Consider the following 43,362-nt stretch of genomic DNA (forward strand, 5'->3'; position numbering starts at 1 on the left):
GCCTCGGCCTCGGCCTCGGCCTCGGCAGACACGGCCAGACCGCGGGCCCCGCCCGTATCGGCACCGCCACCGGCACCAGCAGGCGCGCTCGGGCCGCGGGCCCCGCCGAGCCCGCCACCGCCGGCACCGGTTCCGGTCGGCGCGACCAGGCCGGAGGCCCCACCGGAGCCGGCAGCGGCAGCGGCACCCGCTCCGGCTGCCCCCGGGGCGGCCTCGGGGTCCGTCCCGGCGAGCCGTTCGCCGGGGCCGCCGGTGGCCCGGGTCACCCCCGGGGCCGGTCGGGGAACCAGCAGCAGGGCGGCCCCGAGCAGCACGGACACCACGATCGCGTCGAGCCAGTAGTGGTTCGCCGTGCCGACGACCACGAACAGTGTCAGCAGGGGGTGCAGCAGCCACAGCAGGCGCAGGCGGCCCGGCTTCCTCCCGGACGGCGGAGCCTTCGGGCGGGTGGCGGCGATCATGCCCAGCGCGACCATCAGCGCCCAGCCGACGTGCAGCGAGGGCATGGCGGCGAACTGGTTGGCCATCGTGTCGGCCCCGGGGGCGGCCCCGTAGACGGTCGGCCCGTACACCTGGCCGGTGTCGACGAGGCGGGCCGCGTCGAGCATCCGCGGGGGCGCGAGCGGGAAGGTCAGGTGCAGCGCGAGGGCCGCTGCGGTGAGGACGGCCAGGACCCTGCGGGCCCACAGGTAGTGCTCCGGCCTGCGCACGTAGAGCCAGACCAGGAAGAGGGCGGTCGCGGGGAAGTGGACGGCCGCGTAGTAGGTGTTCGCGGCGTGCACGAGGGTGTCCCCGTGGAGCAGCAGCGCTTGGACCGCGCCCTCACCCGGCAGGTGCAGGGCGCGCTCGGCGTCCCAGATCCGCGCGGCGTTGCGGAAGGCCTCGTCCGTACGGCCCGTCGAGAGGGTGCGGCCCGCCTTGTAGACGACGAACAGCCCGGCGACGAGCAGCAGTTCGCGTATGAGGCGGCGGCGCGCGGCTCTCGGTCCGGCTGCCGGCCCGGCAGGTGTGGTGTGGGAGTTCATCCCCCGGTCTCTCTTCCTTGACGCGCACATCGACACGCCAGTGTATCGATACATTCACGTATCGATACGCAGGTGTACCGATACGCTCGCGTTCCGGTATAGTCCCTGGCGGAACCCGCTGCCGAGGACCCTTCGAGGAGAGCCGCACCCCATGACGTCGACGCCGGTCACCGCGCGCCGCTCCAAGATCAGCCCGGAGCGGGAGCAGGAGTTCTACGACGCCGTCCTGGAACAGCTGCGCGAGCACGGTTACGAGGCCCTCACCATGGAGGGGATCGCCGCCCGGGCCAGTTGTGGGAAGTCCACGCTGTACCGGCAGTGGAAGACCAAGCCCCGGCTCGTCGCCGCGGCGCTGCGCGCCGGCCGGCGGGGCACGCTGGTCGCGGTGGACACCGGGACGCTTGCGGGCGACCTGCGCGAGGCGGCGCGGATCGCGGGCTGCACCTCGGGGCGGGACACCCGCCTGATGCAGGCACTCGGGCATGCCGTCCTGAGCGACGAGGAGCTCCAGGCCGCGTTGCGCGAAGCGTTGATCGGGCCGGAGCTGGCCGCCTTCGACGTGATGGTGGCGCGGGCCGTGGCGCGGGGGGAGATCGCCGCGGACCACCCGGCCGTGGAGTTCCTCCCGGCGCAGCTGATGGGCGTGCTCCGCATCCGGCCCGTACTCGAAGGCCGTTACGCGGACGCCGATTACCTGGTCCGCTTCGTCGACGCGGCCCTGCTGCCCGCCCTGGGCCTGACCCCGCCCGGACCCCCGGACGGCACGGCCCCCTGATACCGGCGGACCGCCGTCCCGATGACCGGACGGCGGACCGCCCGCGCTGCCTCGTGGGGACGGCGGCAGCGCGCCACCCGGACCGGGCGGCGGTACTCACTCGAGGAGTGCCGCCGCCCGATCCGTGCGGACCGCGACGGTCCGGACGGCCGGCGTCGTCAGTGGACGCCGCCCATGACCCGGGTGTACTCCTCCGGGTCGGTGTCGAAGCCCCGCAGCCGCGCGTCGAGCGACCACACGCCCGCGCCGTCCCTGGTGAAGTCGGCGACGGTGACCGCGGTCGCCGCCGGGACCGAGTCGAAGCCGAAGACAGCCAGTTCGGCGTGGCCCTCGCGGATGCGGATCCCGGTCCCCTCTATGTCGGCGAAGGTCTTGCCGTGGTCGGCCGCCCCCTCGCGCTGTATGACCACGCCCACCACTACGCGGCGCAGGTCCGCCGCCATGCGGTCGAGTTCGATGGTCATGACCTCGTCGAAGCCGAAGCCCTGGCCGGTGTGGCTGTCCCGGTTCAAGGTGATGGTCCCGTCGGCCGAGCGGCTGCCGAAGTGGACCAGGTGGACCGGGGTCCCGTACAGGTCGGCGGCGCCGTAGACGGCGACGACGATGTCCAGGTCGTTCGCGGGCGTGCCCCTGCGGCTCGGGTCCCACCGCAGCGCGACCTCCACCTTGGCCAGACCCTTGCGTACACCTGTCACGGGACTCCCCCTCCATTTGCCGCGCTCTGCACGGGACATGCTCCCACGCGGTAGGGCACGCGGACCGTGCGACCGCACGATCCCGGCCGTCAGCGGGCTGCCCGCGCGGTCACCAGTCGCCGTCCTGCACGGGTTTGCCGGGCCTCGGCGCGTTCCCGAGCGGCTGGATCTGACCGGGTACCGGCTCCGCCCACGGGCTGTGGTCGTCGCCAAGCCACTCCCCCACCGGCTTGACCCCGCTCAGGGAGTCAGCGGGCGCCAGGTCGGCGGCGGACTCGTCGTAGTAGTCGAACCAGGGCAGCCCGGCCCTGGTGTAGGCCGCCCGGTCCACCGGTGACGGCGGCGGCTCCTCCCCGGTGATGCGCCGCCACGCGGGCGGGGTCACCAGGTGGACGAAGACCCGCGCGGCCGGCTCGGAGTCCCAGTCGGACAGCGGCCGGTCGTCCCGGTACACCTCCTGGTGCATGGAGCCGCCCGCGCCCAGGCCCATCGCGGGCGCCGCCGCGGGCGGGGCCGCGGCGCCGCGCGCACGCGCCGCTCCGGGCTGCGGGAAGCCGCCCGGAGCGGCATGCAGCGACATGGGGGGCGGACCCCCGTACCCGCCGAAGCCGGCGGGCGCTCCCGGCGCTCCGGGGGGCTGGGGGCCGTACGGCGGCGGTACGGGCGGCCGGAGGCGCGCCCGCTCCGCCCTGCGCCACTCGGCCAGTGCCGACGCACCGAGCCCGAACGCCTGGAGCTGCACCCCGCCGGTGGTCTCCTCCCCGGTGACCTGGCCCTCGACGGTGGCACCGAGTCCCAGCGGTACGGCCACGAACTGGCGCACCGTGCCCTTGCCCGAGTTGATCCCGTCCAGCCACGGCTGCCGGGGCAGCACCAGGTAGTTCTGCGGGGTCCGGGCCAGCCGGCCCGTCCAGCGCTCCCCGGAGACGGCGCACACCTTGCCGACGCCGACCTGAAGGGCCGCGGGCTCGACGGTCCCGCCGAAGCTGAGCCACATGGCCTCGCGCAGGTACACGGGCAGCATCACGCCGCCCTTCGCCAGCCACTCGGGCGGCACCGTGTCCGGGTGGTCCTCCACCCGGCGCAGCGGGAAGTCGCCGAGTCCCGGGGGCAGCGCGTGCGTGCCCGACTCGGGCAGCCGCAGCGTGCGGATGAACCGGACGCGCACCCCCTCGCCCAGCAGCAGCGTGCTTCCGTCGACGCGTACCGGACCTGATCCCATGCCCACCCCTTTATCCCGCTCCGACCCGGTTCCGCAACGGATTCTGCGGCCGATCCGGATCGTTATCCTCAAGTTTTACTCAGATCTAGTGACGCTGCGGCCGTTGCCTTCCTAGCTTCCTCGTACGCGTGTGAGGACGTACCCCGACGTTCCCGCGGTTCCACGTGCGCCGGTGATCCCTGCGCACGCCCGGCGTTCCCCAGGAAAGAGTGCAACATGAAGGTTCCCCAGGCCGGAGCGGTCGCCGCAGTGATCGCACTCGCCCTGACCACCTCCGGGTGCGGCGGCGGCGACGACGAGGCCAAGGGGATCTCCATCGGCATCAAGTTCGACCAGCCCGGCATCGGACTGCGCGAGGCGGACGGCACCTTCTCCGGGTTCGACGTGGACGTCGCCAGGTACGTGGCGAAGGAGCTCGGCCACAAGCCCGACTCCATCGACTTCAGGCAGGTCTACAGCAACGACCGCGAGCTGCTGATCGAGTACAACGAGGTGGACTTCGTCGCCGCGAGCTTCTCGATCAACGACAAGCGCAAGGAGAAGGTCGACTTCGCCGGCCCGTACCTCGTCGCGCACCAGGACCTGCTCGTCCGCGCCAACGACACCAGCATCACCAAGGCGGAGGACCTGAACAGCAAGCGGCTCTGCTCGGTGACCGGTTCCACCTCGGCGGAGAACGTCAAGAAGAACCTCGCCCCGAAGGCGAGCCTGCTGGAGCTGCCGGGCTATTCGGAGTGCGTCGTCGCGCTGCAGGAGAACATGGCCGACGCCATGACCACCGACAACTCCATCCTGGCCGGGTACGCCGCCCAGAAGGGCAACGAGGGCAAGTTCCGGCTGATCGGGCTCAGCCTGAGCAACGAGAACTACGGCATCGGCGTCAAGAAGGGTGCCAAGGATCTCCAGCGCAAGATCAACGCGGCGCTCAAGAAGATGGTCGCGGACGGCGCCTGGGAAGAGGCCGTCAAGAAGAACTTCGGCCCGGCCAACTACAAGTACGACCCGGCCCCGCAGATCACCGTCGTCGGCTGACGGCCCGGCCCCGGGAGCCCCTCGCCCCCGCGGCGGTCGGCGGCCGCGACTCAGACGGCGTGGGTGGCGAAGAGTTCGAGGTGCCCGCACCCCGGGCACCGGTAGGCGTCGATCTGGCGGCGGGGCCGTCCCAGGCGCTTCGCCCCGCCGAGCAGGCCGCGTTCCAGCGGTCCTGCGATCCAGCGGGCGTAGCCCCGGGCCCCGTCCCCGGCGTCCTCGACGAATCCCGGCTTCAGGCCGACGAGGCCGCAGTGCGTGCACCTGACATCGCTCACGCGGCGAGTGTACGAAGGGCCGGACCGGGCCGCTCCGCCGGGTGGTGGCGGCGGACCGTCCGGTTCCGGCCACGGACCGCGCCTCGGGCCCCGACGGCGCCACCAAGATCCGCCGTACCGACACATGGTCTTCATCTGTTCGGCACATGACAATGTGAGCCTCGCTCTGCCACCTGACACCCCACCAACTGCACTGGTGGGGGCGGTGCGTGTGGAGAGGTACCCCCACGTCATGAGAATCTCCCGCATCACTCCCTGGGCGGCCGGCCTCGCGGCCGCCGCTCTGGTGGCCGTTCCGGCCACCGCCTCCGCCGGCCCGGAGCGGACGGCGGCTCCCCACGCCGCCGCGGCCGGCCCCGTCGCCCTGGAGCCGTACTACGCCGCCGCCGAGGGCAAGACCGGGCCCGCGCTCAAGACCGCCCTGCACGACATCATCAAGACCCAGTCCAAGGTGACCTACGACGGTGTCTGGAACGCCCTCAAGGTGACGGACCAGGACCCGGCGAACGCCAACAACGTGATCCTGCTCTACTCCGGGCGCTCCCAGTCCAAGTCCACCAACGGCGGCGGGGCCAACGACTGGAACCGCGAGCACGTATGGGCCAAGAGCCACGGGGACTTCGGCACCGCCACCGGGCCGGGCACCGACCTGCACCACCTCCGGCCCGAGGACGTCACCGTCAACAGCACCCGCGGCAACAAGGACTTCGACATGGGCGGCGGCCCCGTCGCCGAAGCCCCCGGCAGCCTCACCGACGCCGACTCCTTCGAGCCGCGCAACGCGGTCAAGGGCGACGTGGCCCGGATGATCCTCTACATGGCCGTCCGCTACGACGGCGGCGACGGCTTCGCCGACCTGGAGCCCAACGACAGGGTGAACAACGGCTCCGCCCCGGCCACGGGCCGGATCAGCGTCCTCAAGCAGTGGAACCAGCAGGACCCGCCGGACGCCTTCGAGAAGCGCCGGAACCAGGTCATATTCGACACCTACCAGCACAACCGGAACCCCTTCATCGACCACCCGGAGTGGGTCAACTCCATCTGGTGACCGGACCGGCCGGGGTTGGGCCGGGTCAGGAGGGGTAGGGGCCGGTCAGAGGCTGCGACCGCGTTCCGCGGCCGGGCCGAGACGACGGAGGTACGTCGCCATGGACGGAGCCGGACTCTCGGACCGCGAGCAGCGTGCCCTCTCCGCGATCGAGGACGACCTCAGGTCGGACCGCTCCTTGAACCGGGTGCTGCGCTCCACGCACCGCCCGCACCGCGCCGTGGCGGCCTGGCTGCTCGGCGCGGTGACGGCGGGACTCTTCGTCGCCGCGTCGGTCACCGTGTCGCAACCCCTGCTCTGGGCTTTCGCGGGTGCCTGGACGCTGACGGTGGCCATGGCGCTGCCGCTTCTGGGGCAGTGGTTCCAGCGGCGCCGGCAGCGGGCGGCGCGCCCGTAGCGCCCCGCCCCGGCGCACGGACCGGGGCCGGGGCCCGTGGTCCGCGTGCGGGGCCGACAGGTCTCAGAGCCGGTCCGCGAGTGCCGTGAACTCGGCCCACGGCCGCTGGGGCGCGCGGTCGTCCCACACCTTCTGGGAGAGCGCGGCCAGCGGCGTCCGGATTCCGGCGGCCACCTGCGCCTGCGTCTGGGCGCCGGCCAGGTCGCACCAGACGGCGAGCCGGGCGCCGAGGATCTGCGGCCCGTAGCGGGCGGGCACCGCGGTGGTGCCGCGCAGGACCAGGGGGGTCCACTCCTCGTAGATGCGCCGGCCCGTGGGGTAGGTGAACTCGTTCGGTTCGCCGAGCACGTAGTAGAGGTACTCGTCGTTGAGGTTGACGACCTTGCGTCCCTCGCGCAGGTACTCCAGCGGGGGGCGGGCGCCGATCTCCTTGCCGGTCCAGTACTCGACCTGGATGTCCTTGGCCGCGCTCGTCACGCCGCCCGCGAAGAAGCCGTCGTTCCAGGCCTTGAGTGCCTTGCCCGAGGGGCGGACCACGTCGGCGCGGTCGTTCAGCCAGCCCGTCGCCAGGTCCTGGACGCGCGCGGTGGGCCCGAACCGCTGCCGGGCCGCCGCGGCGAGCTGCGGGAAGGAGGCCTGCGGGTCGCGGACGACGAGGGCCTGGTACTCGTCGGCGCCCAGGTGCCACGCTCCGCCGGGGAAGAGCGGCAGGTATTCGCGGAGCAGTTCGTCGATGAGCTTCGCCGCCGCCGGGTCGGATATGTCGACCGCGCCCTTGACCGCCTTGCCCCCCACGTCGCGCAGTTGCAGGTCGGGGTGGGCGCGCAGGACCGCGCCGAGGTGTCCCGGCGAGTCGATCTCGGGGACGACGGTGATGTGCCGGCTCGCGGCGAGGGCCGTGATCCTGCGGACGTCCGCCTTGGTGAGGTGCGGGGTGGAGACGATCTCGGGGTGGGTGTCGGACTGGATCCGGAAGGCCTGGTCGTCGGAGAAGTGCAGGCCGAGCTGGTTGAGCTTGAGGTCGCCCATCTCCCGGAGCCGGTCCTCGATCCAGTCCGGGGTGAAGTTCTTGCGCGCGATGTCGAGGTTGAGTCCGCGCTGCGGGCGGGCCGGGGCGTCGCGCACGGTGCCCTCGGGGGCGGAGCCGGCGGTCTTCACGGCCTGTTTCAGCGTGCGGGTACCGTAGAACACGCCGGCCTCGTCGGGGCCGGTGATCGCGGCCCGGCCGTCCTTGACGGTGAGGGTGTACGACTCGGGCTTCCCGGCGCCGCCGGTGTCCAGGGCCAGCTGCACGTCGCCGGGGCGCGGGTCCTGCGTCTCGGCGAAGCCCATGCGCAGTTCGCCGGCGAGCAGCTTCGCCTCGTCGGTGAGGGCCCTGGCGTCGCCGGGGCGGACGGTCACCCGGGCCGCGGCGGCGGGCTTCCAGCCGGGGCCGCGGGCCGGTTCGTGTGCGCGTACGGCGGGGACGGTGCGCGGTGCGGCCGACAGCGGGTAGGACCGGGTGGGGGTCGGGGTGGGCTCGGCGGGGGCGGAGGACGCCGTGCCGGCGCCGGGGGTGGGCGCCGCGGACGGCCGGGCCCCGTCGGTGGCGGCGGTGCAGGCCGGGACGGCGAGGGTGGCGAGCGCGGCGACGGTGGCCGTCGCCATGACATGGACCCTCATGTGAAGCCTCGGATTCCGCATCATGCACCCCTGTCCCCGTGCGCCCCTGTCCCCCGTACCAACCTGGCACGGGGGACAGGGTCACGCGACCCGGAGGCGGGTCACCCGTGGGCGGGGACGGGGGTCACCGGTGGGCGGGGACGGCGGCCGGTTCGCCCTCCGCCGTCCCGGAGGCGACGATCCGGCCGGCGCCGCCGGGGTGGGCGGCGCTGCGGCGCTCCAGGGCGCCGGACACGAGGGCCAGTGCCAGGGCGGCGGCGGCCAGCGCGGCGCCGACCCAGTTCGGGGCGGTCCAGCCGAGGCCGGCGGCGATGACGACCCCGCCGAGCCAGGCGGCGAGGGCGTTGCCGAGGTTGAAGGCGCCGATGTTGACGGCGGAGGCCAGGGTGGGGGCGCCGGCGGCCTGGTCGAGGACCCGCTTCTGGAGCGGCGGGACGGTCGCGAAGCCGAGGGCGCCGATGAGCACGACGGTGACGGCGGCCCCGGCCTTGCTGTGGGCGGTCAGCGTGAAGAGCGCGAGCGTGACGGCGAGGGCGCCGAGGGAGGTGTACAGCATCGGCATCAGGGCGCGGTCGGCGTACCGCCCGCCGATGAGGTTGCCGGCGACCATGCCGAGTCCGAAGAGGACGAGGAGCCAGGTCACGGAGGTGTCGGCGAAGCCGGCGACGTTGGTCATCATCGGGGTGATGTAGGTGATGGCGGCGAAGACCCCGCCGAAGCCGAGGACGGTCATCGCCATCGCGAGCAGGACCTGGACGTTGCGGAAGGCGGCGAGTTCGCTGCGGATGCGGACGCCTGCGGCGGGCCGGGGCAGTTCGGGCACCAGCTTGGCGATGCCGAGCAGGCCGAGGACGCCGAGTCCGGCGACGATCAGGAAGGTGACGCGCCAGCCGAGGGTCTGTCCGACGAGGGTGCCGAGGGGGACGCCGACGACGTTGGCGACGGTCAGGCCGGTGAACATCATGGCGATGGCGCCGGCCTTCTTCTCGGGGGCGACGAGCTCCGCCGCGACGACCGCCCCGATGCCGAAGAAGGCGCCGTGCGCGAGGGAGGCGACGACGCGCCCGGTGAGCATGACGCCGAAGGCCGGGGCGAGGGCGGAGAGGACGTTGCCCGCGATGAACAGGCCCATGAGCAGCATCAGCATCCGCTTGCGGGGGATGCGGGTGCCGAGGACGGTCATCAGCGGCGCGCCGAGGACCACGCCGAGGGCGTAGCCGGTGACGAGGAACCCTGCGGTGGGGATCGAGACGCCGTAGTCGGCGGCGACCTCGGGGAGCAGGCCCATGATCACGAATTCGGTGGTGCCGATCCCGAAGGCCCCGATGGCCAGGGCGAGGAGTGCGAGAGGCATGAGGGAGGTGCCCTTCAGGGAGGTGGTGGCGCGGGGGCGCGGCGCGCGGCCGGCGGGGCGACGTACGGTTGCTGTCGCTGCTTACGTGCGTCCACATTAATTGCAGACGCGGGATATTTGCAAGCGCGGGATATTGCACAGGTGGCCTATCCTGGGGGGCAACCGCACGCACCGCAGACCAGCACCACACCCACCGGCACCGCAGTGGAGGAGCCCATGACGGCCACGGACAGCGCACTCACCGCCCTCGCCCAGGGCTGGTGCGCCCTCTCCCTCCTGCACGGCCGGATCGAGACGCACATCGAGCGGGCCCTCCAGGCGGGGCACGGGCTCAGCGTGCGCGAGTACTCGCTGCTCGACGTGCTCAGCCGCCAGCACAGCGGACCGGGCGGGCACCTGCGCATGCACCAGGTCGCGGACGCGGTGGTGCTCAGCCAGAGCGCGACGACCCGGCTGGTCAGCAGGCTGGAGGACCGCGGCCTGCTGAACCGCTACATCTGCGACACCGACCGGCGCGGCATCTACACCGACGTGAGCGAAGCGGGCCTGGCCCTCCTGGCCGCGGCCCGCCCGACGAATGACGCCGCCCTGCGCGAAGCCCTGGACGAGGCCGGTCGGAACCCGGCACTCGCCCCGCTGGTCGCGGCGGTGGAGAGCACGGCCCCGGCGGCCTGAGCCGAGGGGCACACGACGGGGACACGGCTCTGCCGCGCGCCGGACGGGTGCCGTCCCGGTCCGGCGCGCGGCAGTGGTGGCGTGACGGGGCGGGCGTCAGGAGCCGACGTACGCCGCGAGGTGCTCGCCGGTGAGGGTGGAGCGGTCCGCGACGAGGTCCGCCGGGGGGCCCTCGAAGACGATCCGGCCGCCGTCGTGGCCGGCCCCCGGGCCGAGGTCGATGATCCAGTCGGCGTGCGCCATGACCGCCTGGTGGTGCTCGACGACGATGACCGACTTGCCGGAGTCGACGAGCCGGTCGAGCAGGCCGAGCAGCTGTTCCACGTCGGCGAGGTGCAGGCCGGTGGTCGGCTCGTCCAGGATGTAGACGCCGCCCTTGTCCGCCATGTGCGTGGCCAGCTTGAGCCGCTGCCGCTCGCCGCCGGACAGCGTGGTGAGCGGCTGGCCGAGGCTGAGGTAGCCGAGGCCGACGTCGGCGAGGCGCTGCAGGACGCGGTGCGCGGCGGGCGTGTGCGCCTCGCCGGAGCCGAAGAACACCTCGGCCTCGGTCACCGACATCGCCAGCACCTCGCTGATGTCCCGGCCGCCGAGGCGGTACTCCAGCACCGAGGCGTCGAACCGCCTCCCCTCGCAGTCCTCGCAGGTGGTGGCGACGCCGGCCATCATCCCGAGGTCGGTGTAGATGACGCCCGCACCGTTGCAGGCGGGGCAGGCGCCCTCGGAGTTGGCGCTGAACAGCGCCGGCTTGACGCCGTTGGCCTTGGCGAACGCCTTGCGGATCGGGTCGAGCAGCCCGGTGTACGTCGCCGGATTGCTGCGGCGCGAGCCGCGGATCGGGCTCTGGTCCACCGACACCACGCCCTCACGGGCCGGGATCGACCCGTGCACCAGCGAACTCTTGCCGGACCCGGCGACACCGGTGATGACGGTCAGGACCCCGAGCGGGATGTCGACGTCGACATCGTGCAGGTTGTTCGCCGTCGCCCCGCGGATCTCCAAGGTCCCCGTGGGCTTGCGCAGGGTCTCCTTGAGGGAGGCCCGGTCGTCGAAGTGGCGGCCGGTGACGGTGCCGCCGGTCCGCAGTCCCTCGACGGTGCCCTCGAAGCACACCGTGCCGCCCCCGGTGCCCGCGCCGGGCCCCAGGTCGACGACGTGGTCGGCGATCGCGATCGTCTCCGGCTTGTGCTCCACGACGAGCACCGTGTTCCCCTTGTCCCGCAACCGCAGCAGCAGGTCGTTCATCCGCTGGATGTCGTGCGGGTGCAGGCCCGCGGTCGGCTCGTCGAAGACGTAGGTGGTGTCGGTGAGCGCGGAGCCGAGGTGGCGGATCATCTTCACCCGCTGCGCCTCACCGCCCGACAGCGTGCCCGCCGACCGGTCGAGCGACAGGTAGCCGAGGCCGATCTCCACGAACGAGTCGAGGGTCTGCCGCAGAGCGGCGAGCAGCGGCGCCACCGACGGGTCGTCGAGGCCCCGGACCCATGCGGACAGGTCGCTGATCTGCATCGCGCAGGCGTCCGCGATGCTGATCTGCTCGATCTTCGAGGAGCGGGCCTCCTCGCTCAGCCGGGTCCCGTCGCACTCGGGGCAGGTCGTGAAGGTGACCGCCCGCTCGACGAACGCCCTGATGTGCGGCTGCATCGCCTCCTTGTCCTTGGACAGGAACGACTTCTGGATCTTGGGAATCAGCCCCTCGTAGGTGAGGTTCACGCCCTCGACCTTCACCTTGGTCGGCTCCCGGTAGAGGAAGTCCTGCATCTCCTTCTTGGTGAACTTCCGGATCGGCTTGTCCGGGTCGAGGAGGCCGGACTCGGCGTAGACCCGTACCGTCCAGAAACTGTCGGACTTCCAGCCGGGGATGGTGAACGCACCTTCGGCGAGCGACTTGGAGTCGTCGTACAGCTGGGTGAGGTCGATGTCGGAGACGGCGCCCCGGCCCTCGCAGCGCGTGCACATGCCGCCGGTCCGGTTGAAGGTCGCCTTCACCGTCTTCTTGGCACCGCGCTCCACCGTGATGGCGCCGCTCGCCCGGACCGAGGGCACGTTGAAGGCGTACGCGCCGGGCGGACCGATGTGCGGCTTGCCGAGCCGGCTGAAGAGGATGCGGAGCATCGCGTTGGCGTCGGTGGCGGTGCCGACCGTCGAGCGCGGGTCGGCGCCCATCCGCTGCTGGTCGACGGTGATCACCGTGGTGAGGCCTTCGAGGACGTCCACGTCGGGCCGCGCCAGCGTCGGCATGAAGCCCTGGACGAAGGCGCTGTAGGTCTCGTTGATCAGCCGCTGCGACTCCGCGGCGATCGTGTTGAACACCAGCGAGCTCTTGCCCGAGCCGGACACACCGGTGAACACCGTCAGCCGCCGCTTCGGGATCTCGATGCTGACGTCCTTGAGGTTGTTCACGCGCGAGCCGTGCACGCGGATCACGTCGTGGCGGTCCGCGTCGTGCGGCGCGGGCGGCTGCGTGTCCGTGTCCGTCCCCTGAGCCCTGCTCATCGTGTCTCCATCTGATCTGTATCCGTGATCCGGTGCTCGGGACCGCCCCCGCGGTCTCCGTGGGTGTCGCCTGGCAATCTAACCGGCTCCGGCCGCCGCGTCCGGGCGTCGACCGGACCGGCGGCCGGCCGGGAGGGAGGGGGCTTGGCGGCCGACCGGGAGGCGGGGCCGTGGCCGGAGCGGCGGTCCGGCCGGGCGCCGGTGCTCAGCGGTCCTGGAGCAGTCCGAGGAGGTTGCCGTCGGGGTCGGTGACGGTGGCGACCAGACGGCCGCCGCCGACGTCCTTCACGGCGTCCTTCACGGTGGCGCCCGCGGCCGTGACCTCGGCGAGCTTCGCCTCGATGTCCGGCACGTGCCAGTAGGCCACCGCCGAGGTCAGTCCCTGCGGTCCGCCGCTGGGCACCAGCCCGATGTGCTGGCCCGCGGCCTCGAAGCCGACGTAGTACGACTCGTCGGTCTCCGGCGGTACGCCGAGCAGGGCGGCGTAGACCGCCTTGGCCGCCGCCAGGTCGGAGACGGGGTGCAGGACGGTCTTGATTCCCTGGGTGGCAGAACCGGACATGGTGACTCCTGTGGTGTGGACGCGGTCGGGGGGCCCGTGCGATCGCCCCCGCCGGCGCTTTCCGCCGGCCCTGCACCTCACGCTACGGACGCTCCGCGCGCCGCGCTTCTCCGATCCTGACCGGTTCCGGCCCGGGGCGTCCTGGTGCCGTCCGGGCGCCGCGGCCGGGTGGACCCTCCCGGCCACGGCACTCAGCGGGTCGGCGTGGGGGCGGCCGGGGACGTGTGGGGAGCCGCCGGCGGGGACGACGGCGACGGGGACAGCGACGGCGGGAGCGCCGACGAGGACGGCGGCCGCGCCGGCCTCGTCGGCGACGGGGTCGGGCCGGGGCGCGTCGGCTGCTGCGGTGAGGTGGCCGGGGGCGCCGACGGGATCGCGGAGGGCCCCGTCCCGTCCGGTTGCGGGGTCACCGACGGCGAGGGGTGGCGGGGGGAGGCCGGTCCCGGGGAGGGCGCCGCAGAGGTGGACGGAGTGAGCTCCGGGGGCGCGGCCGGCGGCGCCGGACGCAGCGGGGCCCGGTCCGGTGCGAGGACCAGGTACCCCACCAGCGCGGCCGCCGCCGCGGCGAGTCCGGCCAGGGGCAGGGCGAAGCCCCGTAGCCGGACGAGCGGAGACCTCCTCAGGTGCGGACCGGGCGGGTCCGCGGGCCGCAGCGCGCGGACGGTGACCGCGGCGGCGCGGGCGTCGAGGGCCTGTCGCAGCCGCAGCTCCGCGGGGTGTTCGCCGTCGTGCGGGGTGCGCGTCATATCCGACCCTCCAGAATCCGTTGCAGCGCATCCAGTCCGCGGCTCGCGTTCGACTTGACGGAACCCCGACTGATTCCGAGCGTGTCCGCTATCTCCGCCTCGCTGAGGTCGGCCCAGTACCGCAGCACCAGGACCTGCCGGCGCCGCGGGGTCAGCCGACCGAGCGCGGCCAGCACCTCGCGGTGGGCCTCGTCGAGGACGACGTGTGCTTCCGCGGACGGTACGTCGGCCGCCGCGGGCGGGGTCCAGGCCCGGACGGTGCGCCTGCGGCGCAGCACGGAGCGCGAGGTGTTGACCACGGCGGTGCGCAGGTAGCCCAAGGCGTTGTCCACCTCGGTGATGTGTTCGCCGTGGCGGCGGTACAGCGCGGTGAAGGCGTCCTGGACCACGTCCTCCGCGGTGGCCGTGTCGTCGACGAGGAGCACCGCCAGGCGGACCATGCCGAGCCGGTGCGCGTGGTACAGCGCGCTGACCGTGGGTGCGGGGCCCTCCCCGCGGGGGTGGGCGCGGACGTCCGCGGGACCGGGCGGGGAGGGGTGTGCGTACGTGTACGGGTGCGCGGCGGACGGGACCGGCGGGGCCTGGCGGTCGCGGAGCAGGAACCACCGCAGGCCCCGCCACGCCCGGTCGGTGACGGGCGTGGCGGGGCCGGTGGCGGCTGCGGGGTGGAGCACGGTCACCTCAGCCGTTGGCGCGGCGCCGAACGGTGTACAGGGCTCCGGCGCCGACGACGATCAGGCCGGCGGCTCCGGCTCCCAGGGCGATGGTGGTGGCGGAGGAGCCAGTATGCGCGAGCTCGGGGCCGCCGGACGAAGCGGTGGAGCCGGGGGTGGCGCCGGGGGCAGCGCTCGGGGCGGCGCTGGGTTCGGCGCTCGACGGGCTGCTGACCGACGGGGTGGGAGCCGCGCCGGGCCGGGTGCTGGTCGCGGGGGACGGGGCTGCACTGGGCCGGACCGTCGGGGCGGCGCTGGGCCGGCTGCCGGGGGCGGTCGACGTCGGGACCGCCGTGGCGGACGGGGTGGCCGGGGCGGGCGTGGCCGAGGCGGACGGGGTGGCCGGGGCGGGCGTGGCCGAGGCGGTGCTCGCGGCGGCCGCCGGACCGGCGAGAGCGACGACCACAGCGGCGGCGGCGACGGCGGTGACGGCCGCCCGGCGGACGGGCTGGGGGACGCGCTGCATGTTCTTCACGGTGCTACTCCACGGTCACGGTCGGGGCGAGGGCGCCGGATCACGCCCTTCACCCCCGCACGACGCGCGACCCGCCCGGAGGTTGCCGCCGTCACCGGAAAACTTTTCGCCGTGCCGCCCGGCAGGTCGGCGTCGCCGTCAGGCCGCGGGCCCGACGGGCGGTGCGGGGACCGGGCGGCGCGCGTAGCAGAAGAGGTGCTCCTCCGGCTCGGCGAGTCCCCCCGCGGGCTGGAACAGCTCCGTGCGGTGGTGCAGCACCTCCAGCCCCTGGGCCGCGAGCCGGGCCAGGTGGTCCTCGGTGGACAGGCTGCTGACGGTGACCCGGTGGCCCATGAACTCGATGTCGAGCCCCCGGATGTCGCCCGGCACGGTCGCCAGGACGAGGTATCCGCCGGGCCGCACCCAGGACGCCATCCGCTCCAGGGCCGCCGCCACCTCCGGCTGGTCCATCATCAGCAGCGGGAAGAAGGAGCAGACGGCGTCGAAGTCCGCCCCGCCGGGCTCGTACGTCCGCACGTCGGCCTGCTCGAACCGGGCCTGCGGTACCCGGCCGCGTGCCAGGGAGACCATCTCCGCCGAGACGTCGATGCCGGTCACCGCGCAGCCCGCCGCCGTGAGCGCTTCGGCCGTGGGGCGGCCCGTGCCGCTCCCCACGTCCAGCACGCGGGCCCCGCGCGGCAGTCGGGCGGCGAGCCAGTCGAGGGCCTCCCGTTGTGCCGGGACCTCCCCGAAGGCCTCCTCGTAACGGTCCGCGAGCGCGTCGAACACCTCGGCGGCGGACGCCCCCCGGTCATTCATCGCCGGCACCTTCCGGTCGGTCGTGATCAGCTCAGGACGCCGGCCCGGCGGGCGGCTTCGATCCAGGAGGGGAACTCCGACAGCAGCCGGTCGTACAGCTCGGGATCGGAGACGGTGTCGATGTCGTCGACCGCGAAGAAGCCGACGTTGTCGACGCGGCGGCCGGGAAGGGTGTCGAAGCGTTCCAGCACCCCGTAGTCGGCCTGCCCGAGGCCGATGAACTGCCAGAAGACCGGCTCCTCGACGGCCGCGCGCAGCTCCCGTTCGATCTCGTCGTTGCGGTAGACCCCGCCGTCGGAGAAGAACAGGACCAGGGTCGGCTCGGGGCCGGGGTGGTCGCGGACGAAGGCGCGGACCTCCGCAATGACCTTCTGCTCCTCGTTGCCGATGCCGACGGCGCGCATGTCGACCTGGCCGGGTGCGAGGCCCTTGGGCGGCTTCCTGCGGCCGAAGAGGCTGAACTCCCCGCCGCGCACGTGCAGGCGGAGCCATTCGGGCAGGGCGCCGATGACGAGGTCGGGCAGCCGTGCCGGGTGGGAGGCGAAGGTCCAGGCCTGCATCTCGCCGTCCGCGTCGAGCTGGGCGGCGACGGCGGCCATCCGCTCGGCGACGCCCGCGACGGTGCCGCGACGGTAGAGGGCGGCCATGGAGCCCGACGCGTCGAGGACGAGGACGACGCGGGCGGCCAGGCCGGCGACTCCGCGCTTGCTCAGGCTGACCGCGACCTGCCGTTTGCGCAGGGACAGGCGTTCGCGCACCTCGGCGGGGAGCTGCTCCTCCCCCGCGGTGAGCCGCACGGCCGGGTCCGTCGGCGCGGCCCCGGGGACTCCTCGGGGCGCGCCCGCGGAGCCGGCCGGCGGGGCCGTCGGTGCGGCGGCCGCCGGGACGGCCGGCGGGGCCGTCCGGGGCGCTGTCGTCTGCGTCGGCGGGTCCACGGTGATGCCGAAGTCCGTCGCGAGCCCGGCCAGCCCGCTCGCGTACCCCTGGCCGACCGCCCGGAACCGCCAGGCCCCGGCACGCCGGTAGAGCTCGCCGCTGACGAGGGCGGTCTCCGGGCCCGGCCGCATCTCGAAGCGGGCCAGCTCGGCTCCGGATCCGGCGTCCAGGAGGAGCAGGTGCAGCCCCGGCACCTGTCCGAAGCTTCCGCCGTCCGCCGACGCGCAGAGCAGGACCCGTTCGACGCCCGGTTCCACCGCGGCGAGGTCGACGGCGACCGTGTCGGCCCCCGGTCGCTTGCCGAGGTGCCGCACCGCCCCGGAGGCGTGCCGGGGCTGGTTGTAGAAGACGAAGTCGGCGTCGGAGCGGACCCGTCCGCCGCCCGTCAGCAGGAGCGCGGAGGCGTCCACGTCCGGTACGCCGGGCCCGGCCGACCAGCCCAGCACGGCCCGCACTCCGGCGGCCCCGATCGGCACGTTGGCGCCCTTGTCCATGAGGTTCACGGCGCCCATTGTGCCGGTCCGGCGCCCGGGAGGTGCGGTGTCGGCCGGACCGGGCACGACCGGCAGGGCACCGCCGCGGGTGTGCGTGCGCGTGCGGCGGGTGCGGGCGTGCGGGCGTGCCCGATCAGGTGGAGGCGGGCACCAGCACGACCGCCGTGCCGTACGCGCACACCTCGGTCCCCACGTCGGCGGCGTCGGTCACGTCGAAGCGCATCATCAGCACGGCGTTCGCGCCCCGCGCCTTCGCCTGCTCGATGAGCCGGTCCATGGCCTGGTTGCGGGTCTCCACCAGGGTTTTGGTGAGGCCCTTCAGCTCTCCGCCGATCATCGACTTCAGCCCGGCGCCGATCTGGCTGCCCAGGTGGCGGGAGCGCACCGTGAGGCCGAAGACCTCGCCGATGACCTGCTCGACCCGGTAGCCGGGGACGTCGTTGGTGGTCACGACGAGGACACCGGTCTGCTGGGCCCCGGGGCCGCCGCCGTAGTCTTCGATACCCATGCCCACACTGTGGCGCGGCCGGTCTCCGCCCGCATCCGGAAGGCGCCCCGCACCGGCCGGACCGAGCACCTCGTGTTCGCGGAACCCGTACCGGCGGCGCGCATTGGGCATATCGGGTTAAACGGCGGTGAGTCAGCGGGGCCGCGGAGCCTCCCGTCGTCATAGTCGTCCCTGGCAGCCGCCTGGTTGCCGCCCCGCGCCGCGCGTCGCGGCCGGGTGGATGTCTTCGTAGAGGAGCCGGCTCATGCTGAAGCCCACCAGGACCATCCTCGCTCTCGCCACCGGAAGCCTGGTTCTCGGCCTGGTCGGGGCGGGCGCCGCCGTCGCGGACGGGACCCCGATGGCCGACGCGCCGTCGCGGACCGTCATCGACCACGAGCCCGCGCTCGGGCAGCCCCACACGTTGGCCGACCGGTACGCCGTCGGCCGCGTCATCTCCAAGGGCCCGCTGAAGATCCGCAGCAAGCCCACCACGCAGTCGCGCATCATCGGCCAGATCCAGCCGAACCGCAAGGTCGAGATCGAGTGCAAGAAGTACGGCGAGTCTGTTGACGGCAACCGCCTGTGGTACCGCCTGAACGAGCGCAACGGCGGCGCGGAGAACGGCAACGGAGGCCAGGACGGCCGCGAAGAAGACCGTGAGGAAGGCCGCCAGGACGGCAGCGAGGAAGACCGTGAGGAAGGTCGCGACGAGAGCCGCGACGAGAGCCGCGAGGAAGGGCGCCAGGACGACGGCCGGGGCAACGGCGAGGAGCTGCGGGTCGCGAGCAGCGCCCGCTGGGTGTCCGCCCGCTACGTCAGGAACCTCTCCCCGGTGCAGTTCTGCCGCTGACCCGGCGCATCCTCACCGCATCACCGCATCACCGTGCGTCCGGCGCCCGCTCAGGGCGCCGGACGCACGGTGCGCGGCCCCGCGCACCGCACCCCCAGCTCCCCGACCCGCCGGCGCAGCTCCCGGTCGGCCGTCACCACGGTGCATCCGCGCTCCGCGTAGGCCGAGGCCAGCTCCACGATCAGGTCGTCACCGCTGCCGGGCGCCGACTCCACGCGCACCCCGGGCACGGACTCGACGCCCCGGGCCGCCCCCTCGACGACGAGGACGACCTCCTCGTCACCGCCCCGCGCCGCCAGCGCGTCGCGCAGGCGCTCCGCCGCGCCGCGCCGGTCGCGCCACCAGCCGTCCGGGACCGAGCCGACGACGTTCGCACCGTCCACGACGAGCACACGGGCAGCCACGGTCAGAAGTCCCCGTAGTTGACCTGCCAGGTGGGCAGGCCCATCCGGCGCCAGACCGCGACCACCCGGTCCCGGTCGTCGAGCGACACCCGTACCGCGTACCGGTGGCGGACGTGCGCGTCGAACAGCTCCGCCTTGACCACGTCGTCCCGGCGCGTGTCGCCCGCCGCCCGCATCCACAGCTCGTCGTACGGCACCTCGTGCCGGCGCAGCCAGGACTCGGTCTGCGGCCGGTGCTCCTCGCTCCGCCCCGACAGCAGCACGATCGTGTCCCCGTCGGCGCGCCGGAAGGCGCCCAGAGCGTGCTTGACCGACTCGTTGAGCAGGTCCAGTTCGCACCGCGAGAAGTCGTACGGGCCGCGGTCCCCGGTCAGCGCGAGCGTGCCGTCGATGTCGCACATCACCGCGGCCGGCAGCGCCGGATCGGGGACGTACGCGGTCACGGGCGGGACGGCCGCCCCCGCGGAACCGCCGTTCATCCACTCCGAGGTCAGCCGCCAGCCGCCCTTGCGCACCTTCTGGTGCTTCTCCGCCAGGATCCGGATGATCTCCTCGCCGACCTGTCGCTCGCGGGCGGCGTCGCGGCGCAGGCACTCCTCCAGCGGGACGTCGGTGAAGTCGTGCACGACGAAGGTCGCCAGGCCCCCGACGGCCGCCTTGAGCCGCTTGGGGATGTGCTTGGTCAGGTGGGTGTTGTCGACGACCACGTCGAAACCGCCGTCGACCGCCGCGCGGACCGCGGCGTCCTGGACGGCGAGCACGGTCTGCTCGTGGGCGAAGCTCCGGCCCCGCTCGGGGTCCGGCAGGTCGAGCATGCTCCGCAGGTCGTCGAGGTTGACGCGGCGCATCCGTCCCCCGGCCTCGGCCTGGAGGGCGCGCGCGGCCGTCGTCTTGCCGGAGGCCGGCAGGCCCGTCATGACGTGCACGACGGGCAGCGGAACCTCCTCGGGGACGGGCTCGGCCGCGGGCACGCGCCGGGCCGCCGGCACCGCCTCGGGCGCGGCCACGGCTTCGGGTGTCTGTTCGGACACGGGTCAGTTCTCCTCGTCGTTCGTGAAGGGGTCGGACGGCTCGGGCCGGACGTGGCGCCACACGACCAGGTCGGTGGGCCTGCCGTCCAGGCGCAGGAACACCGCGGCCCGGATCCCGCCGTCGGACAGCCCCTTCGCCGCGCGGGCGAAGGCGCCGCGGTCGCCGGCGAGGTGCGCGAGGCCCGCGTACGCCTCGTCGACCGCGCGCTCGCGCAGCGCGGCCTCGTCCTCGAGGCGGGCGACGACCTCGCGGACCCAGGCGTCGAACTCGTCGGGCACCTGCTCCAGTAGTGCGTCGAGCGGCTTGCCGCCGGCCGCCTCGATGTCGGCGACCGGGCAGTTCAGGCCCTGGGCCACCTGCTTGGCGGGCAGGCCGGCGAACCGCTGGACGCCGTGGGCCCGCCAGATGTCGCGCTCGGTGACACCGGTGAGCACCTTGTGCAGGCGTACGTACTCCGCCAGCTTGGCCTTCGCACGGACGCCGGAGGCGAAGCGCAGGACGAAGCCCTCGGCCTGGGTGCCGGTCGCCGCGGCGCCGCCGGGCAGGGTGTTGGAGTCGGCGAGCGCGATCAGCTCGTGGAGGGGCACGGCGGGCCACACCGTGACGACGGAGCCGATCCCCTCCCAGTGGGGCGCGGCCTCGGCGAGCGGGACTTCGGCGCCGTCCGTGGTGAAGGCGGCGAGCAGGACGAGGTCCCGCCGGTCGCCGTAGTCGACGACGATGCGGTTCTGCGGGTAGAGGACCTCGGCGAGGTAGGTGACGCCCGGTACGAGCGCCGCCGTGTCCACGGCATCGAGGCGGCGCTGCGCCCACGTGGCCTGGGTGCTGATGAAGGAACCCTTGGACGCGGCCCGCCAGCGGCCGGCGTAGTGGAAGACCACGGCGAGGCTTCCGTCGACCTTGTCGTAGACCTCGAACGGCTCGTCCGGCAGGGCGGGCGCGTAGGGCTGACCCGACTCGTGCTCGCCGACGTTGAAGAACTTCGGCAGCGGGAGCGCGACGATCGCCCCGGTCGCGTCGTCGGCGACGAGGCCCCGGCAGCGGGTGGTGACCTGGTTCCAGACGCGCTCGTACTGCGCCGTCCTCGTGTACGTGTAGATGGACAGCGGCAGTTCGGGGTGCGTCTTGCGGGTCACGTACCCGGCGTCGATCGAAGCGGCCAGCTCCTGCGCGGGCAGCAGGTCATGCAGAGTCAGGCGGTCCTGGCTCATGGGGTCCCTCCCGGATTCAGATGGCTCATTCTCACCTGTGGGAAGGGCTGCCCGGTACCCAATTAGCGCTGGTCAGGAACGGCTCCCGGCCGGTGGCCGGCCTCGGTCGGCGGTCTCAGTGCGGCAGTCGGGCGCCGCACCGGCTGCAGTGGCGGGCATCGGACTCGGTGGCGAGGCGGCCGCATTCGGTGCAGACCCGGTCCAGCAGGCAGGCCGGCTCCCCCGCCCCGGCGTGCGGGGCCGGGCCGATGGTGAGCGGCGGCCGGCGGCGGTGCGCGGTGGTGTAGGCGAGCCCCTCGGCTCCGGCCCGCACGGAGCGGGTGGTGCCGGCGGGGAGCCAGGCCACGGCTCCGGGCACCAGCGCCACCGTGGCGTCCGGGGTGCGGAGTTCCCCCGTACCGCCGACGACGACGAGCAGGACGCCGAGGACCGACTCGGTGTGCTCGCCGATGCCTGCGCCGGGCCCGATCCGGACCAGGTTCGCGTCGAGGTCCCGGGTGCGGTCGCCCAGCGCCCACACGACGCCGGTCCGTCCTTCGCCGGCGTCGGGGTGCGGCGGGGCGAGGAAGACCGGCGCGGCGGGGGCGGGCGTGCTCACGGGGACTCCTGCTGGTGGGGACGGACGGCCGGGGACAAGGTTGCCACGCCGGTGCGGACGCTCAGTGGGTGATGCAGATCTCGTTGCCCTGCGGGTCGGCGATCGTGGTCCAGGCGGAGGGGCCCTGGCGGCCCTCGTGGAGGAAGGTGGCGCCCTTGGCGAGCAGGCGTTCGACGACGCGCTTCGGGTCGTCGTCCGGTCCGGTGCGGACGTCCAGGTGGACGCGGTTCTTGACCGTCTTGGGCTCGGGCACCAGCTGGAAGAGGACGCGCGGGGCGCGCTCCAGGCCCTCCGGGTGGCGGATGGCCTGGCCCGTCTGCCAGACCAGGACGCCGTTGTGGGTCGTGGTGTCCTCGTCGGTCGCGTGGCCCGCGGCGATCATGCCTCGGATGAACGCCTCGTCGCTCGGCTCGACCTCCCAGCCCAGCGCGTCGGCCCACCAGTCGGCGAGGGCGTGCGGGTCGGCCGAGTCGATCGTCACCTGGAACGTGTATGCCATGCCGGGACCCTACTCAGCCTCCCCGGGCCCCGCCACAGGGCGGGGCCCGGTACCGGACGGAGATCCGGGACGCAGCCCGGGCCCGCCCGGGGGCGGCTCCGGCGGGTCGCCCCGGTGGCGGGGCCCACGGCCCGCACCATGCACGGAGGGCGGCGCCGGCACACGGCCGGCCGGGGTGGGAGCGCAGACGGCCGGGGCGGCGACCGCGCGGCCGGGGCGACAGGCGGCAGGCGGCAGGCGGCAGGCGGCAGGAGAGGAGAGGACTCCATGAGGTCAGGGACCGGGCGCGAGCGCGGGCGGGGCGTCCTGCGGCCGCTGGCCGCGCTGCTCTTCCCGCCGGAGCGGGACGGGCCGCCCGGTGGGCCCCACGGGGTGCTGCCTCCGCTGCTGGTGGTGCTCACCTTCGTCAGCGGGCTGGTGGACGCGGTGAGCTATCTCGGCCTGGACCACGCCTTCGTCGCGAACATGACCGGCAACGTGGTCTTCCTCGGTTTCGCGCTCGCCGGTGACCGCGAGCTCTCCGTACCGGCCACCCTGCTGGCCCTCGGTGCCTTCCTGGCCGGGGCCCTGGCGGCGGGACGGCTGCTCCCCCGCGGGGCGGCGGAGCGGTTCTTCGGCCCGCTGGTCGCGGTGCAGGCCCTCCTGGTGGCCGGTGCCCTTGCCGGGACGGCGGGCGGGGCCGGCGAGCTGGTCGTCGTCGCACTGCTGGCCCTGGGGATGGGGCTGCAGAACGGGGTCGTGCACCGGCTCGCCGTCCCCGACCTCACCACCACGGTCGTCACCCGGGCGCTGACCGGGCTGGCCGCCGATCCCTGGGGGGCCGCCTCCGCGCGGCGGCTGGTGACGGTGGTGACCCTGGCGTGCGGGGCGCTGGCCGGGGGGCTGCTGATGCTGCGTCACGGCCCGCGGTGGCCGCTGCTGGTCGCGGTCGCCCTGCTGGCCTGGGTGGCGGTGCTGGGCCGGTGGAAGCGTGCGGAACTCAGCCCGCCCGCCGGGAGCGGCGAGAGGTGACCATCGCCGCGAGGGTCAGCAGCCAGGCCGCGACCGCCGTCCAGAGCAGTACCTCGCCCAGGGGGCGCAGCCAGCCGATCCCGACCGGGCCCGCGGCGGAGAGGCAGGCGGTCGCGGTCATGCCGAGGGGGAAGACCGTGGCCCAGCGCCGAATGTCGTAGTGCGGCCGGGGGTGGCGCACTTCCGCGGCGAGGAGGACGGCGTACCAGAGGAGGGACAGGGTGAGGGCGAGGAGGGTGACGGTACGCAGGGCCGTGTGCGCCGCACCGGCCCACACGGGTGACGCGGTGAGCTTGGAGCCGGCCAGGGCGGAGATCGACAGCGCGCCGCCCGCCACCCAGTGGTCGCCCGCCCCGCCCGCCACCTCGCCGAGGTCGAAGCGGGCGAGGGCCGGGACGTAGAGCAGCAGGCCGAGGCAGAAGGCGGCCAGGGCCGCCCGGGCCAGCCAGGTGCACGGAAGGGCGGTGGCGAGCGCCGCCGCGAGGACGGCGAGCCCCTGGGTGGCCACGCAGACGAGGAAGGCGACGCCGGGCATCCGGCGCCGCCAGTGGCGCAGGACGTTGACCGTCAGACCGGGCCACAGCGCCGCGGCGAGCGCCAGCAGCACGGCGGCCGCGCCCTGCCATCCCAGCTGCGAGATCCGGGTGCCGACGACGGTGGTCGCGGCGACGGCGGTGAGGGCCGCCGGCGTGTCGGCCTCGGCGCGGAAGCGGCCGCGGTCGCGGAAGAGCCGGGCGGCGAAGTCGGCGCCGAGCACCAGCCACAGCGCCGCGGCGATCGCCAGCGCGGCGAGCGACAGCGCCTCGCGCCCGACGAGGTGCAGGCCGACGGAGAGGATGCCGGCGGCCATGACGGCCGCTCCCGCCGCCGGCGGGAGGCCGGCCAGCCAGCCGCGTTCGGGGACAGGGCTCACCACTCCAGCGGACACCACCGGCCGGGGCCCCGCCAGCGGACCGGCACCGGTCCCCGGGCAGCCGGCGGCGGGGCGGTGGCGGCGGGCGGTGGCAGCCGCCCGGCGGGGCGGTCCTCCCCGCTCGGTCCGCGGCCGGACTCGTCCGGGTGAAAGCGGGGCGCGCTGGAACGGCCGGATCGTTCCTGCCGGGGTCCGTCCGTCCAGGATCACCGGAGCGGGACCGACCGGGTCCCCTCGGGTGAGGAGCCACAGTGGGCCGGGATCGTGGAAGTGCGCTGCGGCAGGCCGTCGCGGAGGCGGGTACGACCCCCCTGATCGGGGTGTACGACATGTACTCGGCGTCGGTGGCCGCCGGCCACTACGACGCCTTCTTCCTCTCCGGTTTCGGTTTCGCGGCGTCCTTCTACGGTCTGCCGGACGTCGGGTTCATCGCCTGGCCGGACATGGTGGCCTTCACCGAGCGGCTGCGGGCGGCGTTCCCGGAGCACCACCTGCTGGTGGACATCGACGACGGTTACGGGGACCCGGAGGTGGCCGGCCACGTCGTGCGGCGGCTGGAGCAGGCCGGTGCGTCGGGCGTGGTCCTGGAGGACCAGCAGCGTCCGCGGCGCTGCGGTCACGCCGAGGGCAAGCAGATCCTGCCGCTGCGGCAGTACCTCGCCAAGCTGGAACGGGTCCTGGAGGAGCGCCGGGACCTCTTCGTGGTGGCTCGGACCGACGCCACGGAGGAGTCGGAGATGCTGCTGCGGACCAAAGAACTGGCCGCGACGGACGCCGACATGGTCCTCGTGGACGGCGTACGGAGCACCGAGCAGCTCAAGCTCGTCCGGGACGCGGCCGGGGGCAAGCCGCTGCTGTTCAACCAGATCGGCGGCGGGAAGTCCCCGCGCTTCTCCCTGACGGAGCTGACCGGGCTCGGCATCGACGCCGCCGTCTACAGCACGCCCTGCCTGTTCGCCGCGCACCGGGCGATGGAGGCGGCGCTGACCGAGCTCAAGGCGGCCGACGGGCGGCTTCCTGACACGTCGTCCGGCGGGGGCGTCGGCGTGGCGGACTCCACCGGGCTGCTGACCCGCAACCTGGCCGGTCGGGGCCGCGGCCGCGGCTGACCGCCGGGCGGCGGGGAGCGGGGGCCGCGGCGGCGTGAGAACGGGCGGTGCGCGGCCGGGAGAGCCGGGCGGCGGGCACCTCCGGGACGCGGGAGACCCGTGAGTAGGGTGGAGCGCATGGAGTCCTACACGATCGGCCAGGCCGCCCGGCTGCTGGGTGTCAGTGCCGACACCGCCCGCCGGTGGGCGGACGCCGAGCGCTTCCCCACCCGCCGCGAGGGCAACCGCCGGATCATCGACGGCCCCGATCTGGCGGCGTTCTGCGTGGAGGCCGCCCAGGAGGGCGCCGAGGGCGGGGACGAACCGTACACCTCGGCCCGCAACGCCTTCCCCGGGATCGTCACCGGGATCAAACTCGGCGACGTGGCCGCCCAGGTCGAAGTCCAGGCCGGACCGCACCGCGTGGTGTCCCTGCTGACCCGGGAGGCGGTCGAGGAGCTGGGCCTGGAGGTCGGCATGCGGGCCACCGCCCGGGTGAAGTCGACCAGCGTGCACATCGACCGCGCCTGATCCACCGCTGCGGACCGGGGGACAGCGCTCGCGAGCCCTGCCCCGGGTGCCTTTCCGCCGCCCCTGCGGGAGCGCCTTCGCCGGGGGCGGGGCGACCGGACCGTGTGCGGACCGGTCCGCACACGGATGGCGCAACGACTGCCGACCAGTTGGTCGATATTCAGGCATTTGGCCCGAATTGCACCGAGACCGTTCCGGACGCATGGTGGGCTTGCGCCATCAATCCGACCCGGAAGGAACCACCCCATCATGAGCAAGGCGAAGGCGAAGGCCAAGCAGGTCAAGGGCAAGCTCAAGGAGACCGCGGGCAGCGCCACGGACAACAAGACGATGCAGGCGGAGGGCAGCGCCGAGCAGATGAGCGGCAAGACCGAGGAGATGGCGGCGAAGGCCGGCGACCAGATGAAGAAGGCCAGGGGCAAGCACTGACGCTCCCCCGACCCGTGGCACGAAGCAGCGCCCGTCGCCCGTACGGGCGCTGCACCACCCCCTCCCCCGTGCTGACACGTACGCCCCCTCCGCGACTTCCCGCCCTCGTACCGGGCGGGTGCGAGAGGGACCACCCCTCCGCCGAAGGGACCGTCGTGATCTTCACCATGCTGCTCGTGCCGCCCCTGCTCCTCTGCCTCATGCTCGCCCTCGGCCGCTACGAGGAACACATGCTCGACCCGCGCCGGCTGGAGCGGCAGGCACCCCAGCGGCACCTGAGCCCGGTCCCCGAACCGGAGGCGGAGCAGCAGGCCGAAGCCGCCCCCGACTTCCCCGGGGCTCCGGCCCACCCCGACAGCCAGGCCGCCTGAACCCCCCTGCAACGCGGCCGAGTTCGACCCCCCGGCCGAACCGACGGCCCAGGCACGGCCCGCAGGGGCCACTTCGACCCCGAACACCTCAAGACGTGAGCTCCTCCCCTCCCGCACACGACGCCCATTAGGTTAGGCTTACCTAAACCATGGGGGGCGGGGATGATGCAGGAGAAGGCGCGGCACCAGGCTCAACAGGACGAGTGGGCCGACGGGGTGGTGGCCTGGATGAGCTCCCAGGAGGAGCTGGACCGGGCGCTGGGCGAGGCGCTGAGCCGCACGCCCAGCCAGCGTGAGGAAACGATTGCCCGTATGGCCGACGCCTTGCGCGGCGCCGCTCAGGGACTGACCGTCCCCGGTTGCGCCGCGGCGGCCGGGGTACCGGAGCGCACCCTGCGCGAGTGGCTGGCCATCGACACCAGCTTCGCCGCGGCGATCCGCGCCGCGCGCTCGCTGGCCGAGGCCCACGGCCTGCGGCCGGGGACGGCTCCCACGCCCGCGGCGCTCCAACTGATGCTGAACGCGATCCGCAAGGGCGCCGCCTGGCCGGCCGCGGCGACCCTCGTCGGCCTTTCCATCCGCGGCTTCAACCGGCTGCGCGCGGAGGCGCCCCCGGTGGCGGCCCTGGTCGCGGCGGCCCAGCGGGCCCGGTCGGCGAAGGCCGCGGCGGGCACCACCGCGCGACGCCGCCAACCGCCCAGGGCAGCGAGCCGCCGGGCGGGCTACCGGATCGTGCGGCTCGACGACCCGCTGCTGTCACCGGCCCGCCGACCGGACCGCTCGGCAGACGCCTTGGACGCGGGCGGGGCGGAGCCGGGCACCGCGCGGCGGGGCTGACACCGCCGCCCGGCGGCGCCCCGCTGCTCGGCTCGGCTGCCGCCGGGCGGTGGCGGCGGCCGTGGCGCGGCAGGCCGTACCGGAGCCGCCGGGCTCCCGGTCGACACCGGGTGGCGGGCGGTGGAGCATGGAGGGGATGGGCGCGTCCGGACCGCGGGACCGCCGTGCCCGGACGTGACAGCCGCGCCGGCGGCGGGGCCTCGCGTCCCCCGCCCCCCGATTGGGAGCACATCATGTCCGCACGCACCCGACACGTCGTGACCGCGTCGCTGCTCGCCTCCTCGGTCGTCTGCGGCGGCATGCTCGCCCTCGGGCCCACCGCCGGAGCGGCGGCGCCGACAGCGGGCTGCACGGTCACGGCGTCACCGGACGGCACGTCCGCCACGATCACCGGGGAGGGCTTCACGGCGCCCCGCACGCTCGACGACGGACAGTCCGCCCAGCCCCCGAACGTGGACGCGAGCGGCCGGTACTGTCGGCGGACCGGCGCCCAGCCCGAGCCCCAGGACCCGAACGGCTCGACCCCGTCCCGGCCGAGCCCCGGCGAGGAGAGCGAGCGGGGCCGCCGGGACGGGACCAGGGCCGGCCTGGAGGCGGCGGCCGAGGGCTGCGACGCCCCGCCCCGGGCGGAGCGCAACACGCTGCACGGCGCCGCCTACTGGGACAGCTGGACGCGGGCGGCCGACCGCGCCTACGACCAGGTCTGCTGAGCGGCCCGCCGGGCCCGGTCACCGCTCTGGGGCCTGTCGTCGAAGTCCCGCCTCGCCCGCGACGCCCGGCCCTAGGCGGCGGAGCCGATCTCGTCCGCGGCCCGGCGGGGGCCTCGTGCCGGGACGCGGCTCCGGTCGAGGATCGACCGGAGGATCTCGCCGACCCTGACGGCGGTGTTCGACAGCAGGGACGAGGTGATGCCGTGCGTGTGCTCGGTGCCGCCCTGGAGGTAGAGGCCGCAGCGCAGTCCGGGATCGGTCTCGATGCGGTAGTCCCGCCGTACGCGGACCCGGCCCAGGTCGTCGCGGTGGCAGTACGCCTCGACCTCGCCGAGCAGGCCGAGCCCGTCCGCCGAGCGGTATCCGGTCGCGTAGACCAGCACGTCCGCGTCCAGCGGCTCCTTCTCCCCGGTGACCAGCGACTCGACCGCGGCGAGCACCCGGTCCGGGGTCTCCACGACGTCGGTGAGCCGCGACACCTTGAGGAAGCGCAGCCGCTCGGTGCCGAGGACCTTCTGCTGGTACTCCTGGCGGTACAGGTCGTCGATCAGGTCGACGTCCACCACGGAGTAGTTGGTGTTGGCGTGGTACTCGATCAGCTTGCGCTTGACCTCCTCCGGAGCGGCGAAGTACGCGTCGACCGCGGCGGGGTCGAAGATCCGGTTGGCGAACTTGCTGTCGTCGGCCGGGCTGTAGCCGTAGCGGGCGAAGACCGCGCACACCTGGGCCCCGGGGAAGCGCCGGTGCAGGAAGGCCACGTTCTCCGCGGCGCTCTGGCCGGCGCCGACCACGATGAAGCGGGACGGTTCGGCGTCCTTGAGGTCCTCCACCCGGGTCAGCAGTTCCGAGGTGTGCCAGATCCGCTCGGTGCGCTCGACGCCCTCGGGCATCTGCGGCCGCAGGCCGGTGCCGATGACCAGGTTGCGGGCCCGGTGGACCACCGTTTCGGACCCGGAGCGGGCCGTGACGTCCACGTACTCCACCACGCCGTCGCGCACGACGGGCCGTACGGAGACGACCTCGTGCCCGTAGGACACCATGTCGTCGACCTTGGCCGCGGCCCACTCGAAGTAGTCGTGGAACTCGACGCGCAGCGGGAAGAGGTTCTTGTGGTTGACGAAGTCGATCAGCCGGCCCTTGCTCTGCAGGTAGCACAGGAAGCTGAACCCGCTGGCCGGATTGCGCAGCGTCACCAGGTCCTTGAGGAAGGAGACCTGCATCGTCGCGTCGTCGATCAGCATCCCGCGGTGCCAGCCGAAACGGGGCTGCTGCTCGAAGAAGTGAGCGGTGACGGCCTCCTGTCGTCCCACTGCGGCGTTGTGCTCGGTGAGTGCGATCGCCATGGCCACGTTCGAGGGTCCGAAGCCGATCCCGATGAGGTCGTGGACCAGTGGCGCATCGTCAGAATGATCCTGTGACATGTCACTCCCAATCGTGCGGGGCAGCCGATGTCCGTGCTTGGGGGGAACCGAGAGCAGGGCACGCCGAGGGCGCGGGGATCAAACGAACTTAGGGGAGGCTAACCTGATCCCGGACGCCTGTCGATGGGCACGGCGGATCGGGGGTGCGCGCACGCACCCGGACACAGCGGTGCGGGCCCGCATGTCGCGGACCCGCACCGGGGGTGGATCGGACTGCCCGTCAGAGTGCCCGTCAGACCGCCGGGACCGGGTAGGTCGGGTACTCCACGCCGGAGACGTGCTGGACGACCCGGATGACCTGGCAGGAGTAGCCGAACTCGTTGTCGTACCAGAGGTAGAGGATCGCGTCGTCGCCCTCGACCTTCATGGCGCCGGCGTCGATGATCGACGAGTGGCGCGATCCGATGAAGTCGCTGGAGACCGCGTCGGGGGCGCTGATGAAGTCGATCTGACGCTTGAGCGGCGATGCCAGCGACACGTTGCGGAGGTAGTCGAGGACCTCCTCGCGCGTGGTCTCGCGCGCCAGCCGCAGGTTGAGGATGGCGATCGAGACGTTCGGCACGGGGACGCGGATGGAGCTGCCGGTGATCCGCGCCTTGAGGTCGGGCAGGGCCTTGGCCACGGCGGAGGCGGCGCCCGTCTCGGTGATGACCATGTTCAGCGGCGCCGAGCGGCCGCGCCGGTCCGAGCTGTGGTAATTGTCCAGCAGGTTCTGGTCGTTGGTGAAGGAGTGGACGGTCTCCACGTGCCCGCGCAGGACGCCGTACTCGTCCGCCATCGCCTTCAGCGGCGGGACGATCGCGTTGGTCGTGCACGAGGCGCAGGACAGGATCTGCTCGTCCGGCTTGATGGTGTCGTGGTTGACCCCGTGGACGATGTTGGGGACGTCGCCCTTGCCCGGAGCCGTGAGGACGACCTTGTCGATGCCCGGACGCAGGTGCTTCGACAGGCCCTCGCGGTCGCGCCACTTGCCGGTGTTGTCGATGAGGATGGCGCCCTTGACGCCGTACTCGGTGTAGTCGACCTCCGACGGGTCGTTGGCGTAGATCACCTTGATCTCGTTGCCGTTGGCGACGATCGTGCTGTTCGCCTCGTCGACGGTGATCGTGCCCTGGAACTGGCCGTGGATGGAGTCGCGGCGCAGCAGCGAGGCGCGCTTGACGATGTCCTGGTCGCCGCCCCTGCGGACGACGATGGCGCGCAGGCGCAGGCCGTTGCCGGAGCCGGCCTTCTCGATGAGGAGGCGGGCGACGAGACGGCCGATGCGGCCGAACCCGTAGAGGACGACGTCGCGCGGCTCACGGCGGTCGATCTTGTTGGCGCCCGTGGCGCCGACGACGGCCTCGGCGGTGAAGGCCTCCACCGACAGGCCGCGGTCGTCCGTCTTGTACGTCGCGGCGAGCATGCCGATGTCGATCTGCGAGGGACCGAGATCGAGGGTCGCGAGAGCCTGCAGGAACGGCAGCGTCTCGGTGACCGAGAGTTCCTCACCGGCGATCTGCCGGGCGAATCGGTGGGTCTTCAGGATGCTGACCACCGACTTGTTCACCAAGGAGCGGCTGTGGAGCAGGACCGTGACGTCCCGTTCCCGGTGCAGCTTCCCGATGATCGGGATCATCGACTCCGCGATCTCCTCGCGGTTCTTCCAGTTGGTGAACGAGTCGTCATTGACAGTCACAGGTTTATCTTTCGAGCTAGGCGGCGCTCATATGCTAACCCGACACCAGTTTGATCATTCAAGGGGTACCTCCCGGGCGCTCCGGCGACCGGACTCCGGGACCCGGCGCGGCCCGGCTTGACTGCCGTACGGCACGGCGGGTAGGCAGGAGCGCCTGCAACCGCGCAGGGCGCGAAACGGGGGACACATGAAGCCGCTCGCAACGGGCGATCCCACCTCGGTCGGTGAGGGCCGCTACCGGCTGGTGGGACGGCTCGGCCAGGGGGGCATGGGCGTGGTCTACCTCGGCCGGTCCCGGTCCGGGCGCGCGGTGGCCGTCAAGGTCGTGCGTCCCGAGCTGAGCACGGAGCCGGGCTTCCGCCGGCGGTTCGCCGACGAGGTGGCGGCCGCGCGCCGGGTCGGCGGATTCCACACGGCTCCGGTCGTCGACGCCGATCCGGAGGGCGACCCGGCCTTTCTGGTGACGGCCTTCGTGCCCGGCCCCACCCTCCAGGCCGTCCTCACCCAGGTCGGCTCGCTCCCCGTGGACACCCTGACCGTACTGGCGGCCGGCCTGGCCGAGGCGCTGGAGGCGATCCACCGGGCCGGTGTGATCCACCGGGACCTCAAGCCCGCGAACATCATCGTCGCGGAGGACGGGCCGCGCGTCATCGACTTCGGCATCGCGCGCGCTCTGGACGGCACGGCGCTGACGCAGACCGGACTCCAGATCGGCACCCCCGGCTTCCTGGCCCCCGAGCAGCTGACCAGCGGCGCCGTGACGCCGGCGGTGGACATGTTCGCCCTGGGGGTGGTGCTCACCCAGGCCGCGGGAGGCATCCCCTTCGGCGACGGCCCCTCGGCGGCCCGGCACTACAAGGTCGTCCACGAGGAGCCGGACCTGAGCGCCGTCCCCGACGAGCTCCGCGACGCCATCGCCTCCTGCCTGTCCAAGGACCCGTCGGGGCGGCCCAGCCCCACCGACTTCCTCGGCCGGCTGACGGTGCGCCACCCGACCGGGGACTGCTGGCTCCCCGACGCGGCCACCCAGCTGCTCCCCCGGGAGGATCCCGCGACCCGCCCCGCCGAGCCCGAGCCGGGCACCCCACCGCCCCCGGGGGCGGAGCAGACGCCGGCACCGGCGCCGGTCTCCCCGACGCCCTCCCCCGCGCCCGTACCGAGCCCCGCGCCCACGCCCGTACCCGGTCCTGCGCCCGTACCCGGCCCCGGTCCCGCTCCTGCCCCGGTGCCCACGCCGACCCTCGCCGTCGGCTCCAGCGCGCCGTCACCCGGGCCCGGCTCCTCGTCCGCCTCCACGCCTTCGCCCGTACCCGCGTCCTTGTCGGCATCCACGTCCCCGCCCGCGGGCGGGGACGCCTGGTACGCGGCCGCCGGGCCCGGCGTGCCCGCCTCCCGACAGTCCCGGCACGGGCGCCGCACCGCGATGGGAGCGGCGGCGCTCGTGACGGTCCTGGCGACCGTCGGGCTGTTCCTGTGGCAGCCCTGGGACAGGTCCGCGCAGGACGAGGACAAGAAGGGCGCCCAGCCCGGTGCCACCGCCGCCACTCCCGCCCCCTTCCCCACCGACCCCCTGCTCATCCGGTTGGACGCCTCGGGCCCCGGCCGGTCCGGAAGCTGCCACGGTGTGATCGCCCGGCGCGACCCCGGGACGGACGCCGCCCGGCAGATCGTCCCCGGCGATCCCTGCGACGCCCTGCCCCAGTGGTCCCCCGACCGCACGTCCTTCGCCTTCTCGCGCACCACGTCCGAGGGCGTGGCCGTGTGGACCGCGAAGGCCGACGGGTCGGACGCCCGGCGGGTCGCCGCCATCGCCGACGGCAGGGTGTCGTGGTCCCCGGACGGCACCCGGCTCGCCGTGCTGCGCAAGAGGGACGGCGTCCAGCAGCTGTTCGTGGTGCGCGTCGCCGACGGCACCGCCCAGCAGCTCACCACGGGCACCGGCCAGGTCGAGGACCCCGCCTGGTCGCCGGACGGCAGGCACATCGCCGTCTGCCTGCAGACCCAGCCGGACAACTGGCAGATCCACCTGGTCGACCCGGCCGCGCCGGGCCGCGCCCCCCAGCAGGTGACCCGGCTGCCCCATCCGGCGCTGGACCCGGTCTGGTCCCCGGACGGCAGCACGTTCGCGTACACCGCGGGGACGTACGACAAGGGCACCCAGGGGGACATCCGCCTCGTGGGCGCCGACGGCGCGGGCGACCGCGAACTGGTGGCCACCGGAGCCCATGAGATGGACCCCGCCTGGTCCGTCGACGGCGCCTGGGTGGCCTTCGTACGGGGCCCCTACGAGAAGCCGGCGGTCTGGGCCGTGCGCGCCGACACGACGGGCGAACGAGCGCTCACCACCGGCACCGCCTCCGAAGGCCATCCCGCCTGGCGCTGAGACCGCCGCGCGGGCCGGGCCGGCCGGGACGTCTCGGCTCAGCCCAGGCTCCACGACCACGTGCCGTCGGCGGTGACGAGGCAGGCGAGGACCACCAGGTCCGCCACGCCCAGGGCGATGCCGAGGCGGGCGCGGCCCGGCCTGGACGTACGCCGCCACAGGGCGGCGGAGCCGAGCAGGACGGCGATCGGACCGAGCAGCAGGTTCAACACGAGGAGTCCGACCAGGCCGAGCACGAACGCGGTGACCGCCATCGCGTCGGCGTCACCGGAGCGGGTGCGGGCGCGGATGCCGGAGCGGGCCGGGGCCTCCGCGGCGGGGGTCGGCTTCATCGCAGGCCTCCCCGCCGGAGCCCGGGCCGCCCGGCGCGGCCCGACAGGCGCTCGCGTGCGGCGAAGAGGGCGAGCCACAGCGCGATCGCGAGGCCCGCGGCCAGGCTGACCGGCACCGGCACGTGGGCCACGGCGCCGAGGACGACACCCATGACGAGTAACGCGGCTACGAGGAAGAGCACGGGAGTTCCTCCTACTTTTGAGTAACAGTTGTTCACTGACTACCCGGTACAGTTCTGTTCATGCTGGCGGTCGGTGAGTGTGACGCGGTTGACTGCCCGTCATGAGTGCGAACACGGGTGTCCGCGAGGCCCGGCGCCGTCGTACCCGACGCGCCCTCCTCGACGCGGCCTTGGCGCAGTTGGAGGAGCGGAGCCTCGGCAGCCTCGGGCTCAGGGAGGTGGCCAGGGCCGCCGGCGTCGCCCCCACCGCCTTCTACCGGCACTTCCGCGGCATGGACGAGCTGGGGATCACGCTCGTCGAGGAAGCCCTGGCCAGCCTGCACACGACCGTGCGGGGCGTTCTCGCCTCGGCCGGTGACGCCGAACGGCGCGGCGACGCCGCGGTCCGCCTCGTCGCCGAACTGGTCCGCAGCCGTCCGGGGCACGTCCGCTTCCTCGTCCGCGAACGGCACGGCGGGGTCACCGCCGTGCGCGAGGCCATCGCCGGGCAACTCGACGCCTTCGCCGCCGAGATCGGTGCCGCGCTCGCGGCCGATCCTGCCGGTGCGGACTGGCCGGCGGCCGATGTGGCGATGCTGTCCCGGCTCCTGGTGGACCACATGTTCATGACGGCCTCGGCGTGCCTCACCGCCTCGCTGCGCGGCGAGGACTGGTCGGCCGTCATCTCCACGGCCCGCGGCCAGCTCCGCCTGATCCACTTGGGCCGCCTGCACTGGCAGCCGTGACCCGGCCGGTCTGGGGCGGCCGTCGCCAGTGGCGGCGGCGCTCCCGGCCGCCCGCCCCACCCAGGCGACGTACCCGGGCCCCCGCAGGGGCCCGGGTACGTCAGGGCGCGCAGGCGCGGCGTTCCGCCTCCCGGCCGCCCTGCGTCAGCGGTGGCCGTCCCCGGGCTTCTCGGCGCTGCCGTGCAGGTGGTAGACGGCGAAGGCGCGGTCGATGACGGGCATCGCCACGTTTCGCACCCGGACTCCGCCCGCCGTCATGCCGTGCTCGGTGCCCGCGTGTGCGTGCCCGTGGACGGCGAGGTCGGCCCCCGCTCCGTCCATCGCCTCGGCGAGGAGGTAGCTGCCGAGGAAGGGGTAGATCTCCAGGGGCTCTCCCGCGAGCGTGTCCGACACGGGTGAGAAGTGCGTGAGGGCGATGCGCAGGTCGCTGCCGTCCTCCTGGAGCTCGCGCAGGGCCTTTTCGAGGCCGTCGGCGCACGTGCGGGTGTACCGGATGAACGCCTTCATCTCCGGCTCGCCGAACTCGCTGCCGCTGCGCCCGGCGAAGCCTCCGCAGAAGCCCTTGGTCCCGGCGACGCCGACCCTCGTACCGTCGATGTCGAGGGCGATGCCCGTGCCTTCCAGGACGTGCACGCCCGCGGCGGTCAGCTCCTGCGCGACGGCCTCCTCCTGGTCGCTCTGGTAGTCGTGGTTGCCGAGCACGGCGACGACCGGTACGCCCAGCTCCGCCACTTCGCCTGCGACGATCCGCGCCTCCTCCCGGGTGCCGTGCCGGGTCAGGTCGCCGGCCAGCAGGAGGAGGTCCGCGCAGTCGCCGAGGGTGTCGAAGGCCGGCCGGAGGGTTCCCGCGCTGCCGGGCCCCAGGTGGATGTCCCCGACGGCGGCGACGCGGATCACGACAGCTCCTCGGGGCGGGCGGGGGGTCCGGGGCGACAGACCGTGACGTCCTCGTGCCAGTCCAGCCCGTCCAGTTCCTCGGCGGCGATGCGCAGCACCTCCGCGCGGCACTCGGGGCTGGCGACGCTGCCCCGGACCGTGACGCCCGCGCCGCGCGCCTCGACGCGTACGCCCAGCTCCGCGAGGTCTTCGTGCGCCAAGCGGTCACACAGGCGTGCGACGCGGTACTCCGTCATGTCGTGGCCCGTCATCGGTTCTCCTCCCCGGCGGGGCCGCGGCCGTCGATGACGCGCAGTCGCTCCAGGAGGTGGAGGAACGCGTCCGGCAGCGGTTCCGCGCGGTACGTGCGGTCCAGCCGGTCCCAGTCGATCTGCTCCCTCAGCATGCGCGCCATGGGGAGGAGCTCGCCGAAGTCGCAGTAGTGCTCGCAGAGGGCGGCGAGGCGGCTGTCCATGAGGTCCGTGGGGGCCAGGACGGGCATCCACACCGAGTCCACCGCCTTGACGTGGGCCCGCTCCAGGAGCTCCGTGCTCACCGGACGCCGGGCCAGTTCGAAGATCAGGTCGATCTCCTCGCCGCCGGACCTCCCCTTGACCAGCCAGTCCTCGGGGGCCCTGCGCATCTCGATGCCCCCTGCCTCCAGCGCCTTGACCGCCGCGTCCGCGTCCTCCGGACGGACGCAGAAGTCGGTGTCGTGCTGGAACCTCGCCGGCAGGCCGTGGGCGAACGCGGCCACGCTCCCGGCGAGCGCGAAGGGCGGCCCGGACCGCTTCAGGAGCGCGGCCACCAGTTTGGTCGTCTCCAGGATCGCCTGCGTGTGGTCCTTGGGCAGCGGGCCCTCGGCGGGGGCCGGGGGGCCCAGGCCTTCGGGCGGCGCGTGGCCCGCGGACGTGTGCACCGGTTTCGTGGGCGTCATGGGGAGCGCGTACCCGCCACTCGAATCCGTCACACTCCCGCATCCCTGCGCGGCGGGGCGGGGTGGAGTCCCGGAGCGGGCGCGCATCCGCCGACTTCGGTGGCGCGCGCAACCCGGTGCTGTTTGGGTGGGGAGGACCGTACCCCCGACCCGAGGACCGACGATGAACGACAGGAACCGTCCGAGCGAGCGAGTCCGGCAGATGCGGGACAAGGCGCAGGAGCTGGAGCAGGCGGCGCAGCGCGCGACCGACCCCGCGGAGCGGCGGCGGTTGACGGAGAAGGCCCTGCACATCCGGGAGAAGAGCGAAGAGGAGAACGGCCCGGGCAGCGGAACCATGGACCCCATGTAGGCCGGGCGACCCCGTACAGGCCTGGCGACCCTGTACAGAGCCGGCGACCCCGTACAGGCCTGGCCGGCGGCGCGGGGCCTGGCCGGCGGCGCGGGGGCCTGGCGCGGGACGGGGGCCGTCGGCGTACGGCCCCCGCTCCGCCCGGTCAGGCCTCGCGGCTCGGGAGGATCTCCTTCACCTTGGCGATGGCGAAGCCCCACCCCTGTGCCACGGTGGGCTTCCCCGGTACGGCCACTTCGTCGGGGTTGGTCAGCACGTCCAGCAGGACCGGTCCCGGGGTGTCGAAGGCCCGGCGCACGCTGTCGTGGAGATCGGCCGGGTCGGTGACCCTGATCCCGGTCAGACCGAGGGCCGTGGCGACCGCGGCGAAATCCGGATTGTCGAGTTCCGTACCGAATTCGGGCAGGCCCGCCTGTTCCTGTTCGAGCTTCACCATGCCCAGGCGCCGGTTGTCGAAGACCACGAGCTTGACCGGCAACCGGTATGTCTTGATCGTCATGAGGTCGCCGAGCAGCATGCTGAGCCCGCCGTCGCCGCAGAAGGCCACGATCTGCCGGTCGGGCGCCCACAGCTGGGCGCCGAGGGCCTGCGGCATGGCGTTGGCCATGGAGCCGAGGTTGTACGAGCCGATCAGGCGCCGGGAGCCGCGCATGGTGACGAACCGGGAGAGCCAGACGGTGGCCATCCCGGTGTCGGAGGTGAAGACGGCGTCCTCGTCCGCGTACGCGTCGACGGCCGCGGCCAGCGCCTCGGGGCGGATCTCGTGGTCGCGGTTGTCCAGCGCCGCGCGCAGCTTCCCGGTCCAGCGGCGCTCGTGCTCGGTGTCCGCGAGGCGCCGCTGTCCGTCCTGCCAGTGGACGAACCGCTCCCGGGCGTCGTCCAGGTGCGTGCGGTCCGGCGCCTTCTTCAGCAGCGGGAGCAGCGCGCGCAGCGTGGCCCCGACGTCGCCGGCCAGGCCCGCGTCGACCGGGACCCGGCGCCCCAGGTGCTCCTCACGGGTGTCGATCTGGACCACCTTGCAGTCCTTCGGGTACCAGTCCCGGTAGGGGAAGTCGGTGCCCAGCATCAGGAGCGCGTCGCCGTGGTCGAGGGCGTGGGCGGCGGCGGGGTTGCCGATCAGACCGGTCTGGCCGACCTGGAAGGCGTTGTCGTCCTCGAAGCCCTCCTTCGCCTTCAGCGTGAGCACCATGGGCGCGGCCAGCGTCTCGGCGACCCGCAGGACCTCGGCGCGCGCGTCGCGTGCTCCGCGGCCGACGAGCAGCGTGACGCGCGAGGCGGCGTTCAGGAGTTCGGCCGCCCCGGCGAGGGCCGGGTCGTCGGGGCGGGTCACGGCACGGTCGAGGGCGAAGCGCGCGGGGCGGTCCTCGGTCAGTTCCCGGTCGCCGATGTCGCCCGGGACGGTGAGGACGGCGACGCCGCCCTGGCTGATCGCGGCGCGTACGGCGGACTCCAGCATCCGGGGCATCTGGTCGGGGGAGGCGACGGTGGCGCGGTAGACCGCGACGTCGCGGAAGAGCAGGTCGTTGTCGACCTCCTGGAAGTAGTCGCTGCCGATCTCGGAGAGGGGGACCTGCCCGCAGATGGCGAGGACCGGGGCGTGGCTCTTCGCGGCGTCGTAGAGCCCGTTGAGGAGGTGCACGGAGCCGGGACCCACCGTGCCCATGCACACGCCGAGGGTTCCGGAGAGCTGGGACTGCGCCCCGGCGGCGAAGGCCGCGGCCTCCTCGTGCCGGCAGCCGATCCAGTCCAGGCCGTCGGTGGTGCGGATCGCGTCGGTCAGCGGGTTCAAGGCGTCCCCGACGACCCCGAAGACGTGCTGGACACCCAGCTCCTGGAGTGCGTCGACGATCACACGGGCGACGGTGCGTGCCACGGGAATGCCCTTCGGTCGGGTGCGGCCCCCGGTGCGGGTGCCGGATGCGGTGGGTCGGGGTGGGGGGCGGGGGGCGGGACGGCCGGGTCGGCCGTCCTCCGGTCGGATGCCCAGCCCTCGGGCACTGATGCGGGAGTTGTCCCGATGCGGGCCGTTCGCACCGGTCCGCGACGAACCGGTGCCGGGTACCGGGGGCCCGGCGCGGCCGTGGCGCCGGAGCGGGCCACCCGTTCGGGCCAGGCGGTCACCGCTCGTGTCGCGGCGCTCACACAGCGGCGCCACCGGGCCGGGGGCGTCTGCGTCCCGCTGCGGCGGGGCACCACCGGTTGCGGAGAGGCGGTTTCGGGGGCGGTGTGGGAGTGGGCACGGGATGAGTGCGGGACATCGAGGTCGCCGCGCGTCGCGTGCAGAACCGCACTGGAGGATTCACCGATGAGCGCTGGAAACGGTTTCCTGAGCACCGAGCAGCTGGTCCGCCTGACGGCCTACGACGCCGACGGGGAGAAGATCGGGAGCATCGGTCAGGTGTACCGCGACGACGCGACGGGCCGACCGGAGTGGGTGACCGTCAAGACCGGCTGGTTCGGCATGAAGGAGTCGTTCGTCCCCCTCGCGGGTGCCCGCAGCGACGGCGAGGCCCTGCACGTCCCGCACGTGAGGGACGTCGTCAAGGAGGCCCCGCGGGTCGACGCCGACCAGCACCTGGACGCCGACGAGGAGCGCAGGCTCTACCAGCACTACGGGCTGGCCGGCTCCGACGGCAACGGGAAGGGCAACGGCAAGGGCAAGGGCAAGGGCCACCGCACCGCCGTGGACGCGCCCGGCATCGCCACGGGGACGTACGTCGACGACCGGGGCGAGGGCCGCGGCAGGGACGGGATGATCCGCTCCGAGGAGCGGCTGCGCGTGGGGACGGCCAACGAGGAAGTCGGCCGCGCCCGTCTGAAGAAGGTCGTCGTCACCGAGAACGTCACCACCACCGTCCCCGTGAGCCACGAGGAGGTGCGCGTCGTACGCGAACCCGTCCGCGAGGGGGAGCGCGTACGGGGCGACATCGGTGAGGCGGAGACCGAGGTGACCCTGCACGCCGAGCGCCCGGTGACCCGCAAGGAGACCGTGCCCGTCGAGCGGGTGCGCCTGGAGACGGAGAGGGTCACGGAGCAGAAGGAAGTGTCCGACTCCGTCCGCAAGGAGCAGATCCGCTACGAGGACGGCAAGGACACCCGCCGCGGCGAAGGCCGCAACGGCCCCCGCCGCTGACGCGACGCCGAACCGGCCGCCCGGCCGAGGGCCTCACCGCCCTCGGCCGGGCGTTCCCGTGCGGGGGCGGCGGCCCGCCCGCCGGGGCCGCCCGACCGGGCCGGTCCCGGGGCTCCTACCTGCCGCCGCGGCCGCGGCGCACCAGCAGGAACACGGCCAGGGCGGCGCCGACGCCGACGAGCAGCGGGGCCCGGTTGGACCGCGCCGCGCCGAGGACTCGTCCGCCCGCGTCGAGGACCGGTTCGGGGGTGTGGTCCGCCGCGATCCGGCCCGCGCGGGCCGTGGCCCGGGCGGCCAGCTCGGAGGCCTGGGCGGCCCGGTCCAGGACGGGGTCCGGCGTGCTGTCCTTCACCAGCCTCGCGGCCTCCTGCGCCGTGTCGCGGATCTGGTCGGTGACCAGGGCCGCCTTCTGCGCGGCCTGCTCCTTGGCCGTCACCGCCCGGTCCCGGGCCCCGGCCGCCTTCTCCTGCGCCTGCTCCGTGACGTCGGCCTTGTCCGCGAGGGCCTCGACGCTCTGGCCCACCCGGTCGCGGGTGTGCTCCATCCGCCGCCGCAGCTCCTCGGGCGAGGGGGCGGGCTCGTGGCTGTGGGGCTGCTCGGTCATCACTGTGTCCTCTCCTCGATCTCGGCAACGGCGGCCCGGACGCATCCGCGGGGGCCGGGGCCGCCGAAGTGCTCGTGACGCCGCCGTCCCGGCGCGACTACCCCCTGAGCGCGGGAACACCCCTTCCGCGCCGGGTGACCGGGAGGTGCGCACGGGGGTAGTCTCACCCCCGATATCTTGAGCATCAAGATATACAGCCATCAAGAGACCGACGCACCAGGAGCATCATGTCCCTCTCACCCCGCACGGCCCGGTGGCTCGTGCCGGTCCTCCTCCTCGTGGCGTGGCTCGGCATCGGAGGCGTGCTGGGCCCCTACGCCGGGAAGCTCGGCGAGGTCGCCACCAACGACCAGGCGGCCTTCCTGCCCCGGAGCGCGGAGTCCACGAAGGTCGCCCGGGCCCAGGACGCCTTCCGCCAGGAGGAGACCCTGCCCGCGATCGTGGTCTGGACGCGCGGCGGCGGCGGTCCGGTGACGGCGGCTCAGGAGACGGGCGCGGCGGCGGCGCTCGCCCCGCTGGCGGGACGGCCGGAGTTCGCCGGCGCCCCCTCCCCCGTGCTGCGGTCGCAGGACGGGGAGGCCCTGCAAGCGGTGGTACCGCTCCGCCCCGACCTGGGCGAGGAACTGCCCGCGGCGCTGACCCGGCTCCGTGACGCGGCCTCCGGGGTGGACGGGGCCACGGTCCAGGTGACCGGCCCGGCCGCCACCCAGGCGGACCTGTCCGACGCCTTCGCCGGCATCGACGGTCTGCTGCTGGGGGTGGCGCTCGCCACCGTCCTCGTCATCCTGCTGCTCGTCTACCGCAGCGTGCTGCTGCCGCTCCTGATCATCATCGGCGCCGTGTTCGCCCTCGGGGCGGCCTGCGCCGTCGTCTACGCGCTGGCGGACGAGAACCTGGTGCGGGTGGACGGCCAAGTCCAGGGCATCCTCTCGATCCTGGTGATCGGGGCCGCCACCGACTACGCGCTGCTCCTCACCGCCCGCTTCCGCGAGGAGCTGGGCCGAGCGGAGGAGGACCACGGAGGCGACCGGTTCCGGGCCATGCGGGCCGCGCTGCGGCGGTCGGCGGGGCCGATCGTCGCCAGCGGCGGCACCGTGGCCCTGGGCCTGCTGGCCCTCTTCCTCAGCGATCTGACCAACAACCGGGCGCTGGGCCCGGTCGGCGCGATCGGCATCGTCTGCGCGGTGTTGAGCGCGCTCACCTTCCTGCCCGCCGCGCTGGTCCTGCTGGGGCGGGCGGCCTACTGGCCGGCCCGGGTGCACCGGCAGGACGCGTCGCGGGGCATCTGGGCACGGACCGCCGCGCTCGTCGACCGGGCCCCCCGCAAGGTCTGGGCCGTGGCGCTGGCCGCGCTGCTCGCCTGCTCCGCCTTCGCGCCGACGCTGCACTCGGGCGGCGTACCGCTGGACGAGATCTTCGTGAACGAGGCGCCGTCGGTGGCCGGGCAGAAGGAGCTGAGCCGGCACTTCCCGGGCGGCGCCGGCAATCCGGCCGTCGTCATCGCGAACGCCGACCGGCTGGACGCCGTCCGCGAAGCAGCGGCGAAGACCGACGGCGTCGCGTCGGTCTCGGTGGCGGCCGACCGGGGGGCACCGCCCGGAACCCCCCTGGTCGCCGACGGACGGGTCCGGATCGACGCGACCCTGGAGGATCCGGCGGACACCTCGGCGGCCAAGGAGACCGTGGTCCGGCTGCGCAGCGCGGTGCACGCGGTGCCGGGCTCGGAGGCGCTGGTGGGCGGCTACACGGCGCAGGCCCACGACACGCAGCAGACCGCCGAGCGGGACCGCACGCTCATCGTCCCGGTGGTCCTGGCCATCATCCTGGTCATCCTCATCGCACTGCTGCGCTCGCTCGTGATGCCGCTGCTGCTGGTCGCGACGGTGGCGCTCAACTTCTTCGCCACGCTGGGCATTTCGGCACTGGTGTTCCGGTACGTCTTCGGCTTCAGCGGCACCGACTCCTCGGTTCCGCTGTACGGCTTCGTGTTCCTGGTGGCCCTGGGCGTCGACTACAACATCTTCCTGATGTCACGGGTGCGCGAGGAGTCGCTGCGCCACGGCGTCAGGGAGGGCGTCACACGGGGGCTGACCGCGACCGGCGGCGTCATCACCTCGGCCGGCGTCGTCCTCGCGGCCACCTTCGCCGCGCTGGGCGTCATCCCGCTGGCGTTCCTGGTGCAGATCGCCTTCATCGTGGCCTTCGGCGTCCTGATGGACACGCTGCTGGTGCGTTCGCTGCTGGTGCCCGCGCTGGTCCTGGACATCGGGCCGAAGGCGTGGTGGCCGGGGCGTCTGAGCCGGCCGTCGAAGAACACCGGCTGACGGGGCGGGAGCCGAGCGGCTCGCCGGCGGAGAACTCCTCGCCGAGCAGGTCCAGGAACCTCAG

The 43,362-nt window shown here is 73.8% G+C and carries 47 protein-coding genes; 18 read left to right on the forward strand and 29 right to left on the reverse strand.

Annotation, left to right across the window (positions count from 1 at the left end; genetic code table 11):
• A partial coding sequence (locus ACFWU6_RS26210) for a phosphatase PAP2 family protein (RefSeq protein WP_383983379.1) occupies positions 1-1,025 on the reverse strand: 1,025 nt, incomplete at its 3' end.
• 151 nt (positions 1,026-1,176) lie between these two features.
• On the opposite strand from ACFWU6_RS26210, the gene ACFWU6_RS26215 reads away from it, so the two are divergent.
• A complete protein-coding gene (locus ACFWU6_RS26215; protein WP_383805366.1) occupies positions 1,177-1,800 on the forward strand; it encodes a TetR/AcrR family transcriptional regulator in 624 nt (207 codons plus the stop codon).
• 158 nt (positions 1,801-1,958) lie between these two features.
• Here ACFWU6_RS26215 and ACFWU6_RS26220 read toward each other — a convergent pair whose 3' ends face one another.
• Both ACFWU6_RS26220 and ACFWU6_RS26225 read right to left on the reverse strand, forming a co-directional pair.
• Positions 1,959-2,495 (reverse strand): TerD family protein, encoded by a 537-nt coding sequence (locus tag ACFWU6_RS26220; protein WP_383805364.1) that lies wholly within the window; start codon positions 2,493-2,495, stop codon positions 1,959-1,961.
• A gap of 109 nt (positions 2,496-2,604) precedes the next feature.
• A complete protein-coding gene (locus tag ACFWU6_RS26225; protein WP_383983381.1) occupies positions 2,605-3,717 on the reverse strand; it encodes a hypothetical protein in 1,113 nt (370 codons plus the stop codon).
• Between the two features lie 216 nt (positions 3,718-3,933).
• Between ACFWU6_RS26225 and ACFWU6_RS26230 the strand changes: the two genes are divergently transcribed.
• On the forward strand, positions 3,934-4,749 hold the full coding sequence (locus ACFWU6_RS26230; protein WP_383805360.1) for a glutamate ABC transporter substrate-binding protein: 816 nt from the start codon (positions 3,934-3,936) through the stop codon (positions 4,747-4,749).
• Positions 4,750-4,799: 50 nt separating this feature from the next.
• Here ACFWU6_RS26230 and ACFWU6_RS26235 read toward each other — a convergent pair whose 3' ends face one another.
• On the reverse strand, positions 4,800-5,024 hold the full coding sequence (locus ACFWU6_RS26235) for a hypothetical protein (RefSeq protein ID WP_383983383.1): 225 nt from the start codon (positions 5,022-5,024) through the stop codon (positions 4,800-4,802).
• Between the two features lie 232 nt (positions 5,025-5,256).
• Here ACFWU6_RS26235 and ACFWU6_RS26240 point away from each other — a divergent pair, with 232 nt between their 5' ends.
• Both ACFWU6_RS26240 and ACFWU6_RS26245 read left to right on the forward strand, forming a co-directional pair.
• Positions 5,257-6,072 (forward strand): endonuclease I family protein, encoded by an 816-nt coding sequence (locus ACFWU6_RS26240; protein WP_383805356.1) that lies wholly within the window; start codon positions 5,257-5,259, stop codon positions 6,070-6,072.
• Between the two features lie 100 nt (positions 6,073-6,172).
• Positions 6,173-6,469: a DUF3040 domain-containing protein gene (locus tag ACFWU6_RS26245; RefSeq protein ID WP_383983385.1), complete on the forward strand. Its 297-nt coding sequence runs from the start codon at positions 6,173-6,175 to the stop codon at positions 6,467-6,469.
• 63 nt (positions 6,470-6,532) lie between these two features.
• Here ACFWU6_RS26245 and ACFWU6_RS26250 read toward each other — a convergent pair whose 3' ends face one another.
• Together ACFWU6_RS26250 and ACFWU6_RS26255 are read right to left on the reverse strand one after the other, a co-directional pair.
• Positions 6,533-8,116: a family 20 glycosylhydrolase gene (locus tag ACFWU6_RS26250; RefSeq protein ID WP_383983387.1), complete on the reverse strand. Its 1,584-nt coding sequence runs from the start codon at positions 8,114-8,116 to the stop codon at positions 6,533-6,535.
• A gap of 139 nt (positions 8,117-8,255) precedes the next feature.
• Positions 8,256-9,485 carry an MFS transporter gene (locus ACFWU6_RS26255; protein WP_383805350.1) on the reverse strand — a complete coding sequence of 410 codons (1,230 nt, stop codon included), beginning with the start codon at positions 9,483-9,485 and terminating at the stop codon, positions 8,256-8,258.
• Positions 9,486-9,701: 216 nt separating this feature from the next.
• Here ACFWU6_RS26255 and ACFWU6_RS26260 point away from each other — a divergent pair, with 216 nt between their 5' ends.
• Positions 9,702-10,160 carry a MarR family winged helix-turn-helix transcriptional regulator gene (locus ACFWU6_RS26260; protein ID WP_383805348.1) on the forward strand — a complete coding sequence of 153 codons (459 nt, stop codon included), beginning with the start codon at positions 9,702-9,704 and terminating at the stop codon, positions 10,158-10,160.
• 96 nt (positions 10,161-10,256) lie between these two features.
• Here ACFWU6_RS26260 and ACFWU6_RS26265 read toward each other — a convergent pair whose 3' ends face one another.
• From ACFWU6_RS26265 to ACFWU6_RS26300, 8 genes are all read right to left on the reverse strand, one after another.
• Positions 10,257-12,653 carry an ATP-binding cassette domain-containing protein gene (locus ACFWU6_RS26265; protein WP_383805346.1) on the reverse strand — a complete coding sequence of 799 codons (2,397 nt, stop codon included), beginning with the start codon at positions 12,651-12,653 and terminating at the stop codon, positions 10,257-10,259.
• 205 nt (positions 12,654-12,858) lie between these two features.
• Positions 12,859-13,215 (reverse strand): VOC family protein, encoded by a 357-nt coding sequence (locus ACFWU6_RS26270; RefSeq protein WP_383805344.1) that lies wholly within the window; start codon positions 13,213-13,215, stop codon positions 12,859-12,861.
• Positions 13,216-13,406: 191 nt separating this feature from the next.
• A complete protein-coding gene (locus ACFWU6_RS26275; protein ID WP_383983389.1) occupies positions 13,407-13,961 on the reverse strand; it encodes a hypothetical protein in 555 nt (184 codons plus the stop codon).
• Positions 13,958-14,635: an RNA polymerase sigma factor gene (locus tag ACFWU6_RS26280; RefSeq protein WP_383983391.1), complete on the reverse strand. Its 678-nt coding sequence runs from the start codon at positions 14,633-14,635 to the stop codon at positions 13,958-13,960. Before ACFWU6_RS26280 ends, ACFWU6_RS26275 begins: the two co-directional genes overlap by 4 nt.
• A gap of 7 nt (positions 14,636-14,642) precedes the next feature.
• Positions 14,643-15,140 (reverse strand): LPXTG cell wall anchor domain-containing protein, encoded by a 498-nt coding sequence (locus ACFWU6_RS26285; RefSeq protein WP_383805428.1) that lies wholly within the window; start codon positions 15,138-15,140, stop codon positions 14,643-14,645.
• 147 nt (positions 15,141-15,287) lie between these two features.
• Positions 15,288-15,947 carry a class I SAM-dependent methyltransferase gene (locus ACFWU6_RS26290; protein ID WP_383983393.1) on the reverse strand — a complete coding sequence of 220 codons (660 nt, stop codon included), beginning with the start codon at positions 15,945-15,947 and terminating at the stop codon, positions 15,288-15,290.
• A 26-nt stretch (positions 15,948-15,973) separates the two neighbouring features.
• A complete protein-coding gene (locus tag ACFWU6_RS26295; protein WP_383983395.1) occupies positions 15,974-17,395 on the reverse strand; it encodes a VWA domain-containing protein in 1,422 nt (473 codons plus the stop codon).
• A 115-nt stretch (positions 17,396-17,510) separates the two neighbouring features.
• Positions 17,511-17,885, reverse strand: coding sequence for a YbjQ family protein (locus ACFWU6_RS26300; RefSeq protein ID WP_383805336.1), 375 nt, complete (start codon positions 17,883-17,885; stop codon positions 17,511-17,513).
• Between the two features lie 244 nt (positions 17,886-18,129).
• Here ACFWU6_RS26300 and ACFWU6_RS26305 point away from each other — a divergent pair, with 244 nt between their 5' ends.
• Positions 18,130-18,717: an SH3 domain-containing protein gene (locus ACFWU6_RS26305; protein ID WP_383805334.1), complete on the forward strand. Its 588-nt coding sequence runs from the start codon at positions 18,130-18,132 to the stop codon at positions 18,715-18,717.
• Positions 18,718-18,767: 50 nt separating this feature from the next.
• Here ACFWU6_RS26305 and ACFWU6_RS26310 read toward each other — a convergent pair whose 3' ends face one another.
• The 5 genes from ACFWU6_RS26310 to ACFWU6_RS26330 form a co-directional block, all read right to left on the reverse strand.
• Positions 18,768-19,121 carry an NTP pyrophosphohydrolase gene (locus ACFWU6_RS26310; protein WP_383983397.1) on the reverse strand — a complete coding sequence of 118 codons (354 nt, stop codon included), beginning with the start codon at positions 19,119-19,121 and terminating at the stop codon, positions 18,768-18,770.
• A gap of 2 nt (positions 19,122-19,123) precedes the next feature.
• A complete protein-coding gene (locus ACFWU6_RS26315) occupies positions 19,124-20,152 on the reverse strand; it encodes an AAA family ATPase (RefSeq protein ID WP_383983399.1) in 1,029 nt (342 codons plus the stop codon).
• A 3-nt stretch (positions 20,153-20,155) separates the two neighbouring features.
• Positions 20,156-21,364, reverse strand: a complete 1,209-nt coding sequence (locus ACFWU6_RS26320; RefSeq protein ID WP_383983401.1) for an RNA ligase — start codon at positions 21,362-21,364, stop codon at positions 20,156-20,158.
• 115 nt (positions 21,365-21,479) lie between these two features.
• Positions 21,480-21,962 (reverse strand): hypothetical protein, encoded by a 483-nt coding sequence (locus tag ACFWU6_RS26325; RefSeq protein WP_383983403.1) that lies wholly within the window; start codon positions 21,960-21,962, stop codon positions 21,480-21,482.
• Positions 21,963-22,023: 61 nt separating this feature from the next.
• Positions 22,024-22,461: a VOC family protein gene (locus ACFWU6_RS26330; RefSeq protein ID WP_383983405.1), complete on the reverse strand. Its 438-nt coding sequence runs from the start codon at positions 22,459-22,461 to the stop codon at positions 22,024-22,026.
• 267 nt (positions 22,462-22,728) lie between these two features.
• Between ACFWU6_RS26330 and ACFWU6_RS26335 the strand changes: the two genes are divergently transcribed.
• Positions 22,729-23,472 carry a YoaK family protein gene (locus tag ACFWU6_RS26335; protein WP_383799727.1) on the forward strand — a complete coding sequence of 248 codons (744 nt, stop codon included), beginning with the start codon at positions 22,729-22,731 and terminating at the stop codon, positions 23,470-23,472.
• Here ACFWU6_RS26335 and ACFWU6_RS26340 read toward each other — a convergent pair.
• Positions 23,441-24,388 (reverse strand): hypothetical protein, encoded by a 948-nt coding sequence (locus ACFWU6_RS26340; RefSeq protein ID WP_383799729.1) that lies wholly within the window; start codon positions 24,386-24,388, stop codon positions 23,441-23,443. The two genes, ACFWU6_RS26335 and ACFWU6_RS26340, sit on opposite strands and share 32 nt — an antisense overlap.
• Before the next feature lie 248 nt (positions 24,389-24,636).
• Here ACFWU6_RS26340 and ACFWU6_RS26345 point away from each other — a divergent pair, with 248 nt between their 5' ends.
• From ACFWU6_RS26345 to ACFWU6_RS26370, 6 genes are all read left to right on the forward strand, one after another.
• A complete protein-coding gene (locus ACFWU6_RS26345) occupies positions 24,637-25,494 on the forward strand; it encodes an oxaloacetate decarboxylase (protein WP_383799732.1) in 858 nt (285 codons plus the stop codon).
• 117 nt (positions 25,495-25,611) lie between these two features.
• On the forward strand, positions 25,612-26,004 hold the full coding sequence (locus ACFWU6_RS26350) for a molybdopterin-binding protein (protein ID WP_383799735.1): 393 nt from the start codon (positions 25,612-25,614) through the stop codon (positions 26,002-26,004).
• Between the two features lie 249 nt (positions 26,005-26,253).
• Positions 26,254-26,433: a CsbD family protein gene (locus ACFWU6_RS26355; protein WP_383799738.1), complete on the forward strand. Its 180-nt coding sequence runs from the start codon at positions 26,254-26,256 to the stop codon at positions 26,431-26,433.
• Positions 26,434-26,588: 155 nt separating this feature from the next.
• Positions 26,589-26,804 carry a hypothetical protein gene (locus ACFWU6_RS26360; RefSeq protein ID WP_383983407.1) on the forward strand — a complete coding sequence of 72 codons (216 nt, stop codon included), beginning with the start codon at positions 26,589-26,591 and terminating at the stop codon, positions 26,802-26,804.
• Between the two features lie 162 nt (positions 26,805-26,966).
• Positions 26,967-27,641, forward strand: a complete 675-nt coding sequence (locus ACFWU6_RS26365) for a hypothetical protein (protein ID WP_383799743.1) — start codon at positions 26,967-26,969, stop codon at positions 27,639-27,641.
• A gap of 233 nt (positions 27,642-27,874) precedes the next feature.
• Complete coding sequence (locus ACFWU6_RS26370) at positions 27,875-28,351, forward strand: hypothetical protein (protein WP_383799746.1); 477 nt, start codon at positions 27,875-27,877, stop codon at positions 28,349-28,351.
• A gap of 71 nt (positions 28,352-28,422) precedes the next feature.
• On the opposite strand, the gene ACFWU6_RS26375 is transcribed toward ACFWU6_RS26370, so the two are convergent.
• Together ACFWU6_RS26375 and ACFWU6_RS26380 are read right to left on the reverse strand one after the other, a co-directional pair.
• Entirely contained in the window at positions 28,423-29,772 is a 1,350-nt protein-coding gene (locus tag ACFWU6_RS26375; protein WP_383983409.1) for a lysine N(6)-hydroxylase/L-ornithine N(5)-oxygenase family protein, read from the reverse strand.
• A 232-nt stretch (positions 29,773-30,004) separates the two neighbouring features.
• A complete protein-coding gene (locus ACFWU6_RS26380; protein WP_383799752.1) occupies positions 30,005-31,450 on the reverse strand; it encodes a glyceraldehyde-3-phosphate dehydrogenase in 1,446 nt (481 codons plus the stop codon).
• A 187-nt stretch (positions 31,451-31,637) separates the two neighbouring features.
• On the opposite strand from ACFWU6_RS26380, the gene ACFWU6_RS26385 reads away from it, so the two are divergent.
• Entirely contained in the window at positions 31,638-33,833 is a 2,196-nt protein-coding gene (locus ACFWU6_RS26385) for a protein kinase (RefSeq protein ID WP_383983411.1), read from the forward strand.
• Between the two features lie 38 nt (positions 33,834-33,871).
• On the opposite strand, the gene ACFWU6_RS26390 is transcribed toward ACFWU6_RS26385, so the two are convergent.
• Positions 33,872-34,165 (reverse strand): DUF4190 domain-containing protein, encoded by a 294-nt coding sequence (locus ACFWU6_RS26390; RefSeq protein ID WP_383799758.1) that lies wholly within the window; start codon positions 34,163-34,165, stop codon positions 33,872-33,874.
• Positions 34,162-34,347, reverse strand: coding sequence for a hypothetical protein (locus ACFWU6_RS26395; RefSeq protein WP_383799760.1), 186 nt, complete (start codon positions 34,345-34,347; stop codon positions 34,162-34,164). Before ACFWU6_RS26395 ends, ACFWU6_RS26390 begins: the two co-directional genes overlap by 4 nt.
• A 101-nt stretch (positions 34,348-34,448) precedes the next feature.
• On the opposite strand from ACFWU6_RS26395, the gene ACFWU6_RS26400 reads away from it, so the two are divergent.
• A complete protein-coding gene (locus ACFWU6_RS26400; protein ID WP_383983413.1) occupies positions 34,449-35,072 on the forward strand; it encodes a TetR family transcriptional regulator in 624 nt (207 codons plus the stop codon).
• A gap of 144 nt (positions 35,073-35,216) precedes the next feature.
• Here the strand turns inward: ACFWU6_RS26400 and ACFWU6_RS26405 are convergent, their stop codons facing one another.
• From ACFWU6_RS26405 to ACFWU6_RS26415, 3 genes are read right to left on the reverse strand one after another with little or no spacing between them, the layout of a single operon-like run.
• Entirely contained in the window at positions 35,217-35,969 is a 753-nt protein-coding gene (locus tag ACFWU6_RS26405; RefSeq protein WP_383983415.1) for a metallophosphoesterase, read from the reverse strand.
• Positions 35,966-36,220: a hypothetical protein gene (locus tag ACFWU6_RS26410; RefSeq protein ID WP_383983417.1), complete on the reverse strand. Its 255-nt coding sequence runs from the start codon at positions 36,218-36,220 to the stop codon at positions 35,966-35,968. Before ACFWU6_RS26410 ends, ACFWU6_RS26405 begins: the two co-directional genes overlap by 4 nt.
• The gene (locus ACFWU6_RS26415; protein ID WP_383799771.1) at positions 36,217-36,885 is read right to left on the reverse strand and encodes a nucleotidyltransferase family protein; all 669 of its coding nucleotides are present in this window, start codon (positions 36,883-36,885) and stop codon (positions 36,217-36,219) included. Before ACFWU6_RS26415 ends, ACFWU6_RS26410 begins: the two co-directional genes overlap by 4 nt.
• A gap of 163 nt (positions 36,886-37,048) precedes the next feature.
• Here ACFWU6_RS26415 and ACFWU6_RS26420 point away from each other — a divergent pair, with 163 nt between their 5' ends.
• On the forward strand, positions 37,049-37,237 hold the full coding sequence (locus ACFWU6_RS26420) for a DUF6381 family protein (RefSeq protein ID WP_383799773.1): 189 nt from the start codon (positions 37,049-37,051) through the stop codon (positions 37,235-37,237).
• A gap of 145 nt (positions 37,238-37,382) precedes the next feature.
• Here the strand turns inward: ACFWU6_RS26420 and ACFWU6_RS26425 are convergent, their stop codons facing one another.
• The gene (locus ACFWU6_RS26425) at positions 37,383-39,110 is read right to left on the reverse strand and encodes a thiamine pyrophosphate-dependent enzyme (protein ID WP_383983419.1); all 1,728 of its coding nucleotides are present in this window, start codon (positions 39,108-39,110) and stop codon (positions 37,383-37,385) included.
• 432 nt (positions 39,111-39,542) lie between these two features.
• Between ACFWU6_RS26425 and ACFWU6_RS26430 the strand changes: the two genes are divergently transcribed.
• Positions 39,543-40,370, forward strand: coding sequence for a DUF2382 domain-containing protein (locus tag ACFWU6_RS26430; RefSeq protein WP_383983421.1), 828 nt, complete (start codon positions 39,543-39,545; stop codon positions 40,368-40,370).
• A gap of 115 nt (positions 40,371-40,485) precedes the next feature.
• Here ACFWU6_RS26430 and ACFWU6_RS26435 read toward each other — a convergent pair whose 3' ends face one another.
• Positions 40,486-40,974, reverse strand: a complete 489-nt coding sequence (locus ACFWU6_RS26435; RefSeq protein WP_383813229.1) for a DUF3618 domain-containing protein — start codon at positions 40,972-40,974, stop codon at positions 40,486-40,488.
• 227 nt (positions 40,975-41,201) lie between these two features.
• Here ACFWU6_RS26435 and ACFWU6_RS26440 point away from each other — a divergent pair, with 227 nt between their 5' ends.
• A complete protein-coding gene (locus ACFWU6_RS26440; protein WP_383813230.1) occupies positions 41,202-43,298 on the forward strand; it encodes an MMPL family transporter in 2,097 nt (698 codons plus the stop codon).
• Positions 43,299-43,362: the final 64 nt, after the last annotated feature.

Origin of the sequence: Streptomyces sp. NPDC058674, from assembly GCF_042716505.1 — a bacterium.
In the GTDB taxonomy this organism is placed as follows: Bacteria; Actinomycetota; Actinomycetes; order Streptomycetales; family Streptomycetaceae; genus Streptomyces.

Coding starts and splice junctions, on each gene's coding strand:
- ACFWU6_RS26215 (WP_383805366.1), top strand. CDS start 1,177: ATGACGTCGACGCCGGTCACCGCGCGCCGCTCCAAGATCAGCCCGGAG.
- ACFWU6_RS26225 (WP_383983381.1), bottom strand. CDS start 3,717: ATGGGATCAGGTCCGGTACGCGTCGACGGAAGCACGCTGCTGCTGGGC.
- ACFWU6_RS26230 (WP_383805360.1), top strand. CDS start 3,934: ATGAAGGTTCCCCAGGCCGGAGCGGTCGCCGCAGTGATCGCACTCGCC.
- ACFWU6_RS26240 (WP_383805356.1), top strand. CDS start 5,257: ATGAGAATCTCCCGCATCACTCCCTGGGCGGCCGGCCTCGCGGCCGCC.
- ACFWU6_RS26245 (WP_383983385.1), top strand. CDS start 6,173: ATGGACGGAGCCGGACTCTCGGACCGCGAGCAGCGTGCCCTCTCCGCG.
- ACFWU6_RS26250 (WP_383983387.1), bottom strand. CDS start 8,116: ATGGCGACGGCCACCGTCGCCGCGCTCGCCACCCTCGCCGTCCCGGCC.
- ACFWU6_RS26255 (WP_383805350.1), bottom strand. CDS start 9,485: ATGCCTCTCGCACTCCTCGCCCTGGCCATCGGGGCCTTCGGGATCGGC.
- ACFWU6_RS26260 (WP_383805348.1), top strand. CDS start 9,702: ATGACGGCCACGGACAGCGCACTCACCGCCCTCGCCCAGGGCTGGTGC.
- ACFWU6_RS26265 (WP_383805346.1), bottom strand. CDS start 12,653: ATGAGCAGGGCTCAGGGGACGGACACGGACACGCAGCCGCCCGCGCCG.
- ACFWU6_RS26270 (WP_383805344.1), bottom strand. CDS start 13,215: ATGTCCGGTTCTGCCACCCAGGGAATCAAGACCGTCCTGCACCCCGTC.
- ACFWU6_RS26275 (WP_383983389.1), bottom strand. CDS start 13,961: ATGACGCGCACCCCGCACGACGGCGAACACCCCGCGGAGCTGCGGCTG.
- ACFWU6_RS26285 (WP_383805428.1), bottom strand. CDS start 15,140: ATGCAGCGCGTCCCCCAGCCCGTCCGCCGGGCGGCCGTCACCGCCGTC.
- ACFWU6_RS26290 (WP_383983393.1), bottom strand. CDS start 15,947: ATGAATGACCGGGGGGCGTCCGCCGCCGAGGTGTTCGACGCGCTCGCG.
- ACFWU6_RS26295 (WP_383983395.1), bottom strand. CDS start 17,395: ATGGGCGCCGTGAACCTCATGGACAAGGGCGCCAACGTGCCGATCGGG.
- ACFWU6_RS26300 (WP_383805336.1), bottom strand. CDS start 17,885: ATGGGTATCGAAGACTACGGCGGCGGCCCCGGGGCCCAGCAGACCGGT.
- ACFWU6_RS26305 (WP_383805334.1), top strand. CDS start 18,130: ATGCTGAAGCCCACCAGGACCATCCTCGCTCTCGCCACCGGAAGCCTG.
- ACFWU6_RS26320 (WP_383983401.1), bottom strand. CDS start 21,364: ATGAGCCAGGACCGCCTGACTCTGCATGACCTGCTGCCCGCGCAGGAG.
- ACFWU6_RS26330 (WP_383983405.1), bottom strand. CDS start 22,461: ATGGCATACACGTTCCAGGTGACGATCGACTCGGCCGACCCGCACGCC.
- ACFWU6_RS26335 (WP_383799727.1), top strand. CDS start 22,729: ATGAGGTCAGGGACCGGGCGCGAGCGCGGGCGGGGCGTCCTGCGGCCG.
- ACFWU6_RS26350 (WP_383799735.1), top strand. CDS start 25,612: ATGGAGTCCTACACGATCGGCCAGGCCGCCCGGCTGCTGGGTGTCAGT.
- ACFWU6_RS26355 (WP_383799738.1), top strand. CDS start 26,254: ATGAGCAAGGCGAAGGCGAAGGCCAAGCAGGTCAAGGGCAAGCTCAAG.
- ACFWU6_RS26365 (WP_383799743.1), top strand. CDS start 26,967: ATGATGCAGGAGAAGGCGCGGCACCAGGCTCAACAGGACGAGTGGGCC.
- ACFWU6_RS26370 (WP_383799746.1), top strand. CDS start 27,875: ATGTCCGCACGCACCCGACACGTCGTGACCGCGTCGCTGCTCGCCTCC.
- ACFWU6_RS26375 (WP_383983409.1), bottom strand. CDS start 29,772: ATGTCACAGGATCATTCTGACGATGCGCCACTGGTCCACGACCTCATC.
- ACFWU6_RS26385 (WP_383983411.1), top strand. CDS start 31,638: ATGAAGCCGCTCGCAACGGGCGATCCCACCTCGGTCGGTGAGGGCCGC.
- ACFWU6_RS26390 (WP_383799758.1), bottom strand. CDS start 34,165: ATGAAGCCGACCCCCGCCGCGGAGGCCCCGGCCCGCTCCGGCATCCGC.
- ACFWU6_RS26400 (WP_383983413.1), top strand. CDS start 34,449: ATGAGTGCGAACACGGGTGTCCGCGAGGCCCGGCGCCGTCGTACCCGA.
- ACFWU6_RS26410 (WP_383983417.1), bottom strand. CDS start 36,220: ATGACGGGCCACGACATGACGGAGTACCGCGTCGCACGCCTGTGTGAC.
- ACFWU6_RS26415 (WP_383799771.1), bottom strand. CDS start 36,885: ATGACGCCCACGAAACCGGTGCACACGTCCGCGGGCCACGCGCCGCCC.
- ACFWU6_RS26420 (WP_383799773.1), top strand. CDS start 37,049: ATGAACGACAGGAACCGTCCGAGCGAGCGAGTCCGGCAGATGCGGGAC.
- ACFWU6_RS26430 (WP_383983421.1), top strand. CDS start 39,543: ATGAGCGCTGGAAACGGTTTCCTGAGCACCGAGCAGCTGGTCCGCCTG.
- ACFWU6_RS26435 (WP_383813229.1), bottom strand. CDS start 40,974: ATGACCGAGCAGCCCCACAGCCACGAGCCCGCCCCCTCGCCCGAGGAG.
- ACFWU6_RS26440 (WP_383813230.1), top strand. CDS start 41,202: ATGTCCCTCTCACCCCGCACGGCCCGGTGGCTCGTGCCGGTCCTCCTC.